Genomic DNA, 54402 nt, shown 5'->3' on the forward strand with positions numbered 1-54402 from the left:
TCCGCGATGTCGCCCACCGCCACCAGCGCCGAGATCGCCATGCACCGCTCACCCGCCGAACCGAACCCCGCGTTGATCGCCTGGTCCGCGGCCAGGTCCAGGTCGGCGTCGGGCAGGACGACCATGTGGTTCTTCGCCCCACCCAGCGCCTGCACCCGCTTGCCGTGCGCCGTGCCCGTCTCGTAGACGTACCGGGCGATCGGGGTCGACCCCACGAAGCTGATGCTCTTCACATCGGGCGAGGTCAGCAACGCGTCGACAGCGACCTTGTCCCCGTTGAGCACGTTGAACACACCGTCGGGCAAACCCGCCTCGCGCCACAGCTCCGCGATCCACAACGCCGCCGTCGGGACCTTCTCCGACGGCTTGAGCACCACCGTGTTGCCCGCCGCGATCGCGACAGGGAAGAACCACATCGGCACCATCGCCGGGAAGTTGAACGGCGAGATGATCCCCACGACCCCCAGCGGCTGCCGGATCGACGCCACGTCCACGCCCGTCGAGGCGTTCTCCGTGGCCGAGCCCTTCAGCAGATGCGGTGCGCCACAGGCGAACTCCACCACCTCCTGACCGCGCGCCACCTCACCCGCGGCGTCCGAGAGGACCTTGCCGTGCTCGGCGGTGATGATCGCCGCCAGCTCCGACGCGCGCTCGTCGAGCAGCTGGCGGAAGGTGAACAGGATCCGGGTCCGCTTGGCCAGCGAGGTGTCCCGCCACCCCGGGAACGCCGCCTTCGCCGCCGCGATCACGTCCGCGGCCTCCTCCGCCGACGCCAGCGGCAGCGACGCCGTGACCTCACCCGTCGCCGGGTTGGTCACGTCGGAGAACCGGCCCGACTTCCCGTCGACCTTCTGCCCGTTCGCCCAGTGGTACAGCGTGTTCGTCATTGCATCTCCTCAGGAACCGGGCCGCAGGAACGACTTCTGGGTCGCCTTGTGCTCGTCGTAGGTCTTGCGCGCGCGCTGGGTCGACTCGAGCTCCGAGACCGCGCTGACCGGGACGTCCCACCAGGACGCCGAGTCCGGAGCGCCGATCAGGGGATCGGTCTCCACGTAGATCACCGTGCTGTCCGGGGCGGCCTTGGCCTCGGCGATCGCCGCCGCGAAGTCCGACGGCGTCGTGGTCCGGATCACCCGCAGGCCGAAGCTCTCCGCGTTGGCGGCCAGGTCCAGCGGCAGCACGTCGCCGTCGAGCCGTCCGGAGTCGGTGCGGTAGCGGTACCTCGTGCCGAACCGCTGGGAACCGAGCGACTCCGACAGCGACCCGATGGACGCGAAGCCGTGGTTCTGCACCAGCACCGTGATGACCTTGATGCCCTCCTGCACCGCCGTGGCGAGCTCGGTGGCCATCATCAGGTACGAGCCGTCGCCGACCATGACGAACACGTCCCGGTCGGGGCAGGCCAGCCGGACGCCGAGGCCGCCCGCGACCTCGTAGCCCATGCAGGAGTAGCCGTACTCCACGTGGTAGCCCTTGGCGTCCCGTGTCTGCCAGAGTTTGTGCAGGTCACCGGGCATGGAGCCGGCGGCGCACACGACGACGTCGCGCGGGTCGCTCAGCTCGTTGACCATCCCGATGACCGCGTTCTGGGTGAGCTCCCTGGGCTCGTAGGCGGCCCGGACGGTGGCCGCCCAGATCCGGTCGAGCTCGGTGTACTCCGCCACGTACTCGGGGGCGACCGACCACCCGTCGAGCAGCGGCAGGAGGGCCTCCAGGGTCTCCCGCGCGTCGGCCAGGACCGAGGCGCCGGAGTGCTTGACGACATCGATCGGCGCCACGTTGACGTTGACGAACCGCACGTCCGGGTTCTGGAACGCGGTGCGGCTGGCCGTGGTGAAGTCCGAGTAGCGCGTGCCGATGCCGATGACGACGTCCGCGTCCCGCGCGATCGCGTTGGCGGCGGTGCTGCCGGTGGACCCGATGGCGCCCAGGCACTGCGGGTGGTCGAACACGAGCGTGCCCTTGCCCGCCTGGCTCTGGCCCACGGGGATGCCGGTGGCCTCGCACAGCGCCGCGAGGGCATCGGTCGCGCCGGAGTAGTGGACGCCGCCGCCTGCGACGATGACCGGGCGTCGGGCACCCTTGATCAGCTCCGCCGCGCGGGCCAGGGCCGCCTTCTCCGGCAGCGGCCGGGCGACGTGCCAGACCCGCTTCGCGAAGAGCTCCACCGGCCAGTCGTGCGCCTCGGCCTGCACGTCCTGCGGGAAGCAGACGGTCACGGCCCCGGTCTCGGCCGGGTCGGTGAGCACCCGCATCGCGGACAGCAGCGCGGCGGGCAGCTGCTCGGGCCGCCACACGCGGTCGAAGTACTTCGACACCGGACGGAAGCAGTCGTTGACCGTGAGGTCGCCGGCGAAGGGCTGCTCCAGCTCCTGCAGCAGCGGGGACGCCGAGCGGTCGGCGAAGGTGTCCGCCGGGAGCAACAACACCGGGATGCGGTTGATCGTGGCGAGCGCCGCGCCGGTGACCATGTTCGTCGCGCCGGGACCCACGGACGTCGAGATCGCCCAGGTCTGCAGGCGGTCCCTCATCCGGGCGTACGCGACGGCGGTGTGCACCATGGCCTGCTCGTTGCGGCCGAGGACGTACGGCAGCGCGCCGGGTTCATTCAGCTCGGCCTGCAACAGCGCCTGACCCAGGCCGGCCACGTTGCCGTGGCCGAAGATGCCGAAGCACCCCTGGAACAGCTTCTGCTCGACACCGTCCCGCTCGCTGTACTGCGCGGCGAGGAACCTCACCGTGGCCTGCGCGACGGTGAGCCGCACGGTGTCCATCACTGGCCTCCTTCGAGGGTCGTTCCGCGGTCGCTGCTCTCCGCCAGCCGGGGGTCGACGGCCTGCGAGGCCCACGTGTCGCGGATCCAGGCCTGGTCGGGGTGGTCGCTGATCAGCCAGGCGCGCTCCTCGCCGGGGCCTGCCATGACGTTCAGGTAGTACATGTCGTGTCCCGGTGCCGCGGCGCACGGGCCGTGCCAGCCCCACGGGATCAGCACGGTGTCGCGGTCGTGGACCTCGACCATGATGTCGATCTCGTGGCCCGGGGAGCTCGACGTCCGGTGGAAGCCCAGGCCGGGCTGCCCGGCCGGGCCCGGGGCGATCTCGAAGTAGTAGATCTCCTCGAGCTCGGACTCGTGCGGGCCCGCCTCGTCGTGTTTGTGGGCGGGATAGCTCGACCAGTTGCCACCCGGGGTGATCACCTCGCAGGCGATGATCGAGCCCGCCTCGAAGGAGCCGACGGTGCCGAAGTTGCGCACCTCGCGGCTCGCCTGGCCCGCTCCGCGCAGCTCGACGGGCACCTCGTGGCGGGGCCCGTAGCGGAAGGGCAGCTCCACGGTGGTCTGCGCGCCGCACAGGGCGAAGCGGCCACCCGCCTGCGAGTACACCGTGACGGTGGAGCCGATGGGCAGGTAGGAGATGTCCGTGGGGCCCTCGAACACCGAGCCGCGCCCGAGCAGGACGTGGGTCTCGGTGCCCAGGCTGACGTGCGCGGAGCCGTTCAGCGGCACCACGAACATCTCCTCGGTGCCGGTCTCGACCACGCGGGAGGCGCCCGGGGCCAGGTTCAGGATCCGCAGGCTCGAGTGGGTCCACCCGGCGGACTTCGGGGTCACCTCGAGCTCGTACCCGTCCGCGCCGCCGGTGCCCGCGGGGATGTGGAGGTCGTCGCTCCGTGCCGATGATTCGCGCGCGAGCGTGCTCATGCCGCCGCCGCCTTCTCCGGCCGCACGAGCGAGACGGCGGTGTCGACGGCCGCGGCGACGTCGCCGTCCTCGGGGTAGAGCAGCGCCCGCCCGACGATCAGGCCGCGCACCGACGGCAGCTCCAGCGCCGCCTTCCACGAGGCGTAGGTCTCCTCGGGCGCACCCGTCGGGTCGCCGCCGAGCAGCAGCGTGGGCAGGGTCGTGGCCTCCATGACCCGCTCCATGCCGTCCACCACGGGCAGCTTCATCCAGGTGTAGGCGCTGGAGGCACCCAGGCCCTGGGCGATGTGCACGGACTTGATCACGGCCTCGGTGGAGAGGTCGTTGACGATCCGCCCGTCCACCCGTCGGGACATGAAGGGCTCGACCATGGCGACGATCCCGGCCCGGTTGGCCTCGGTGACCACCTGCGCGCAGGTCTCCAGGGTGGAGACGGTCGCGTGGTCGTCGAGGTCGATGCGGGTGAGCATCTTGATCGCCTCGAAGCCCGCCTCGGCGGTACCCGCGACGTCGTAGCCGGTGAGCCGGTCGTCCATCTCGAAGACCGAGCCCTGCAGGCCGCCGCGGTTCATCGAGGAGACGACGACCTTGTCCTCCAGCGCGCCGAGCAGCAGCAGGTCCTCGAGGATGTCCGAGGTGCCCAGCACGCCATCGACCCCGGGCCTGGCCAGCGCGGCGACCAGCCGGTCCAGCAGCTCGGGGCGGCTGGCCATCGCGTCGGCGCGGCCGCGGGCCGACAGCGCGCCGCGGGCCGGGTGGTCGGCGGCGACGATCATCAGCCTGCCGTCGGACGGGACGAACGGGCGACGCCTGCGCGTGGCCAGGAGCTCGACGATCCGTTGCGGCTCGTGGAAGCGGATGTCCCGGAGCTCGTCGTAGTCCTTCGCGAAACTCACGCGGTCACCTTCTCGTCGGGGTCCCCGCCCGCCAGCAGGATGTCGATCTCGTCGGCGGTGGGCATCGCGGTGGAGCACTCCAGGCGGGAGGCGACGATCGCGCCTGCGGCGTTCGCCCTGGCCAGCACCTTCTCCAGGGGCCAGCCCCGGAGCAGGCCATGGGCGAGCGAGCCGCCGAAGCTGTCCCCGGCACCGAGGCCGTTGTACGGGGTGATCGGGATCGGTGGGGACACCAGGCGCTCGGTGCGGCTCTTGGCCAGCACGCCCTCGGGGCCCTGCTTGACGATCGCGAGCTCCACCCCGGCGGCGAGCAGCGCATCGGCCGCCCGCTCCGGGTCGGTCTCGCCGACGGCGACCTCGCACTCCTCGCGGTTGCCCACCGCGACCGTGACCTGCCCGAGGATCTTCTGGACCTGCTCGGTCGCGGCGGCCGGGGTCTCCCAGAACATCGGGCGGTAGTCGAGGTCCAGCACGGTCGGGCGGCCGTCGCGGGCGGCGAGCACGTCGTGGTGGGTGGTGCGGCTCGGCTCCTCCGACAGGCCGGTGACCGAGAGCCACAGGAGCCTGGTCTCCCGGACCACGTCGAGGTCGACGTCCGCCGTCCTGACCTGCAGGTCGGGGGCGGTGGGCTTGCGGTAGAAGTACAGCGGGAAGTCGTCCGGGGGGAAGATCTCGCAGAACGTGACCGGGGTGGCGTACTCGTGGTTCGTGACCACGAGCGCGTCGCTCACGCCCAGCCGGACCAGCTCCCGACGGACGTACCGGCCGAAGGGGTCGTCGCCCACGCCGGTGATGATCGCCGCCCGGCTGCCCAGGCGCGCGGCCGCCACGGCGACGTTGGCGGTGGTGCCACCGAGGAACTTGCCGAACGTCTCGACGTCCTCGAGCCCCACCCCGACCTGCAGTGGGTAGATGTCCACCCCCGCGCGACCGAAGGTCACCACGTCCACTGCAGCGCTCATGCCGGTCCTCTCGACTCCCTCGTCCGTTCCCGGGCTCGAAGGTACGAGCGGACACAGTCGCCGTCAATACTTTGTCCTCACATACTTACCTGAACCCTTCGGGCGGTCGGTACCCGAGGAGTGGTTCAGTGACGGCGTGGAGTCCCTGATCGCCGCACTGCCCAAGGCCGAGCTGCACGTCCACCTGGAGGGCTCGCTGTCGCCGGCACTGCTGTTCGCGTTGGCGCGCAAACACGGGCACACGGGGGTGCCGGACTCCGTCGAGGCGGTGGAGCGCTGGTACGAGTTCCGGGACTTCCCGCACTTCATCGAGATCTACCGGACCGCGGGCGAGGTGCTCGTCGACGAGGAGGACTTCGCGGCGCTCGCCGAGGACGTCGTCCGGACGCTGGCGGCACAGAACGTCCGCTACGCCGAGCTGTCACTGAGCCTGTCCGACCACCTGGTGCGCGGGATCGCGCCGGAGGTGGTGTTCGCGGGCGTCGAGGCCGGGCGGGCGCGGGTGCCGGGGATCGAGGTCCGCTGGATCCCGGACTTCGCCGGCGACCGGGGCGCCGACCTGGGGGAACGCACGCTGGACGCGGTGCTGGAGCACGGGCCGTCGAGCGTGGTGGGCTTCGGGGTGGGCGGGATCGAGGTCGACCGCGAACCGTTCGCCGCGGTGTTCGGGCGAGCGCGGGCGGCGGGGCTGCACAGCGTCCCGCACGCCGGGGAGAACCAGGGGCCGGGGCGGGTGTGGTCGGCGCTGCGCGCGCTGGGGGCGGAACGGATCGGCCACGGCATCGACTCCCTGCAGGATCCCGCCCTGATGGCGGAGCTGCGGGACCGTCGGATCCCGGTGGACGTCTCGCCGACGTCCAACGTCCGCACCCGCGCGGTCGCCGCGATCGGCGAGCACCCACTCCCCGTCATGCTCGACGCGGGGCTGCTCGTGACGCTCAACAGCGACGACCCGACGATGTTCGGCACCACCCTGACCGACGAGTACCGCGCCGCGGCGGGCCTGGGGGTCGACGTGGTGACGCTGGCGCGCCACGGCTTCGAGGCGAGCTTCGCCTCCCCGGAGCTGAAGGCCGAGGCACTCGCGGAGATCGACGAGCTGACCTGAACGCACGTTTCGTGCTCTCGAGGCGCGTCCCGCCGCACTGAGCGCACGGAGACGGCGATACGGCCGCGACGAGAGCACGAAACGTGCAGCAGCTCAGTCCTTCGCGGCCGCGACCGCGCCCGCGAGCTGCGGGACGAGGTGCTCGATCGCGTAGGGGACGGAGAGGACGGAGTTGTAGGTCATGGCGCCCCGGGTGTCGAGGTCCGGGACCACCATGCGGCCCTGCGCGACCACGGGGACCTGGCGGAGGACCGGGTCGGCGTCGACGGCCGCCCGGGCGGCGGGCTGGTCGGCGAGCATCACGAGGACGTCGCCGTCGAGGATGCCGACCTGCTCGGGCGAGACGTCGATGAAGAAGCTCGTCCCCGTGTCCAGCGCCGTGACCGCCGCCGGCAGCTCGAAGCCGAGGTCCGCCATGACCTGGCCGCGGCCGTCGCCGGGGGTGAAGGCGCCGTACTTGCCGTCGTACGGCAGGACGACCGTGCCGGTGCGGCCCTCGAACGCGGGGTTCGCCGCCTTCGCGTCGGCGTACGCGGTGTTCGCCGTCGCGATCAGCGCCTCGCCCTCGGCACCCTTGCCCAGGACCTGGGCGATCGTGCGGGTCTGGACGTCTCGCGGCACGGCGTAGGCCACGGTGCCCGCGGGCCGCGCGACGGTCGGGGCGATCGCGGCCAGCTTGTCGTAGACGGTCTGGTCGAAGCCCGCGCTGATGCCGAGGATGAGGTCGGGGCGCAGACTCGCGATCTGCTCGAGGTCCGGCTGCGCGGACGTCAGCACGACCGGCGGCGTGCCCTGCACCAGCGGCCGCGCCCACGGCCCCAGGCCACCGGTCGAGGCGTAGAAGGCGAAACCGGTCAGGGCGACCGGGGTGCTCCCGAGCGCCAGCACGGCGTCGGCGTCGGTCACCCCGAGGGTGACGATCCGGGTCGGGGCGGCGGACACCGTCGTGGAACCGAAGGCGTGCGTGACCGTGACCGGGTACGCACCCCCGGCGGCCGGCGTGGGCGTCCCACCGGACGAGCACGCGGTCAACAGGGCGGCGAGGGCCACCAACGGGGCCAGGAGTCGACGCGACACCGCCGAAGGTTAGGCGAGGCTGACCTCACTACGGAAGAGTGGATCGGTCACGATCCGGCGGCACACTCCGCGCAGGTGCCCCACCACACGACCTCCGCCTCGTCCGGCACGAAACCGGCCGGGCTCGGCATGTCCAGACAGGGGGCCGAGCCGACGGAGCACGGGACGTCCAGCACCGCGCCGCAGGAGCGGCAGATGGCGTGGTGGTGGTTGTCCCCGAGCTGGAGCTCGAACAGCGTGGCCGAGCCCGCGGGCTCGATGCTCCGGACCAGGCCGACGCGGCCCAGGTCCTCCAGCACGTTGTAGAGGCCCTGGCGGGAGAGCTCCGAGACCGCACCCGGGCCGGACGCGAGTCTGCCGACCTCCGCGGCCACCTCGGCCGCGGTGACGTGCGGGTGCTCGGCCAACGCGTGAAGCACCGCGCGGCGGTGCGGGGTGCTGCGCAGGCCCTTCTCGCGGAGGAGGGCGGTCAGGTCGCTCATGGAGGTGAGGCTACCCCTACAGATTGGATACCGTCACTAAGTTGACCGAGATCATAGTTTGACTGTGTCAAATCTAAGGGTATAACTGACTCATGACCACGACGGAGAACCACACCGCCACCAGCGCCCCGACCACCTTCCGGGGCACCGTCGCCACCCCCGAGCTCGAGAAGAACCTCCAGAAGGTGCTCGTCGACCTCGTCGCCCTGCACATCGAGGGCAAGCAGTTCCACTGGAACGTCCTCGGTGCGAACTTCCGCGACCTGCACCTGCAGCTGGACGAGATCGTCCACGCCGCGCGGGAGCACAGCGACACCATCGCCGAGCGCATGCGCGCGCTGTACGCCGTGCCGGACGGCAGCGTCCGCACCGTCGCCGCCACCACGACGCTGCCGCAGCAGCCGACCGGTGAGCTGTCGACCACCGAGGCCGTCAACGCGATGACCGACCTGCTCCACCGCGCCGCGGGCACCGCGCGCGCCGTGCACGACGCCGTGGACGCCGAGGACCCGAGCACCGCGGACCTGCTGCACGCGGTGATCGTCGACCTGGAGAAGCAGGCCTGGATGCTCTCGGCCGAGAACCGCCGCGCCTGAGCGCACTCCCCACCGACGCGCCTCGACGGCCCCCGCTCCGGCGGGGGCCGTCGGCGCGTCCCGGACTCTTCTCCTCGCCGCGGCTGTCGATTCCGGGTAGAGCTCCTCGTGTAGTCGGTGTCCGAACACCAGTCCACGGAGGTCGTCATGGCGAAGTACCTGCTCAGCGTCTACCAGCCCGAGGGCACGCCGCCCGCGCCCGAGGAGCTGGACGCGATCATGAAGAACGTCGCCGCGTTCGAGGAGGACGCGAAGGCCGCCGGGGTGTGGGTGTTCTCCGGCGGGTTGGACGCGCAGAGCACCGCGACCGTCGTCCGCAGGTCCGGGGACGAGGTGCTGCTGACCGACGGGCCGTTCGCCGAGGCCAAGGAGTACCTCGGCGGCCTGACGATCATCGACGCCGCCGACCTCGACGAGGCCCTGCACTGGGGTCGTCGGGCAGCCGAGGCGACCACGCTGCCCATCGAGGTCCGGCCCTTCCACTGGGCATGACCGAGGTCGACCGGGTCTTCCGCGAGGAGTACGGCCGGGCCGTGTCCGTGCTCGTCCGTCTCCTCGGCGACATCGACCTCGCCGAGGAGATGGTCGCGGAGGCGTTCGTCGAGGCCGTGCGGCGCTGGCCGCCGGTGCCGCCGAGCCCCGCGGGCTGGATCATCACGACCGCCCGCCACAAGGCGGTCGACCGGCACCGCCGGGAGTCCACCCGAGACGCCCGCCAGGCCGAGGCCGCCCTCCTCGCCGAGCCCTCCGTCACCGAGGAGGTGGGCCCGGTGCGCGACGACCGGCTCCGACTGATCTTCACCTGCTGCCACCCGGCGCTGAACCGGGCCGCACAGGTCGCGCTGACCCTGCGGCTGCTCGGTGGGCTGACCACGCCCGAGATCGCCCGCGCCTTCCTCGTGCCGGAGGCCACGATGGCGCAGCGGATCGTGCGGGCGAAGGGCAAGATCCGCGCCGCGCGCATCCCCTACCGCGTCCCGCACGAGGCCGACCTCCCGGAGCGTCTGCGCTCGGTGCTCGCGGTCGTCTACCTGGTCTTCAACCAGGGGCAGGAGCGACCGGACCTGGCCGCCGAGGCCATCCGGCTGGGCCGCCAGCTGCTCGAGCTGATGCCCGACGAGCCCGAGGCACGGGGGCTGCTCGCACTCATGCTGCTCACCGAGGCCCGCCGTGCGGCGCGCACGGACGGCGGGCTGGTCCCGTTGGACCGGCAGGACCGCTCGCGCTGGGACGCCGAGCTGATCACCGAGGGGCACGACCTCGTGCGGCAGTGCCTGCGGCGCGCGCAGCCCGGGCCGTACCAGGTCCAGGCCGCGATCCAGGCGGTCCACACCGACGGGGCCGCCACGGACTGGGTGCAGGTCCTCGCCCTCTACGACCAGCTCCTCGTCCTGAACCCCACGCCGGTGGTCGCGCTCAACCGGGCGGTCGCGCTGGCGGAGGTGGAGGGGCCAGCGGTCGCGCTCACCGTCGTCGAGGGGCTGGAGCTGCCGGACTACGCGCCACTGCACGCCGTCCGGGCGGACCTGCTGCGCCGGCTCGGGCGTTCCGCCGAGGCGGCCGACGCCTACGGCCGGGCCGCGGCGCTGACGGTGAACGCGGACGAGCGGGGGTTCCTGGAGGCACGACGGGCGTCGGTAACGTCCGGTTCGGGCGGTCCGTGACCCCTCCATGATCTTCGGGAGACGCGGGCCGACGCTCGCGGTGGACATCCGCACCGACCGGGACGCGTACCGGCCCGGCGAGATCGTGCGGGCCACGGTCCGCCTCACCCCGAGCGCCGACCTGGAGTCGCCCGAGGTGTCCGTCGCGCTGCTGCACGCCGACACCGCGGAGGGCTGGTCGGACTCGTGGGCGGTCGACGGGCGGTTCGTCGTCGAGGAGGAGTCGATGCGCGGCGGCGTGACCGTCGAGCACGTGGTCGAGCTGCGGGTGCCGGAGCGGGCGACGCCGGGGCTGGAGGAGACCGGCGAGCCGCTCGTGGACGATCCCGAGGACTTCCGCCACGACCTGGACGCCGCCGACCTCTGGGGCGCGCCGAGCAGCACGGGCAGGCGGGTGCGGTCGACCTGGGCCGTGCAGGTCGTCGGGCGCGGGACCGGGAAGCCGGTGGACGAGCGACGCCCGGTCACCGTGCTCGCCCTGCCCGCCCGCGGCCGTCCCGGGACCCGGTCGCGCGGGCCCGCGGACGTCGCGGTCACGATCCCGGACGGCTCCGTCGCGCCGGGCGCCACCGTCTCCGGCCGCCTGCGGGTCACCCCGGAGCGCGAGCTGGCCGTCCGTAGCCTGCGGGTCGACCTGCTGCTCGTCGAGCGCCTCGACGATCGCGTGCTGACCGCGGACCGTGTGGTGTCCGTGCCCCTCGCCGCCGCGGAGACCCTGCCCGCGCGCGTGCCCCGGGACCTGCCGTTCGCCCTCACCGTGCCGCCGGACGCCGCCCCCACCGCCCTGGCCGACGGCGCGAGCATCCGCTGGGAGCTGCACGGCGTGGTCGACCTGGCCCGTCGCGAGGACGCCGTCGGGGTGCACGAGCTCGTCGTCCACTCCGCGGGGCTGTGAACGACCTTAAGGTTGCCTCCGTGACCGGATCGTGTCCGACCCGTCCTCCGCGAGCGCCTGACCAGGGCTGATCGGAGCAAGGCGGACAAACCTGACGACTAACGCGTTCGGCCGAACGGGGGTGTGAGGTGCGGATCATTCGGCCGTGACCGGAAACGGAGCGTGCCTGTTCCGCGATCACACGACGACCCGGCGAACACCGGTGTCGATCGACTGTGAGGGAATCCATGTCAGACCGTGCCACGCCCGCGGGCGGCGGCCGGGGCGCGGCGGTGGCGCCCCGATCGCACGTCCCGCTCCCCCGGGCCTGCGCCGATCCGCTGCCCGACGTCCGCACCGGCCCCCTCAGGGCCGTCGCACCGGAACCACCGACCCGGCCCGTCCGGCGCGTCGTCGCCGTGCTGGAGCGGCCCGCCGAGACCCCCTCGCGCAGCGAGACGACCGGGAGGCACCGGCGCCGCGCCCCCCGCACGGGTCGCTGGGAGCTCGTCGTGGCCGGTGTGGTGCTGGCCGGTCTCAGCTGGATGGTGATGACCTGGCCGTTCCGCGGCGACCAGGCGATCTTCTCGCTGATCGGGCGGCAGGTCGTCGGCGGCCAGACGCTCTACGTCGACCTCTGGGACGTCAAACAGCCGGGGATCTTCCTCTGGTACGGCCTGTTCGGGTTCGACGAGCTCGGGATGCGCGCGCTGGACGTCGCGATGGCGTTCGCGTTCGGCGCGGTGGTCTGGGGGCTGCTGCGCAGGCGGACCGGGTCGGCGCGGCTGCGCAGGCTGCTGCCGTTCCTGGCCACCGGTGTCCTGCTGCTCGCGGCGGGTCCCGGGGACTTCGGTCAGCTGGAGATGCTCTGCCTGGTGCCCGCGGTGGGCGCGTTCGCGCTGGTCGCCGCCGATCCCGACCGGGTCCCCGGACTCCGCCGGATCGCGCTGGCGGGGCTGTGCGTGGGCGTCGTCGGGGTGTTCAAGCTGCTGCTCGCCGGCGTCGTCGGCGTCGCGCTGCTCGTCCACCTCGGGTTCACGCTGCGCAGGCACCGGATCGCCGCCGGCGTGGTCCTCACGGCCGCGTCGTTCGTGCCCGTGCTCGCGGTGCTGGGCTGGCTGGCCACCCAGGGCGCGCTGCGCGAGACGCTGCACGTCTGGATCGTCGAGGCGGCCCGGATGGGCGCCGCACCCGGATCCCGCTCGGTCTCGCGGATCGCGGAGGGCCTCGGCCGGTACGTCGCCTGGATGTTCCCGGTGGTCGCGCTCGCCGGGTGGCGGGCCGCGGGCGCATGGCGCCGCCGAGACGCCCTCGACCTGGCGATGATCGCGTTCGTGGTGGCGGACGTCGTCGCCATCGCCACCCAGTTCGCCTGGTGGTACCAGTGGTACTTCGCCTCGGCGCCGCTGGTCGTGCTGGCCCTGCGCGCGCTCGGGTCGGTGCGGTGGCGGCCGCGGACGGCCGCCGTCGTGGGGGTCCTGTGCCTGCCGATGCTCGCCCACGCGGGCAGCTGGGTCCTGCCCACCCTGCTCGACGGCGGCGGGCTCACCGCCGCGAGCCGCGAGCGGATCGACGAGCGCGTGGCGGACTACGACACCCTCCGCACCGAGATCGCCGCCGCGGGCCTCCGCCCCGGTGACAGCCTCTACGTCCTCGGCGACCCGCTCTACAACCGGCTCTCCGGCACCCCGCTGACCGTGCGTTTCGACGGCTGGACCTACGACCTCATGTCGGACGACCAGTGGTCCGAGGTGGCCGCCGAGGTCGCCACCACCCGGCCGTCGGTCGTCCTGGTCGACGCCGGCGCCGCGGAGTGGGTGGCGGACCGCGGCCGGGCCGTGGGCGCGGAGCTCAGCCGGGACTACCTGCCGTACCGGACGAGCGAGCAGGGGACCTGGTACCGACTGCGCTGAGCTGGTCGACGACCGGCGCCGCCCCGCGCCGGTTGTCGATCTCCAGGTGCGGGACGGGCGGCGGCTCGTCGGGGCGCATCCGCGCGGTGAACGGCCCGGAGAGCGGCACCGGAGAGCCGTGCCCGCTGATCTCCCGGGCCGGCGCGGTCAGGCCCGCGTACTCGTGGGCCTTGACGTGCGCGTCGTACCAGGGTCCCTCGCGCTGCCCCGGCGCCCCCGCCACGACCCACACCACCGCGCCCGTGCCGCCATTCTCGGGCATGATCGCGCCGGTGAGCCGCATCGAGCCGGTCGGGGTCCCGCGGGCCTTCGACGACCACGCCCCCAGCTACGACAGCCTCGTCGGTCGCAACCCCGGCTACCACGAGCACCTGCGGCTCTCGGCGGAACGGCTCCGGCTCCGTCCGTCCACGCCGTCGGCTTCGCCGACCGCCGCCCCCCGGCGGTTGCTGGACCTGGGCTGCGGGACCGGGGCCTCCACCGCCGCGCTGCTCGCCGCGCACCCGGACGCCGAGATCACCGCCGTCGACGGGTCGGCGGAGATGCTGGCGGTCGCGCGGAGCAAGGAGTGGCCGCCGTCGGTGCGGTTCGTGCACTCCCGGCTCGAGGAGCTGGCGGAGCAGGGCCCGTTCGACGGGATCCTGGCCGCGTACCTCGTCCGGAACCTGGCCGACCGGGACGCCGGGCTGAAGGTGATGCACGACCTGCTCGCGCCGGGGGCCCCGCTGGCCGTGCACGAGTACTCGGTGGCGGACAGCGCCCGCGCCAGGGCGACCTGGACCGCGGTGAGCTGGGCGATCATCATCCCGATGGGCAAGCGCGCCACCGGCAGCGCGGATCTCTACCGCTACCTCTGGCGCAGCGTCCTGTCCTTCGACGGCGCCACGGCCCTGGCGGACCGGATGCGCGCCGCCGGGTTCGCCGACGTCTCGGTCGAGCCGATGACCGGCTGGCAGCGCGGGATCGTCCACACCTTCCTCGGCAGGCGTGTCGATCCGGGGTGAGCCGACCGTCCGGGGCTCCAGCGGCGGCGCTGAAGCCCTACCTGTGAGCAGCGCAGAATACGATTCGTGAGCGACGAGATCTTCTGGCAGGCCCATTCCGGGCTCCCCCGCGAGGCGCCCGGGTCCGAGGAGACGACCGCCCTGCTCCTGCGGTTGGCCGGGGGTAGCCCGCGCCGGATCCTCGACCTGGGTTGTGGGACCGGGGCGTCGGCGCTCCCGCTGGCCCGGCTCACCGGCGCCGAGGTCACCGGCGTCGACCTGCACCAGCCCTTCCTCGACGAGCTGGCGGGCACCGGGATCCGCACCCTGCGCGCCTCGATGGAGGAACTCCCGCTGCCCGACGCCGCGTTCGACCTGGTCTGGGCCGAGGGCTCGGCCTACCTCATCGGGTTCGACCGGGCGCTGCGGCTCTGGCGGCGGTTGCTCGCCCCCGGCGGGACGCTGGTGCTCACCGAGGCGGAGTGGCTCACCGACTCCCCGGCCGCGGAGGCGACGGAGTTCTGGGCCGCGTACCCCGGCATGCGGACGACGGCGGCGCACGTCGCCGCGGCCGTCGCCGCCGGGTGGACCGTCGCGGCCACCTACCTCCTGCCCGACTCCGACTGGGCGGCCTACTACGGGCCGTTGAGCGCCCGGCTGGCCGCCCTCCGCGCGCAGGGCCACGACACCACCGACGTCGGGTACGAGATCGAGGTCCGCCAGCGGTTCGGCGCGGACTACGGCTACACCGGCTACGTCCTGCGGCCCCGCGCATGATCCGGCCCGCCACCCCCGCGGACGCCGCGGCCGTCGCGGCGATCTACGCCCCGTTCGTCCGGGACACGACGGTCTCCTTCGAGACCGAGCCGCCGGACACCGCGGAGACGGCGCGCCGCATCGAGCACGCCCTCTCGTGGCTGGTCGCCGAGGTCGACGGCGTGGTCCGCGGCTACGCCTACGCGGGCCCGCACCGCAGCCGGGCGGCGTACCGGTGGAGCGTCGACGTGAGCGTCTACGTCGACCTGCCTCGGAGCGGGCTCGGCCGGGCCCTCTACGAGCGACTGTTCGCCGAGCTGACCGAGCGCGGGTACGCCCAGGCGTTCGCCGGGATCACCCTGCCGAACGAGCCGTCGATCGGCCTGCACCGCGCACTCGGGTTCGAGCCCGTCGGGGTCTACCGGAACGTCGGGTACAAGCTCGGGGCCTGGCGGGACGTGAGCTGGTGGCAGCGGGAACTGCGTGGCGCCACGCCCGATCCCGGCGAGGCCGGCTAGCCTGACCGGTGTGCCCACGCTGATCGACCTCTTCGCCGGATGCGGCGGGATGACCAGCGGGTTCGTCCGGCACGGGTTCACGCCGGTGCTCGCCGTCGAGCACGACCTGCACGCCGCGGCGACGTATGCGGCGAACTTCGGCGAGTCCCACATGCACTGGGGCGACGTCGCCGAGGTCACCGACATCCCGCAGGCGGACGTGATCATCGGCGGGCCGCCCTGCCAGGGCTTCTCGAACCTCGGCAGCAAGTCGGTCGACGATCCCCGCAACCAGCTGTGGAAGCAGTACCTGCGGTTCGTGCAGGAGGCTCGGCCGCAGGTGTTCGTGATCGAGAACGTGGACCGCTTCCGCAGCAGCCCCGAGTTCGCGCTGCTGCTGGACGAGGCGGACGGCGGCATGATCGCCGACTACACCCTCACCCACGCCCACCTGCTCGCCGCGGACTACGGCGTGCCCCAGCGGCGCACCCGCACGATCGTCATCGGATCCCGGGTCGGCGCCGTCGAGCATCCGGCGCCCACGCACGACCGGACGACGTGGCGCACCGTCCGCGACACCATCGCCGCGCTCCCCGACCGGCCCTCCACCACCGAGCTCCCCGCCGCGCGGACGCGGTTCCTCGGACAGGAGATCCCCGGCGTCTTCAAGTGGCTGGACCTCCACTTCGGACGCAACCCCACGCCGTTGTCGCTGCGCCGCTACGCGAGCATCCCGCCCGGCGGCGGCCGCTTCGACCTGCCGGACGAGCTGCTCCCCCGGTGCTGGCGGGAGAAGCCGACCGGCACCACGGACGTCATGGGCAGGCTGTGGTGGGACCGGCCCTCGCTGACCGTCCGCACCGAGTTCTTCAAGCCGGAGAAGGGCCGCTACCTGCACCCGGAGCACGACCGCGTGATCACCCACCTCGAGGCGGCGCTGCTGCAGGAGTTCCCGGAGACCTTCGCGTGGTGCGGCTCGAAGACGAACATCGCCAAGCAGATCGGCAACGCCGTGCCCGTCGGGCTGGCGTCAGCGATCGCCGGACAGGTCCTGGATCGCCTCCGCTAACGTCCGCATCGCCGCGGCGGCGCTGTCGCTGACCGTGGGGCCGAGCGTGGCGAGGCTGGCCAGCAGGGCCGCGACCTCGGGGAAGTCCAGCGTCACCGTGACCGAGCCCGCCGCGCGGAGCGACACCCCGCCGTGCCTGCCCTGCCGCGTCTCGATCGGCACCCCGGAGAGCCGCAGCCGCTCGACGTCCCGCGCCGCCGTCCTCGTCGACACCCCGAGCTCGCGGGCCAGCTCGGCGATCTCCACCCGACGGCCCCTGGCCGCGTGCAGCCGCTCGACGAGACGCTGGTGGCGTTCCACCCGCCGCAGCGCGAGATGACCCGGGTCCATCGGATCAGTGAACACGACACGGGCGTGTCCTGTTCAGCTCCTAGCGTCGCCGTCATGACCGTTTCCGAGTTCTTCGCCGACTACGCCGAGGCCCTCCTCGCCCGCGACGCCGCGGCGATCGCCCGCATGTACGCCGTGCCCGCGCTGATCGTGTTCCCGGGGCGGTCGATCCCGGTCACCGACGAGGCCGAGACCGAAGCCTTCTTCGCCTCGAACTGGGACCAGTACGAGGGGGTCGACGAGGCGTCGCCGCAGGTCGATGTGCTCGCCGAGTCGGCGGCGAGCGTGTGGGCGGACGTCACCTGGTCCTACGGCGGCAGCCCGCGCGAGCGGTTCTGCTACCAGCTCGTGCCCGCGGCGGACGGGTACCGGATCGCCGTCCTCACGCCGCTCTAGAGAGGTCGGCCAGGGCGTAGTCCAGCAGCTCGCGGCCGTGGTCGGAGGCGACCACCACGTCGTCGGCGGTGATCCGGATCCCGTGCAGGGACTTCGTGCGGAGAACGTCGCCGTCGGCGCGGTGGTGGGGGAAGATGCCGGAGTAGGACACCCCGAGCGCCTCCAGGTGGTCGGCCAGGAGCGCGGTGCCCGGCGAGACCAGCGGTCGTGGAGTACATCCCGGCGAGGCCCTGTCCCAGGAAACCGTGCCCAGCATCCTGTTCTCCGGCGCGAGCAAGCCTCGCGCTGACCGGCGCGTACGTCCTCGCCTGCGAGCTGGCGACGCGCGACCGCCGCACCGCGTTCGCGCGCTACGAGCGGATCATGCGGCCCTACGTCGACAAGGCCCGGAAGCTGCCGCCGGGCGCCCCGCGCATCGCCAACCCGCGCAGCCGTGCCGGGGCGGCCGTCAGGACGCGGTGCTGCGGATCGCCGCGGCGGCCGCGGCGCGGACGGGCGGGCTGGTGGGAAGGCTGTTCTCCCCGCCCGCCGAGGCGATCGACCTGCCGACCTACCCCGTCGGGTCCGCAGCCCCGCGGTGACCTCCGACGGCACCCGGGTCGGCGCCGCCGGGGCGGGGCCGGAGTCCCGCACCGTCCAGCAGCTCGGCGGTCGCCTCCCACAGGCGGCGCTCGCGGGCGCGGTCGTGCGCGATCGGCTGGACCTCGGTCATCGTGGACTTCACCACGAACGCCCCGTCGCGCAGGTGCGCCCACTCGTCGTCGAGGGCCACCGCCGCCAGCAGCGGCCCCGACCGGCGCGGGGTCGAGACGCCCGGCACGCGGTCGAGGGCGCGGCTGATCGCCTGGACCGCCGCGGGGGCTCCGCGGCCCAGCGCGGTGCCGGGCATCCACCCCGGTTCGAAGACCGACACCGCGATCCCGTCGCCGACGCGGCGCTGCAGCTCGTGGGCGTAGTACAGGATCGCCAGCTTGGCGTTCGAGTAGGCGATGCCGGAGGCGGTCATGCCCCCGTCGACGGCCGCCGGGCGGGCGAGCTCGACGGGATCGGCCCACTCGGCCGCGGGCACGTGCAGCAGCCGCCGCCAGACGTTGGCGTGGTAGGTGTTCGAGCCGAGCAGCACGACCCGGGCGGGATGGGTGAGGGAACCGCGCAGGTCCCCGATGAGCTGGGCGTGGGCGAGGAAGTTCACGGCGAACGTCGTCTCGTAGCCGTCGGCCGAGGCCCGTCGCGTGTCCGAGGACATCACGCCGGCATTGGCGACGAGCGCGCGGAGCGGCCGCACGGTCCCGGCGGCGAGCAGGTCCCGCGCGGTGGTCGCGGCGGCCCGGACGTCGGCCAGGCGCGACAGGTCGCAGCCGATCTCGTGGACGCGGGCACCGCGCGCCCGGGCCTCGTCCGCGACCGCGGTCAGGTCCGCGCCGGCGCGCCCGACGAGGAGGAGATCGGGGCGCCGCGCGGCGGGGCGGTCGGCCATCGCCAGCACGGTGTGTCGGCCCAGGTTGCGGGTCGGGCCGGTGAGGAGAACGGTTCCGGGATCGGTCATGGCCCCAGGCTGCGGGACCGGCCGTGCCGGAGGCAGTCGTCCCGTTGTCGTAGGACCACCGGGGCCAGGACAACGGGTGCGGGCCCGCGCAGACTCGTGGGCGTGGAGACGTGGGAGTTCGGCCGGACGGTGCGCCGGTGGCGGGACCGGGTGGCGCCCGAGGCCGTCGGTGTGCCGGTGGGCCGCCGACGACGGGCCGCCGGGCTCCGCCGCGAGGAGCTCGCCGGGCTCGCCGGGATCTCGGCCGACTACCTGACCCGCTTGGAGCAGGGGCGTGCGACGACGCCGTCGGCGCAGGTGGTGGAGTCGCTGGCCCGGGCTCTGCGGCTGTCCGACCCCGATCGCGACCTGCTCTTCCGGCTGGCCGGGCACGCGGCGCCCGGACCGGACGTCGTGCCGTCGCGGATCCCTCCGAGCGTGCAGCGGCTGCTCGACCGGCTCTCGCACACACCGGTCGTCGTGTACGACGCGAGCTGGACCCTCGTACTGGCCAACGCCCCCTACGACGCGCTGATGGGCGAGACCACGAGCCTGCGCGGCCTGGACCGCAACGCCGTCTGGCGCAACGTCACCCGGATGCCGTCGCGGGTCGTCCACACCGAGCGCGAGCAGGCCGAGCACGAGGCCCGGCTCGTCGCCGACCTGCGCACGACGGCGTCGCGCTACCCCGCGGACCGTGCGCTCCGACGCCTGATCTCCGCGCTGGCCGCGGGCAGCCCGCGGTTCACCGAGCTGTGGGACGCCGACGCCCCGCCCGCGGCCGACGCCTCCCGACGCAAGACCGTCGACCACCCCGCGGTCGGCCCCATCACCCTCGACTGCGACACGCTGTTCGTCGTCCTGGACGACCTGCGCGTCACCGTCTACACGGCCGAGCCCGGCACCGAGGACGCGGACCGGCTGGCCCTCGCCGTCGTCCTGGGCACCCAGACGGTCCCGTCCTGACCACGTTCACCGGCGACGGGCGCGCCGGGCGGTGCCCACCCCGGCCAGGTGCAACGCGGCGAGCAACAGCCCGGCCAGCATGAACGCGGTGGTGTCGAGCGGGCCGAGGGACAGCTGCGCCAGGTGCAGGATCAGCGCGACGGCGAACAGGACGGCGGCGGCGATGGCGGTGATGACGACCTCCGAAGGGGGAACGGGAGGCGCAGTCTGACCACTTGGGGGCACACACCGGACACGACTGAGCACGCGTCGGGGAACCGCGGCGCAACCGTGACCTGATCACCCCGCGGCGACGCTCCCGCCCGCCCCCTCGGCCGTCGCCGCCGACGATCGGGCCGCCCGTCAGCCCACGGCGGCGAGCGCGGTGCGGATCAGGTCCGCGACCTCCTTCGGGTGCGACAGCATGACCAGGTGGGAGGAGTCGATCTCGGTCACCGTGGCGCCTGCCCGCTCGTAGCCGAACCGCTCGACGTCCGGGTTGATCGTCGTGTCCGACGACGCGACCACACCCCAGCTGGGCTTCGACTTCCACGCCGCGACCGGCGCGGCCTCACCGAAAGCGGCGTAGGCGAGGGGCCGCTGCCCCACGGCGAGGACCGCGGCCAGCGCGGGGTCGACGTCCGCGGCGAAGATCGACGGGAACTTCTCGATGTCCACAGTGATGTCGACGCCGCCCGGGTACGGGGTCTGCACCAGGGCGGTCGCGAGCGGCGAGTCGGGGAAGCGGCCCTGCAGCTCGGCGAGGCTCTCCCCCTCCTCGAGGACGTACCCGGCCAGGTAGACCAGCCCGACCACGTTGTCCTCGGCGCCCGCGAGGGTGATCACCGCGCCGCCGTACGAGTGCCCGACCAGCAGGACGGGCCCGTCGATCGCCCGGACGACCGAGGCGATGTACTCCGCGTCCCCCAGCAGGCTGCGGTTGGGCACCGCGGGCACCCGCACCGTCACCCCCGACGACAACAGCTCGGTGACGACGGGGGCGAAGCTCGCGGCGTCGGCGAACGCGCCGTGGACGAGGACGACGGTGGGCTGGGGCATGACTGCTCCTTCTGCTGGTGTCCCGGATGACTCGCCCGCCGCACCCGTGGCGATTCGGTCCGATGAGTCGGCGGCGTCACGGCGGTCTCCAGAACATGACCACCGACGACCGCAGCCCCGCCCTCGCCGCCCTCGACGTCCTGGTGGGCGAGTGGACGGTACGACCGACGGCGCCGCCCGCGTGGGGCGTCGGCGACCCGGACTCCCTGCAGGGCACCGTCACGTTCGAGTGGGCACTCGGCGGCGCGTACCTGCTGGCCCGCTCGAACGCGCCCGACCCGATCCCCGACAGCATCGCCGTCATCGCACCGGACGGCGACGGCTACCTCCAGCACTACTTCGACTCCCGCGGCGTCACCCGACTCCTCCGGATGACCCTCGCCGACGGCAGGTGGACCCTGCTGCGCACCGAGCCCGACTTCAGCCCCCTCGACTTCGCCCAGCGCTTCCTCGGCGAGATCGCTTCCGACGCCTCGACCATCGACGGCCGCTGGGAGCAGTCCCACGACGGTGGACGGACGTGGGAGCTCGACTTCGCGATCACCTACCGCCGCTGACCCGATGGTGGGCCCCAGGACGGTTCATCCCAGCGGGCCCGGAAGAGGGAGTGGGCCCGCGTCGCACGCCGGATGGGGACCGGCCGGACGCCGCAGCCCCGGCCGGGGCGGCGCAGTGGTGCTGCGGACCACGAGGTGGGGCGCGATGACCTGTTCGCGTTCGTCGGGTGCGGGGTGGCCGTCGAGCCGAGCGATGACGCGGGAGACTGCGAGGGCCGTGATCCGCTCGGCGTCCTGGGCGACGGTCGTGAGGGCGACGTGGGAGAGGCGCGCGAGGCTGCTGTCGTCGAAGCCGACCACGGACATCTCACCAGGCACCGACACACCTTCGCGACGCAGGACGTCGAGGACCCCGGTCGCGCACCGGTCGTTGAACACCGTGACGGCTGTGGGCCGTGGTGATGCCGCGAGGAGTCGGCGGGCGGCTGCGGCTCCGTCGTCCTCGGTGAGGCCTCCGGGCAGGATCAGCGCGTCGTCGAGGCCGTGGCGGTCGAGCGCCTCCCGATAGCCGCGTCGGCGCTCGGCGGCGCCGGGAGCGCGTCCGCCGTCGATGTGCGCGATCCGGGAGTGGCCGAGTTCGGCGAGGTGGTCGACGGCGAGCTGGATGCCCGCGGCGTCGTCGGTACGCACGACGTCCACAACGCGGCTGCGCACGGGGCGGGCCACGACGAGGACGGGCATCCGGTCGGCGAGATTCGCCAGCTCGGTAGTCGGCAGGGTAGGGCCGAGGAGGATGAGCGCCTCGCATCGGTCCTGCAGCAGGCTCGCCACAGCGCGCTCCTCGTTGCGGCCGGGAGTGACCGCGCTGAGCGCGAGCTCGTAGCCTGCTGCGTCGGCGGCGGAGTAGAGGCCGCTGACGAGATCGCCGTGAAAGGGGTGCTGCACCCCGAACACGACCCCGATGAGCTGCGTCCGGCTGCTGCGCAGCATCCGTGCGCGGCTGTCCGGGCGGTAGCCCAGCTCGTCCGCGGCCTTCTTGACCCGTTCCCGGGTCGCATCGCTCGCGCCGGGCACGTCCCGCATGACGATCGACACCAGCGGCACGGACACTCCCGCCCGGGCCGCCACATCGGCGAGCGTCGCGCGCCGGGGACGGGTCGGGGGCTCCTGCGTCATGCGGCGAGTCTAGCCAAGAACGCCTAGAACGTTATAGGTCGAAGCCGTTGACGCGCTGCGGCCGCCTGCCACATACTCCCCGCTATAACGTTCTAGCTCGTACTCGTGGGCATGCAACTCGAGGAAGGTCTGAGATGAGCCGGGTCAACAGTGGTTCGCCGGTCGGTGTCGCCCTGATCGGATCGGGCCGCATGGGCGCCTATCACGGCGAAACGCTTGCTCGGCGACTCCCAGGTGCCCGTCTGGTCGCCGTGGTCGATCCCGCTCCCGGCACCGCCGACACGCTCGCCACCGAGTGGGACGCGCCCGCCGCCTACACCGATGCGGCCCGGGCGTTCGCCGACCCGGCCGTCGACGCCGTCGTCATCGCCGCGCCGGCCCGCTTCCACGCCGAGCTGATCGTCGGTGCCGCGCGGAGCGGGAAGGCCGTGTTCTGCGAGAAGCCTGCCGGGCTGGAGCCGGCTGACCTGGATCGGGCCATCGACGCGGTGCGCGCAGCCGACGTCGTCCTCCAGGTCGGGTTCAACCGGCGCTTCGTCCCGGACTGGGCCGCCGCCCGCGGGCTGCTGGATCAGGGCGTCGTCGGCACGCCGCGACTGCTGCGTTCGGTCACCCGCGACCCGGGCGGTTTCGATCCCGCCCGCGTGCCCGCGGACACGATCTTCAACGAGACGCTGATCCACGACTTCGACACCCTGCGGTTCCTCAACCCCGGCGCCGAGGCGGTGGAGGTCCACGCCACCGCGGACGCACTCGTCGAACCCGCGTGGAAGGATCGCGGCCTGCTCGACACCGCCGTGGTGACCGTGAAGTTCGATAACGGGGCCATCGGGGTCGCCGAGGCCTGCTTCCAGGCCGCCTACGGCTACGACGTCCGCGGCGAGGTCTTCGGCTCCGCCGGTATGGCCACGATGGGCGACGGCCGGGCCACCGGCATGGTCTTCTCCGGCGCCACCGGCCGCGCGATCGACACCGCCCGCAGCGACCAGCAACTCCTCGCCGGCGCCTACATCGCCGAGCTGGCGGCGTTCATCGACGCGGTGCGCACCGGCGCTCCGGCTCCAGTCGGTGGCGAGGACGCCCGGGCCGCGCTCGCGATCGCGAAGGCCGCGGCCCGCTCGGTCCGGGAGAACCGCCCGATCACCATTGCCGAGGTCGCAAAGTGAGCACGATCGACACCGGCAGCACCTATCGGCTCGCCGTCTCCGCGGAGATGGTGTTCGTCGACCTGCCCTTCCTCGACCGCGTCCGGCGGATCTCCGAGCTGGGCTACGAGGTCGAGATCTGGGACTGGACACGGAAGGACGTCGCCGCGCTCAGCGCCGCCGGAGCGACGTACTCCTCCATGACCGGCTACGTCTCCGGCACCCTGGCCGACCCCGACGGAGCCGAGGAGCTGCTGCGCACCGCCGAGGAGTCCCTCGAGATCGCCGAGCAGCTCGACTGCCCGCGGCTGAACCTGCACGGCACCGGGCTCGACGGCAGGGGCCTGCCCGTCGCCCCCTCGCAGTTCGTCACTCCGACGATGTGGCTCACCGCCGCCAAGACACTCACCAGGCTGGCCGAGCTGGGCGAGCGTGCCGGCCGAGTGTTCACCCTCGAGAACCTCAACACCGCGGTCGATCACCCCGGCACGCCGTTCGCTACCGCGGCGGACACGATCGCCCTGGTCGACGCCGTCGACAACCCGCACATGCGCCTCAACCTCGACCTCTACCACGCCCAGATCGGCGAGGGGAACCTCGTGCAGCTCGTCGAACGCGCGCTGCCCCTGATCGGCGAGATCCAGGTCGCCGACGTCCCCGGGCGCTGCGAGCCCGGTACGGGCGAGATCCATTACCCCGCTGTCGCCGCCGCGCTCGATCGGCTCGGCTACGACGGCGTCGTCGGCCTCGAAGGCTGGGCCTCCGCCGAGCCCGGGCAGGCCCTCGACCGCTTCCGCTCCGCGTTCACCATCGACCGCTGAGGACCCCAGGGATGCACGTGAGCACCAACCCGCCACTGCTGAATCTCCACCTCGGCACGGCACCCGACTCCTGGGGCGTCTGGTTCCCGGACGACCCCGCGCAGATCCCGTGGCACCGGTTCCTCGACGAGGCCGCCGCAGCCGGCTACAGCGCCGTGGAACTCGGCCCCTGGGGCTACCTGCCGACCCACGCGGAGCGCCTGCGCGACGAACTCGGCAGCCGCGGCCTCACCCTCACCGGCGCCACCGCCGGGACGGCGCTCCACCGCGGAGCAGACGCGCTCGGCGACGCGCTGGACGAATGCCGCCGCATCGCGGCGCTCCTCGTCGAGATGGACGCCCCCTACCTGGTCACCCTTCCCGCCATGTACTCCGACCTCTACACCGGCGAGCTGCTCGAACCCGCTGAGCTCACCGCCGAGCAGTGGACGCTGCTCGGGCAGGGACACTCCGAACTCGGCCGCGTCCTGCTCGACGAGTCCGGGGTCAAGCAGATGTTCCACCCGCACGCGGACACCCACGTCGACACCGAGGATCGAGTCGACCGCTTCATCGAGGTGACCGACCCCACCACCGTGTGGCTCTGCCTCGACACCGGCCACATCGCCTACGCAGGCGGCGACAACCGCGCCATCGTCGCCAAGCACTCCGCGCGGATCGGCTACGTCCACCTCAAGTCGATCGACCCCGTCGTCCTCAAGCGGGTGCGGGAGGAGAACCTGCCCTTCGCCCAAGCCGTCCAGGCCGGAGCGATGGTCGAACCCGACCTCGGCGAGCCCAGCATGCCCGAGCTGCTCCGAGACCTCGACGCGCTCAGCGTTCCCCTCACCGCGATCGTCGAGCACGACCTCTACCCGGTGGCCGTCGACGTCCCGCTCCCGATCGCGACTCGAACGTGCGCGTACTACGCGGCTCAAGGCCTCCACCCCGGACGCTGATCGCTACGCGCCGTCATCCGCGCAATCCGCACAACTCACGCGGCGACGTAGGGCGCGAGCCGCGGTGCCGAGAGGTGTCGCTGTAGCGCTGCCGGGGGCAGTCTCGGACTCGAGACTGTGCGTTGTCCTCCGTACGACGGTGGACGAAGACCCCGGAGCGATCCCTGGCCGCCTCCACGGCGAGCTACATCACCGGGGTTATTGCTTTGTCCGGGCGAGTACTCGGACACCTCTGCCCGGCAGGACCGACACCCGCCCCACTCGGCCAGGAGTGTGATGGCGCGTTGGGCCGTCCCGACCGAGACGTCGTGCGCCCGAGCCAGCTCCTTGTCCGACGACAGCCACTCCGTCCAGGTTCCGGTCTCGACCTGCCTTCGAAGCTCGACGGCGAGTACCTCGTAAGGGTGGCAGGCCACGACGCACGAGCAGGTTCGTCGCCGCGCGTTGGTCCGATTCCGCGACCCGGGCGGTGCAGACCCGGCGCGTCGTCGTGCCGCCTCCACCATGGCCCAAGCGCCCCGCCACGGCATCAGGTGCGACGAGACGTCCGGCGCAAGCGAGAACACGAACGCGTCGGTGCCCAGAACGACCTGGGGCACCTCCGCCCGCCCGGCACACGTCTCGTGGTGCGCGCGAAGGAGCTGCACGGTCTCGTCGTCCAACGCCAGCCGTCGCTGCTGATGCGTCGTGGTCGTCATCCCCCAGGCCCGGCCGTCTCACTGAGCGATGCTGCGAGCGACCGTGATCGTCCCTCGGTCCAGGTCGAGATCTCGCCGGCGCAGCCCGCAGCTGGTTCACCGTCGCCCCAGTCCGTGGGCGCCGACGCTCGTCGACCTGGTTGAGCAGCCGGGTCCACGCTGCCTCAGCGGCCTGTCGTGGCACCGGCAGGGACGATCTCGACGAGCGCGTGCCGCCTACCGGTCACGGGGTCGGCGCCGGCGTGCACGCGCACCCGGAGCGCGCCACTGGGCAGCGGGTCGATGCTCCCCCGCGTACGTCTGCACGCCCCGGCACGTGGCATGACCAGCGGCGTAGCGCCCTGTGGTGTCACAACTCGTGTCACGACCAAGGCAATCGGGTGCCGAGCGGCCAGACAATCGCTGCTCGGAAGTGGTGGGCCCCCAGGGGATCGAACCCTGAACCCGCGGATTAAAAGTCCGCTGCTCTGCCGATTGAGCTAGAGGCCCGGACCTCTGAGCCTACTGGACCCGGCAGGTCCGGCCGTTGCGGTGCGGGAGCCGCGCGGGAGCGGCTCGGGTACCGCGATCGGGGTCGCACCACCCGAGGTGTCGCGGAGGTGGACAATGGGGCACCGTGACCCTGCTCGACACCGCCCCCGCCACCCGACCGGTGCTGCCGCCCCTGCGCATCGGGCGGCACGAGGTGAGCACGCCGGTCGTGCTCGCGCCGATGGCCGGGATCACCAACCCGGGGTTCCGGCGGCTGTGCCGGGAGCAGGGGGCGGGGTTCTACGTCTGCGAGATGATCACCAGCCGCGGGCTGGTGGAGAAGAACCCGCTGACCTTCCGGATGATCGCCTTCGACCCGGACGAGCAGCCGCGGTCGATGCAGCTCTACGGGGTGGACCCGGCGGCGATGGGGCAGGCCGTGCGGATGATCCGCGAGCGGGACCTGGCCGACCACGTCGACATGAACTTCGGCTGCCCGGTGCCCAAGGTGACCCGGCGGGGCGGGGGTGCGGCGCTGCCGTTCAAGCGGCGGCTGTTCGAGCGACTGGTGACGGCCGCCGTCGACAATGCCGGTGACCTGCCCGTCACGGTCAAGATGCGGATCGGCATCGACGACGAGCACCACACCTTCCTCGAGGCCGGCCGGATCGCCGTCGACGCGGGGGTGGCCGCCGTCGCGCTGCACGCCCGCACCGCCGCCCAGCGCTACTCCGGGCAGGCGGACTGGACCGCGATCACCCGGCTGCGGGACCACCTGCCGTCCACCACGCCCGTGCTCGGCAACGGCGACATCTTCTCCGCCGCGGACGCGCTGCGGATGGTGCGGGAGACCGCGTGCGACGGCGTCGTCGTCGGGCGGGGGTGTCTGGGTCGGCCGTGGCTGTTCGGGGACCTGGAGGCCGCGTTCGCCGGTCGCCCGCTGCCCGCGCCCCCGAACCTCGGGCAGGTCGCGACCACGCTGCGCAGGCACGCGGTCCTGCTGTGCGAGCACATGGGTGACCACAAGGGCATCCGCGACATGCGCAAGCACGTCGCCTGGTACCTGAAGGGCTTCGCGGTCGGCGGGGACCTGCGCCGGGCGCTCGGCATGGTCGAGAGCATCGACCAGCTGGACGAGCTGCTGGCCCAGCTGGACCTGGACCAGGAGTTCCCGGCGGACGCCGAGGGGCCCCGCGGGCGGCAGGGCTCGCCGGGCAAGGTGGTCCTACCGGAGCACTGGCTCGACGACGCGGACGACCCCTCGGTCCCCTTCGGTGCCGAGCTGGAGCACTCCGGCGGGTGACCGGTGCCCCTCGCCCGGTCGGGTGGGACCGTACGCGAACGGGTAACAACGTCTCATCAGCCTCAAGAACCCCAGACGTCACGACGAGAATAGGGACGTCGGGGGAGGTGATCGGATGGAGACCGGCACGGTCCGGGCGTTGGTGCAGGGGGCACCGGTCGCCGAGGACACCCCGCCCTTGTCGCCGCGCAACCGCGCCGCGCTGCACACCGCCGCCGCCGAACGGCTCGCGGCGGAGGGATCCTGGGAGCAGGCCTACACCCACCTCTGCTCCGCCGTCCGGCTGCTGCAGGGCGAGCCGCCGCAGGACGAGCTGGACCGCCTGCGCCGCGAGCACGCCGAGGCCCGCGAGCAGAGCCGCCGGGACAGCCTGACGGCGAGCTACAACCGTCGCTACCTCGACGAGCGTCTCGCGGCGCTCCTGTCCGAGGTGGACCTGCGGATCGGGCTGTGCCTGGCGTTGGTGGACATCGACCACTTCAAGCTGGTCAACGACACTCACGGGCACCTGTTCGGCGACCGCGTCCTGCAGCGCATGGTCACCGAGCTCGACGCGGCCTTGCCCGAGACCGCCTTCTGCGCCCGCTACGGCGGCGAGGAGTTCGCCCTGGTCCTGCCGGGGCGCGACCTCGCCCAGGCCGTCGAGATCAGCGAGCAGGCGCGCGAGCGGATCGCGCGGTTCGACTGGTCGGAGCTGCACGACGAGCTGCGGGTCACCGTCAGCATCGGGGTGGCGCACGCCGAGGGCCGGATCGCGGACGTCGACCGGCTGATCGGCGAGGCGGACCAGCTGCTGTACACGGCGAAGGCCGCGGGTCGCAACGCCGTCGCGTACCGTGCCGCCCGCGGCGGGCACGTGCGGCTGGCGGGTGCGGCGGGGGCCCGACGGTCGATCCCGCAGCCCGTCCGCACGACGGGCTAGGAACCGACCCTCCGCCGACCGGAGTATTGCGCGCCCGTAAACTCCGCGTCCGGAGGCGGATACCGCTGGTGACGGCCGGTACCGCCTTTCCCGCTGTCGGTGGGGTTCGGAGGTGGCGTGCAGGACGAGGCGGACCGGACTCCGGGACGGCGTTCCCGCGCGGCCCGGCGTGCCCGGCAGGGCGACGCCCCCGCGGCGGACGACGTCCTCGCCCGGCTCGGCATCCGCGCCCCGGCCGAGGGGTCCTCGGCCCCCTGGTTGGAGGAGGTCCCCGTCGAGGACCCCGCCACGACGGAGCTCCCGCGGGTCGAGGGCCCGCGGGGAGAGCGCGAGGTCCGCCCACCCGACCCGCGCGTCGCGCGTCCCGCCGTCCCGCCGGTCGCACGCCCGGCGACACCACCCCCCACTGCCGCCCGTCCCTCGGCCCCCGCCGCCCCGGGTTCCCGACCGGCGACCGGCATCCCCACGCCCCCGACCAGGGAGAGGCCTCCGCGCGGGTCGCGTCCTGCTGCGGGGGACCCCGGCCCACGGGGCACTTCGGCGCCCCCCGAGCGAGACCGGCGGGACGCTCGCCGCAGCGAGGCGGGGCCCGGGACGGCGGAGGACGCCGGGCAGGAGCGGGCCGAGAGCCTGGCCGAACGGACCCGGCGGATCGACGCGAGCCTGACCAGGTTGACCGCCGCCCACACCGAACCCGACGAGGTACCCGACACCCAGGACGACCTCGACGACCCGGCCGACGAGCCCCGCCGGAGGGCGGACCGCCGGGTCACCGACAGCCGTCCGTCCCGGCTGTCCACCGCGGGTCGGATCGGGGCGGCGGTGCTCGCCGCGCTCGTCTTCCTCGGGATCGCCGGGAGCTGGAGCGCCACCCGCTGGATGGACTCGACCATCCGGACCGTGTCCGCGCTCGATCCCACGACCGGCGTCGTGGGCGCCGAGACGCAGACCGGGGACGAGAACCTGCTGCTCCTGGGCACGGCGTCGGGGACCTCGGGGGCACAGGCGAGCAGGGCGGGCCGGGCCGACACCCTGATGCTCACCCACGTCCCCGCGGACGGCGGCCGGGCCGTCGCGGTGTCGCTGCCGCTCGGCCTGGAGATCAACCGCCCGCCCTGCGAGCGCTGGGACCCCGCGGCCGCCGCCTACCTCGACGAGACCGTCTCCGCCGAGACGCGGACGCCGCTCGCGACCGCCTACCGGGTCGGCGGACCGCGCTGTCTGGTGCGCACGGTGCAGCAGCTGTCCGGGATCGCGGTGACCCGGTTCGTGGCGCTGGACCTGCCCGGCGTCGGCGGGATGGTCGACGCGCTCGGTGGCGTGGACACGTGCCTGGAGCGGCCGGTGCGCGCGGGCGAGGATCTGGTACCCGCCGGAACCGCGCGGTTGGACGGTGCTCGGGCCGCACTCGTCGCTCAGACGGCGGGCCCGGACCAGGTGGCTCGCCAGCAGCGGCTGCTCGCCGCCACCTTCCGGGGGGCGCTGTCCACCTCCACCCTGCTGTCGCCGACCGCGACCCGGGACTTCGCCGCCGCCCTGGGCCGCAGCATGCTCGCCGACGACGCGAGCGTCGAAGACCTCCTGCGCCTCACCTCCGCGCTCGGCACCGAGACCGCGAGCCTGGTCCCCCTGCCCGTGGGGTCTGTCCCGAACACCCGCGGCAACCTCGACCTGCGCGGCACCGAGGCGAGCGCGCTGTTCGCGGCGATCCGCGAGCACGAGCCGCTGCCCGAGCTCAGCACGCCGGTGGCGACGGAGTCCGGACCCGAACCCGGGGACGTCACCGTCAACGTCCTCAACGCGGCCGACCGCACCGGGCTGGCGGGCGAGGTCGGCGGCAGCCTGCGCACCCTCGGCTTCGGGGTCGGCGAGGTGGGCAACGCCGCGGAGCCGACCGCCGACACCGTCCTGCGCTTCTCGCCCGACCGGGCCGACGCGGCGGCGCTGCTGGGGCGCGTCGTCCCGGCCGCGCGGCTGGTGCAGGATCCCGCGGGCCAGGCGACCCTGCAGCTGGTCCTCGGCACCTCGTTCGACGGCGTCGTGCGGGCCCCCGTGGCCACCGCGCCGGACGACGCGGACGGTGGCGGGTCCGTCGTCCACTGCGGATGAGACCCGGCCCACCCCGAGCGTTCACCCGTGGTTCATGTCCTGCTGCAGTGCGAACCCGCGCCTGCCTCTACCCTCGACTCCATGCGTGATGCCTACACCGAGCAACTCGACGAGCTGGCCGGGTTCCTGGCAGGCATGTGCAACGACGTCGCGACCGCGATGGAGAAGGCGACCCGGGCCCTGCTCGAGGCGGACCTGCAGCTGGCCGAAGAGGTCATCGCCGAGGACATCCACATCGACCAGATCCGGTACGCGGCCGAGGAGAAGGCGTTCGCGCTGCTCGTGCTCCAGGCTCCCGTCGCGACGGACCTGCGCAACGTCGTGTCCGCGATCCACGGTGCGGGCGACATCGAGCGGATGGGCGATCTCGCGTTGCACGTCGCGCAGGCCGCGCGGCGCAGGCACCCGCAGCCGGTGCTCCCCGCGGAGATCGCGCCGTACTTCGCCGAGATGGGCCGGATCGGCGTCGCGCTGGCCCGCAAGGCCGTCGAGGTGATCAACACCCGCGACCTGGCCGCCGCCGCGGAGCTCGAGGCGGACGACGACGCGATGGACGACCTGCATAAGCACATGTTCACGGTGCTGATGGACCGCAACTGGAGCCACGGGGTCGAGGCCGCCGTGGACGTCACGCTGCTCGCCCGGTTCTACGAGCGCTACGCCGACCATGCCGTCGCCGTCGCGCGCCGGATCGTCTACGTGATCACCGGACAGATGCCGGGACCACTCAGCGTCTAGGTCGATGTTTCCGGGATGTCACGCGAGGGCATTCCATGGTCATGTCGAGCCACGTGTACCGAGTGACCGAGATCGTCGGCACCTCCCCCGACAGCGTCGACGCCGCGATCCGGAACGGGGTGCAGCGTGCCTCGCAGACGCTCCGTGAGATGGACTGGTTCGAGGTGACCGAGATCCGCGGCCACCTCCAGGAAGGCGCCGTCGAGTACTTCCAGGTCGGCCTCAAGGTCGGTTTCCGACTGGACGACTGACACGCGTTCACCGACCGTTCATCCGCCCGTGCCCGACGTCCGACCGCGGCCTTTCGTAGGCTGACCCGGTGCGCCGGGAGACGTTGGACCAGAACATCGCCGGCTTGCAGGCGATGCTCGGCGAGCTGGCGGACGGCGTGGCCGCCGCCTTCCGCGGCGCCACGGCGGCGCTGCTCGACCACCGCCTGCGCATGGCGGAGCGGGTGATCGAGGGCGATCCCGCCCTCGACGAGCTCTGCCTGCGCATCGAGGCCCTGGCCACCGAGACCATCACCATCTTCGCCCCCGTGGGCGCGGACATGCGCACGCTGGTCTCGGCGATCCAGTCCGCCCACGAGCTGGAGCGGATGGGCGATCTGGCCAAGCACGTCGCCGAGGCCATGCAGCGGCGCGACCCCGCGCCCGTCGTCCCGGTCCTGGCGAAACCGCTGCTCACGGAGTTCAGCGGTGCGGCGATCGCGATGGTCGCCAAGGCCGCCACGGTGCTGCGCACACGCAACGTGCTGCTGGCGATGGAGCTGGACGCGGACGACGACCGCGTCGACGACCTCCACAGGCAGCTGTTCGCGCTCATGTTCGGTGACGAGTGGACCGCGGGCATCCCCGCGGCCGTCGACCTGACGTTGCTGGCCCGCTTCTACGAGCGCATCGCCGACCACGCCGTGGCCCTGGCCGAGCGCACCGTCTACGAGGTCACGGGCCGCCACCCCGAGGCGCTGCAGCTCTAGACACGACGAGAGCCTGCGGTGTCGCGCACCGCAGGCTCTCGTCCGTCCCGCCGGGACTCAGCCGAAGCGGCCGGACACGTAGTCCTCGGTCGCCTTCTGGGTGGGCTGGCTGAAGATGGTCTTGGTCTCGTCCATCTCGACGAGGTGCCCGGGCTTGCCGGTGCCCTCGATGTTGAAGAAGCCGGTGAAGTCGCTGACCCGCGCCGCCTGCTGCATGTTGTGGGTCACGATCACGATGGTGTAGTCCATCTTGAGCTCGTTGATCAGGTCCTCGATCGCGAGCGTGGAGATGGGGTCCAGCGCCGAGCACGGCTCGTCCATGAGCAGCACGTCCGGCTGCACCGCGATCGCGCGGGCGATGCAGAGCCGCTGCTGCTGGCCACCGGAGAGCCCCGAGCCCGGCTTGTCCAGCCGGTCCTTGACCTCGTTCCACAGGTTGGCGCCCCGCAGCGAACGCTCGACGAGCTCGTCGGTGGCCTTCTTGCCCGCCCGCTTGTTGTTGAGCTTCTGCCCGGCGATGACGTTCTCGTAGATCGACATCGTGGGGAACGGGTTTGGCCGCTGGAAGACCATCCCGATCTGCCGCCGGACGCCGACCGGGTCGACGCCGGGCCCGTAGAGCTCCTTGCCGTCCAGGGTCAGGCTGCCCTCGACGTGCGCCCCCGGGATGACCTCGTGCATGCGGTTGATCGACCGCAGGAAGGTCGACTTGCCGCAGCCGGACGGCCCGATCAGGGCGGTCACGGTCTTCGGCTTGATCTCGATGTTCACGCCCTCGACGGCGAGGAACGAGCCGTAGTAGATGTTGAGGTCCTTGGCGTGGACGGCCTTGCTCACGACGGTCTCCCTCAGCGGGTCTTGGGGGCGAAGAGCTTGGCGACGAGCCGCGCCAGCAGGTTCAGGACGAGCACGATGATGATCAGCACCAACGCCGAGGTCCACGCACGGTCGATGAAGGGCTCGCGCGGGACGCCGGGGGCCGCGTAGGAGTTGTACGCGAACACCGGCAGGGTGGTCATGCGGCCTGAGAACGGGTTGAGGTTCACGCCCGTGGTGAGGCCTGCGATGATCAGCAGCGGGGCCGTCTCGCCGATGACGCGGGCGATGGCCAGCGTGACGCCGGACGCGATGCCCGCGATCGACGTCGGGATGACGACCTTGAGGATCGTCCGCCACTTCGGCGTGCCGAGGGCGAAGGCCGCCTCGCGCAGCTCGTTCGGGACGATCTTGAGCATCTCCTCGGTGGAGCGCACGACCACCGGGATCATCAGGATCGACAGCGCGACCGCGCCGCCGAAGCCGAAGCGGATGCCGGGCCCCGCGAACAGCGCGAAGAAGGCGAAGGCGAACAGGCCGGCGACGATGGACGGGATGCCCGTCATGACGTCGACGAAGAACGTGATCGACCGCGCCAGCCTGCCCTTGCCGTACTCGACGAGGTAGACGGCGGTGAGGATGCCGACGGGGATGGAGATGACCGCCGCGACCGCCGTGATGATCAGCGTGCCCATGATGGCGTGGTAGCCACCGCCGCCCTCGCCGACGACGCCGCGCATGGAGTTGCTGAAGAAGGCGGGATCGAAGCGGGCGACGCCGTTCTGGATCACCGTGACCAGCACGGAGACCAGCGGCACCAGCGCGATCAGGAAGGCGACCGTGACGACGATGGTGACGACCCGGTCGGTGGCCTTGCGCCCGCCCTCGACGGCGCGCGAGATGCCGTACGTCGCGAGCGCGTAGAGGATCGCGCCGAGCACCAGCGTGAGCGCGATGCCGAAGTTCCCGGTCAGCCCGAGGACCGCGCCGACGACGACCAGCGAGCCCGCCAGGATGCCCCAGGGTGCCCACCGCGGCAGCTCACCGTGCACGAGCGGCATCGGCACGAGGGCCTCCTCGGCCAGCTGCTCGTCCGTCTTGGCCGTCTCGGTGTCCGTGGTGTTGGTACTCATCAGTTCGCCCCCGAGAACTCGCTGCGCCGGTTGATGATCCAGCGGGCGAGGGAGTTGACCAGCAGGGTGATCACGAACAGCACCAGGCCCGAGGCGATCAGCACGTTCACCGCGACCCCGGTGGAGTCCGGGAACTGCAGCGCGATGTTGGCCGCGATGGACGACGGGTTGGCGGAGCTGATCAGGTTGAAGGTGATGATCCCGGAGCCCGACAGGATGATCGCGACGGCCATCGTCTCGCCGAGCGCGCGGCCCAGGCCGAGCATGGCGCCCGAGATGATGCCGGAGCGGCCGAAGGGCAGCACCGCCATCCGGATCATCTCCCAGCGGGTGGCGCCCAGGGCGAGTGCGGCTTCCTCGTGCAGCTTCGGGGTCTGCAGGAAGACCTCACGGGAGACCGCCGTGATGATCGGCAGGATCATCACCGCGAGCGTGACGCCGACGACGAACATCGTGCGGCCGGTCGCCGAGACCGGGCCCGCGAAGAACGGCAGCCAGCCGAGGTAGGTGTTCAGCCAGGTCATGAAGCCCAGCGACGCGGGCGCCAGTACCGCCACGCCCCAGAGGCCGTAGACGATCGAGGGCACCGCGGCGAGCAGGTCGATCACGTACCCGAGCCCCTGGGCGAGCCGCCGCGGGGCGTAGTGGGTGATGAAGAGCGCGACGCTCACGCCCAGCGGCGTGGCGATCACCAGCGCGATCACGGCGGAGAGCAGCGTGCCGAAGATCAGCGGGCCGATGTAGAGGAAGATGTTCCGCCCGCCGGGCAGGTCGGCGGACGGGGCGATGAAGGCCGGGATCGCCTGGACGATCAGGAAGGCGGCGACACCCGCCAGCACGACCAGGATGAGGACGCCCGCCGCGGTGGCGGACCCGGCGAAGATCCGGTCGCCGAGCTGGCGGACCGGCTTGGCGGGCGCCGCGGTCTCCGGCGGCGAGGTCGTGGTTGGGGCGCTCACGGCGTCCTCTCTGCGAACGGGGGCGGATGCGACACCGTCGAGGGTCGGCGGGCCCGGTGCGAAGGCCCGCCGACCCTCGACGGTCAAGTCATGCTCAGGCGACCGAGCCGATGGCCTCGATGGCCGGGGTGATCTGCTGCCGCAGGGCGTCGGACAGCGGGGCGGACCCGGCCGCCTTCTGGGCGGCCTGCTGGCCCTCCGCGCTGACCACGTATCCGAGGTACGACTTGACCAGCGCGGCCTTGGCCGGGTCCTGGTACTTCGTGCACGCGATCGCGTAGGAGGCCAGCGTGATCGGGTAGGCGGTCGAGTCCGTGGTGTTGCGGGCGAGCTTGAAGGCGAAGGCGTTCGTGCCGCCGTCCGACACCCGCTGCGAGGCCTCGAGGATCTTGGCCGCACCCTCGGCGGTCGGGGCGACGTAGGCGTCGCCGACCTTGATCTTGACCTGGCCCAGGCCCTGGGCCTGCGACTCGTCCGCGTAGCCGATGGTCCCCTGGCCCGCCTTGACCGCACCGACCAGGCCCGAGGTGCCCTGGGCGGCCTCGCCACCCTGGACCGGCCAGGTGTCGCTGACCTCGTAGGACCAGTCCGCCGCCGCGGCGCCCTTGAGGTAGTCGGCGAAGTTCTGCGTGGTGCCGGACTTGTCCGAGCGGTTGACCGTGGTGATGGGCGTGGCCGGGAGCGCGACGCCGGGGTTGTCGGCGGCGATGGCCGGGTCGTTCCAGGTCGTGATCTTCTTGTCGAAGATCTTCGCCAGGGTCGACGGCGAGAGCTGCAGGTTGTCGACGCCCTGCAGGTTGTAGACGACCGCGATCGGCGAGACGTAGACCGGCACCTCGACGATGCTCCCGCCGCAGCGCTCGTTGGCCTTGGTGAGCTCGTCGCCCTTGATGTAGGCGTCCGAGCCCGCCCAGTCGACGCCACCGGCGATGAACTGGGTGCGGCCCGCGCCGGAACCGCTCGGGTCGTAGTTGATCGTCGCGTCCGGGTTCGCGCCGTTGAAGCCCGCCACCCAGGCCTGGGTGGCGGCCTGCTGGGTGCTCGCGCCCGCGCCGGAGATGGTGCCGGAGACGGCGGCGGTGGCGGAGCCGCTGGACCCGGTGGAGCCCGATCCGCTCTCGTTCGCCGCGCCGCAGCCGGCGAGGAAGAGGGCCCCGGTGGCGGCGACGCCGACGGCGGCGACGCGGGCGCGGCTCGGGCGAATGGTCTTCACTGCAGCTTCCTCCGTGGTTCGGGTGCGGCCCTCGGTCGCCCTGCGACCGGTCAGGCCGTTCGGCGAGGACGCTAAGCGGGCGTGGTGGACGCCCGACCCACGGAAGATGAACGCGAAATGAACTAGTCCCCCGGTCGTGGTACTGCCACCCCCCGGACGCCGGAGCGTGATGACACCGTGACCGGGGCGGCACGCCCCGTGTCGGGACGGTCGCGCTCAGGCGCGGCGGTACATCACGTCCGCGGTGTGGACGGCGAAGCCGAGCTTCTCGTAGACCCGCACCGCGGGAGCGTTGTCCGACTCGACGTAGAGCAGCACGGTGTCCAGCCCGCGGTCAGCGAGATGGTGCAGCCCGGCGAGGGTGAGCACCCGACCGAGGCCCTTGCCGTGCGCGGCCGGGTCCACGCCGAGGACGTAGACCTCGCCCAGGGACGGCTCGGTGGGCGTGGCGGGGTGCACCTTGGTCCAGTGGTAGCCCAGCAGGGAGCCCGCGGGATCGACGGCGAGCAGGAACCCGGCCGCGTCGAACCAGTCCTCGCCCTCACGCTCGGTCACCTCGGCCGGTCCCCACCCACCCTGCTCGGGGTGCCAGGCGAAGGCGGCGTTGTTCACCCGCAGGAACTCCGCCTCGTCCTCGCCCACGACGAACGGCCGGAGCGTGACGCCCTCGGGAATGCTCAGCGAGGGCAGCTCGCCCGCCTCGGCGGTGCGCCGCATCTGCCACAGCGTGCGCACCCGGGCGAGGTCCTGGGTCGCGGCCAGGGCCGCGGCGGCGGGCAGGTCCCCGTGGGCCCAGACGGCGACCTCGGGGCTCAGCTCGAGCAGTGCCGCGAGCAGCGCGGACCCGATGCCCTGACCGCGGTGCTCGGGATGGACGACGAGCTCGGCGGAGGTGTCGTCCAGCTGCGCGTACCCGACGGGGGCGCCCTCGTCCCCGGCCAGGAGGTGGCGCACGCGGGGCCGCGCGCGACCGTTGAGATTGATCAGGAACTGCTCCGAGAGCGGCTCCCGGCCGTCCGCGGCGGTGGCGCCCTCGGCGAGCGCCCGGACGACGCCGGCGCTGGTGGGATCGACCTCGGCCACGGCACGGACGGCGCTCACGTCCGCGACCCTACCCGCGACACGCACGAAGGGCGCCGCCGCGGCGACGCCCTTCGCGGTGTTCTAGTTGATCTCGGCGTGGAGACCGCGGAGACCGGCTCGGTCCCCGTCGTCCCCGTCGTCGTCCGTCTCCTCGGGCAGGCCGCCCGCGGGGACGCCCAGCCCGGCGCGACCCGGACGGACGAACTTGTAGCCGACGTTCCGCACGGTGCCGATCATCTGCTCGTGCTCGGGGCCGAGCTTGGCGCGCAGCCGCCGGACGTGCACGTCCACGGTGCGGGTGCCACCGAAGAAGTCGTAGCCCCAGACCTCCTGCAGCAGCTGGGCGCGGGTGAACACCCGGCCCGCGTGCTGCGCGAGGTACTTGAGCAGCTCGAACTCCTTGTAGGTGAGCTCGAGGAGCCGGCCCTTGAGCCGGGCCGCGTAGGTGGCCTCGTCGATCACCAGCTCGCCGAGCACGAGCGCACCGCCCGCGCTGGCCGCGTCCGCCCCGGGGCGGGACTTGAGCAGCCGCAGCCGCGCGTCCACCTCCGCGGGCCCCGCGGACGGGAGCAGGATCTCGTCCACCACCCACTCACCGGAGACGGCCACCAGGCCACCCTCGTTGAGCACCGCGATGACGGGGACATCCGTGCCCGTGCTGCCCAGCAGGCGACACAGGCTGCGCGCGGCCACCAGGTCGGTGCGCGCGTCGACCAGGACCGCGTCGTGCGGCCCCGCGTCGAGCAGGGCGGCCACCTCGGGTGCGGCCGTGCGGACGCCGTGCGGGAGCAGGGTCAGCGCGGGGAGCACGGACCCGGGGTCCGTGTCCGCTGTCAGCAGTAGCAGTTCCACCGCTGCCTCCTCTCCACCGAAGGTTGCCGCGGACGCCACGCCCGGCGTCCGTCGACATTCGCGGTGGGCGACGCCGACCGACCGCTCGCACCACGTGACCCGGCGGGTCCGTCACGCGGATCGGTCAAGAATAAGCGACACACACCCCGAAGCACGAGACAAGCGAGCCGGCTCACGCCGAACGGCGAGCCCATGCGCTGCGACGACGCCGCAGCGTGACGGCGATCGTCACCCGTTCGCGCCTCCGTCGACACGGCTCTCACCTGGGAGTGACCGGCTGTGCCCGGTCCCGGTGCGGAGCGGCTCGGCGCCGGTCTCTAGGTTGGCGGGCGCTGGAAGGTTCCCGGAGGTCCCTGTGCTGAAACGCCTGATCGTCGCGGTCCTGGTGCTCGCCGGGGTCCTCGTCGTCGCCGACTACGCGGCCGCGGCGGCCGCCGAGTCCGTCGTGTCCCGCCAGCTGCGGGAGCGCCTCGGGCTGGCGGACGACCCGAACGTCCGGATCAACGGCTTCCCGTTCCTCACCCAGGCCGTGGCGGGCGAGTACGGCTCCATCGAGCTGACCGCCGACCGGCTGCAGGTCGGCGACCTGCGCAACGTGCAGCTCCGGGCCCGCCTGCAGGACGTCGCGGCACCGCTGTCCGGCCTGCTCGGTTCGGGCACCCCCGGCCTGCGGGTCGGCACCGCCGAGGGCTCCGCCCGGGTGGGGGACGACGACCTCGGCCGGATGCTGCCGGGTGTCGAGCGGCTCTCGCTCGGCAACATCGACGCCAACGGGATCGCGGACGTCATCTCCGACGGTGGCGACCCGTCGCTGCGCACGCTGGACCCCGAGTCCGTCGCCCGGATCGCCGGGGACGTGCCGGTCGGGTCGGAGCGGGAGTCGGTGGTCGTCTTGGCCGAGCTGCAGGTCGCGGACGGGACCATGCGCATCGTCCCGCGAGACGTGCGCGACTCCACAGGGGACGCGCTGCCGGAGCCGGTCGCCGAGCTCGTCCGGCAGACGTTCTCCCTGCGTGTGGACCCGGGCGGGCTGCCGTTCGGGGTCGTGCCCACGACGCTGCAGGTGCGCGACGGGTACCTGGAGATCGGCGGCGAGGCCGCGGACGTCGTCATCGGCTCCGCGCCTGCGGGCGCCGCCGCCACCGGCAGGCCGGAGTAATCCCGGCACCCGGCGCGTTGCCGGAGAGGTGAGTGTGACCGGACTGATCGTGGTGGTGGCCGTGCTCGTCGCGGCGACGGTGTTCGGGCTCGTGCAGCGCGCCCGCTCGGGCCGGGTGCGCACGAGCGGAGGATCGTCCTCACCCAACGGATGGGTTCTGACCGGTTCGGACCCCGGGCCCGCCGACCGGGTGCTGCTGCTGCAGCTCTCCTCGCCCATCTGCGCCCCGTGCCGCCAGACGGCCGCGCTGCTCGACGAGGTGGCGGCGGACGCCCCCGGGGTGCGGCACGTCGAGATCGACGTGGCCGACCGGCCGGACGTCGCCCGGGAGCTGTCGGTCATGCGGACCCCGACGACGGTCGGCTTCGACCGGACGGGCCGCGAGCTGCTCCGGATCTCCGGTGTTCCGCGCCGGGCCCAGCTGCTGGCCGCCCTCGAGACGTGATCTTCCGTCCAATCACTGGGATGGGGTGCGTGTGACGTGCGTGTTTCGGTTACCCTCTCGCCCATGGCCTGGCCGCTTACCCGACGACGCGCAGTCGACCTGTGCCGTCTCGCAGGCGGCCTGTGTCCGTTCTCCTGACCATCGAATCCCACGATCCGAGAAGTTCTCAGGAGAATCCATGTCCGTATCGGACGGTCCGACTGCGCCCGCGCGTCCGGACGTCGATCCGCCGCTGGACCCGCGCGGCGTCCGCTTCGCGGCCGTCGTCACCACGGTCGTCCTGACCCTGGTCCTGATCAGCGGCAGCGGCTGGCTCGCGGCCGCCCAGGCCCTGGTGTTCGCCCTCGCGGCGTTCGCCGGGATGCGTTTCGCGCCGTACGGCGTGCTGTTCCGCAGGCTGGTCGCACCCCGGCTGGACCCGCCCGCCGAGCGTGAGCCCGCCGCCCCCGTCCGCTTCAGCCAGACCGTCGGGTTCGTGTTCGCCGCCGCCGGTGCGGTCGGGTACCTCTCGGGCCTGACCGTGCTCGGCATCGTCGCCACCGCCTTCGCGCTGGTGGCGGCCTTCCTCAACGCGGCCTTCGGCTTCTGCCTGGGCTGCGAGATGTACGGGCTCATCGCCCGCGCGCGCACCGCTCGCGCCTGACCTCTTCCTCACCACGACACACACAGGAGTGACTGCAATGAGCCGCGAGGACGTCCTCGTCACCGCCGATTGGGCGGAGAAGAACCTGGGCACCGAAGGCGTCGTGTTCCTCGAGGTCGATGAGGACACCACCGCCTACGACGGCGGCCACCTGCCCGGTGCCGTCAAGATCAACTGGACCACCGAGCTGCAGGACGCGGTCCGCCGCGACATCCCGACGCAGGAGCAGTTCGGCGCCCTGCTGTCGGCCAAGGGCGTGAAGAACGACGACCTGGTGATCCTGTACGGCGGCAACAACAACTGGTTCGCCGCCTACGCGTACTGGGAGTTCAAGCTCTACGGCCACGACAACGTCAAGCTGCTCGACGGCGGGCGCAAGAAGTGGGAGCTCGACGGTCGCACGCTGACCACCGAGGTCGCCGACCGCCCGGCCACTACCTACACGGCGAAGCCCGCCGACAACTCGATCCGCGCCCTGCGGGACGAGGTCGTCGCGGCGATCGACACCAAGAACCTGGTCGACGTCCGCTCGCCCGACGAGTTCTCCGGCAAGATCCTGGCGCCCGCGCACCTGCCGCAGGAGCAGTCGCAGCGGCCGGGGCACATCCCGTCGGCGATCAACATCCCGTGGTCCAAGGCGGCCAACGAGGACGGCACCTTCAAGTCGGACGAGGACCTGACCGCGCTCTACGGCGAGGCGGGCTTCGACGCGGGCAAGTCGACCATCGCGTACTGCCGCATCGGGGAGCGCTCCTCGCACACCTGGTTCGTGCTGCGGGAGCTGCTCGGCCACAGCGACGTCAAGAACTACGACGGCAGCTGGACCGAGTACGGCTCGCTCATCGGCGTCCCGATCGAGCTGGGGGCCCGCTGATGTGCGGCGCGCCGGACCAGGCCGTCGAGCTTCCCGCGGGGACGGACCTGACCAAGGAGACCGTCCTGGCCGGGCGGGTCGTGGCGGACGGACAGCCCGTCGGCGGCGCCTTCGTGCGCCTGCTGGACGGCACCGGCGAGTTCACCGCGGAGGTCGTGTCCTCGGCCTCCGGTGACTTCCGGTTCTTCGCCGCGCCCGGCAGCTGGACCGTGCGGGCGCTGTCGCGCAGCGGCAACGGCGAGTCGGTGCTGGAGCCCGCGGGCCCCGGCCTGCACCGCACGGAGATCTCGGTCGCCTGATTCGTCCCGCACCCGCCCCGGTCGCCCTCGGGTGACCGGGGCGGTGTGCTGTGCGCGGGACTATGCTCGCGCGCCGTGCACTGGTTCTTCACCGTGCTGCTGATCGCGGCGACCGGCGGCATCGTCGCCTTCACCGGCGCGCTGCTGCGCAGGCTCTTCACGACCGCACCCGACGCGGCCGCGGCACTCGCGGCCCGCCCGACCGAGGATCCCCCGGAGGAGCCCTCCGCATGACCGAGCCCGACGTGCCCACCACGATCACCGGCCCCGCCAACGCGGCGGCCGACTCCCCGCAGCGCAACCGTCCACAGTGGGACGACCTGCCCGTCCCGGACGACACGGCCAACCTCCGACAGGGCCCCGACCTGCACGAGCAGTGCCTCGGCCTGCTGCCGCTGATCGGCGTGTGGCGGGGCACCGGCGAGGTCGTCTACCCGACGATCGAGGGACCGTTCCACTTCGGACAGCAGCTGGTGTTCGCCCACGACGGGCGGCCGTTCGTGTCCTACGAGGCGCGGGCCTGGCTGCTCGACGAGGACGGCGGCGTGATCCGCCAGGCCGCGCGCGAGACCGGCTTCTGGCGCCCGCAGCCGGACGGGTCGCTGGAGGTCCTGATCGCCCACGCGACCGGGATCATCGAGGCCTGGTTCGGCGAGAAGGGCGACCTGCGGTCCTGGCAGATCGAGACCGACGCGGTGGTCCGCACCCCGTCCGCGAAGGACGTCGTCGCGGCCAAGCGGCTGTACGGCCTGGTCAACCAGGGCGACCTGGCGTACGTGGACGAACGCGCCATGGAGGGCCAGGAGATGCAGCCGCACATGTCCGCGCTCCTGCACCGCATCGCGGGCTGACCTGCTCTCCGCGCAGCAGCCGGGCCCGGGTGGTGCGCGGGCTCAGGGTGGCGCGCCGGGGCCCGGGTGGTGCGCTGACCCAGGGTGGCGCGCTGGCCCCGGGTCTTGCACGTTTCGTGCTCTCAGCGCTGCTTGATCGCTGTTTCCGTGCTCTGGGCGCTGTTCGAAGCACGCTGACCGCACGCAAACGGCGATCTTGGTCGACGGCGTGCACGCAACTCGTGATCAAACAGCGCTGAGAACACGAAACGTGCGGTCGTGTGACGTTCTCTCGGCGCGCAGCCGCATCAGCCGGGCTGCGACTGGCCCAGCAGGTCGGTGACCTCGTCCGGGCCCAGCCCCGCGAGCTTCGCGACCTGGTCGGCGGACAGGCCCGCAGCGGTCAGCCTGCGGACCACGCCGCCCAGCTCCTCGCGCTGGGCCCGCATCGCCTCGGCGAGCTTCGCCAGCTCCTCCTGCTGGGTCTGCAGGTCGAGCGTCGCGCCCACCGCCCGCACGGGATCGGCCAGCAGCACGGCGAGGAGCCGGTCGCGGGCGTCACCGCGGCGGGGGTCCACGACCTGGCCCGCCTGCCGGGCGCGGGCGGCGAGCGCCTGCTGCACGGCGCCCGAGATGGCCTGGCTGGACCCGGTCTGGTCCTCACCCGACTGCTCGGGGGTGCGCCGGACGACGGGCCAGGCCTGCGCCGGGGTGGCGACGCCCTGCTCCGCGGTGGACCCCGCGGGATCGACGGCGGACTCCGGAGCCGTCGGTTCGGTCGACTGCTCGATGGTGGGCTCGGTCGACTGCTCGACGGTGGGTTCGGTCGACTGCTCGACGGTGGGCTCGGTCGGCCGCTCGACGGTGGCCTCGGTCGGCCGCTCGACGGTCGGGTCGGTGGGCGTGGGCTCGGTCGGCCGCGCAGCAGTCGGGTCGGCGGGTGCGCGCTCGGTCGGCCGCTCGGCGGCTTGCTCGGCAAGTGCCGTCGCCGCGGGCTCGGCGCTCGGGCTCGCCGCAGTCGGCTGCCGGCCGGCGTCCAGCTCGGCCGAGGACTGCTCGGCCGACGACTGCCCGGCGGCCCGTCGATCGACGGGCTCGTCGACGGACTCGGCTTCGGCGATCGTCGCGGGGTCCCCGCCGCCCGTCCCGGTCGCCGCCATGGCGGTCGAGGGCGCGTCCGTCGCCGCACGGTCCTGGTCGGACGACACCGCGTTCCGGTGCGCCGTCGCGGCGGCGAGCGGAACGCCGAGGGCGGCGAGCTGGGCGACCGAGGGCAGCTCGTCGGCCGGGGCGGAGGCGTCCTCCGCCGGAGTCGCGTCGGCAGCTGCCGACGCGGTCGCCGGGGCCGTCACCGGGGCCGCGTCCGACTCGGAACCCGACCGCGGTCGGGTGTCACCCACAGGCGCCTCGGAAGCCTCCACGAGGCCCACCTGCGGACGAACGGTCGGGGTCGGGCGCGGAGCACGAGCCTCGACGGGCGAGGCCTCCACGGCCACCTCAGCGGCGTTCTCGGTCGCAGCCGTCGCGGGGTCGGGCGTGGCGTCGGCGGGATCGGCGGGATCCGCCGTCGCGTGCTCCGAGCCGCCCTGGTCGGCCGCGCGGGCGGCCTTCCGGGCCTCCTCCTCCGCGGCGGCGCGGTGGGCGCGGGCCCGGGCGAGCAGGACATCCGACTGCACGGGCAGGGGCGCGGTGTCCGCCTCGCGGACGGCGACCATGTCCGCCACCGTGATCGGCTGCGGCGCGCCACCACCGGCCATCGCCGGTTCCCGCGCGGGAACCTCTGGCGCACGCGGCGCCGGGAACGCGCCGACGGACTCGCCGGTCCAGTCTTCGGCGGTGGGCTCGACGGGAGCCACCCCACGTCCGCGCGCCCGCGCCGCCCGTACGACGACGATCACGATCGCGACGACGAGCGCCGCGGCCCCCACGCCCAGGGGCACGAGGACGTCGGCCGAGAACGCCTGTTCCATGGCCGGGCACGCTACGCCGATCTACGTCACCGTGCGCAACCGCCTTATCCGGAGCGTGACCCCGAGGACGACCGGTCGGCGTGCCCGTCCGCCTCGGCGGTACCGGAGCTCCCCCGCTCACCCGAGCCCGATCCGCCGCGCCCCTCGTCCGAGCGGTTTGACCTGCCGTTACGTCCCTTCGGGCCGGACTCGGCGGGAGGGGACGAGGGCCGGACCACGTTGACCTTGACGGTCTCCGAGACCTCGTCGTGGGGTCGCGCCGCAGGCCTGTCACTCTTCGTGTCCGGCGTGTCGCGCGGCGTTTTCGCCTTCGCGGGCGGAGACTTTTCATCCGATCCGGTGTCCCCGGATCGCTGCACGGACGACACCGCGACGGTGCGGTCCGGCTCCACCGCGCGCGCGGCCTCGCGGCTGCGCGGCTCCGAACCGTCCGACGCAGGCCGGAACAGGTCGCCCGCCTCCGGGCGCGGCAGAGCGGTCGTCTCCTCGTTCGTGGCTCGCTCCTCGCGCGCGGGCTTGGGCCGCGGGCTCGGGCGCGGGGCCCCCTCGGGCTTGTCCGCCGGACGCGGACCGTCCGCAGACGACGGCGCAGAGGGCGAGGTCACGGCGAACCGGGCGGTGGGCGCGGCGAGCATCCCCTCGAGCTGCCCGCGGAGCCGGGTCAGCTCGGCCACGACGGCGTCCCGCTGGCGGTGCAGCTCGGACAGCTCGGAGCGCAGCCCCTCACTCTCGCGGCGCGCGGCCTCCTTCTCGGCGCCCGCATCCCGCTTGGCGGCGTTGCGGATCTCCGCGGCCTCCTCCTCGGCGGCCTGCAGGATGCTCTGCATGCGGTCGGTGAACGAGCCGATCATGTCCGGCGAGTCCGGCTGCGCACCCGGACGCGGGCGCGGCGTGGGCCGCGGGCGCGCCCCGGGAGGGCCGACGGGCGGACCGGACTGCGGCGGCAGCGGACCGGGACCGACGCCCGGCCGCGGGCCGACCGCCGGGAACGGCTGGCTGCGGGCGGCATCGAGGTCGGCGCGCATCCGGGCGAGCACGCGCTGCAGACGCGCCACGTGCTCGTCCACCTGCCTGCGGTCGTAACCGCGGAGCACGACGTCGAACCGCGGGGCGCCGAGCGACCGCTCTCCCCCGTCAGCCGTCATGACCTGCACCTTCCGTCGCCGCCCCACCGTTCATCTCGCCGAGGGTAGGGAGATCCGCACTCTCCATGAGGAGCGTTCACCCTAACGGAGCACGGAGCGACCCGGCCAGTCCGCCCATGACCGCGGTCTGTGGACAACTCCCCCGACGAGGTCACGGCGCCGCCCCGCGGCCCCCACCGGGCCTACCATCGGCCTCGTGGACTCCTCGCTCAAGTCGACCCTGCACCGGCGTGGCCTGCGGATGACGCCTCAACGCCAGCTGGTGCTCGAGGCCGTCCGCGAGCTGGGCCACGCCACTCCGGAGCAGATCTGCGCCCGGGTGCAGGCCGCGGCGCCCGCGGTGAACATCACCACCGTGTACCGCACGCTGGACCTGCTGGAAGAGCTGCGGCTGGTCCGGCACACCCACCTCGGGCACGGCGCGCCGAAGTACTCGGAGCGCGAGCACGAGCACGTGCACCTGGTGTGTCACTCGTGCGGGGCGGTCGGCGAGGCGCCCACCGGGGTCATGGAGGAGTTGGCGGGAGTGCTGCGGGAGCGGCAGGGGTTCGTCCTGGACGTCACGCACGTGGCGCTGTCGGGGTTGTGCGCCGAGTGCGCGGAGGAGAGCGAATGAGCGAGCGGACGAGCGAATCATCGGCGGGGTCCGAGCCGGAGTTCCTGGTCGTCCCCGATCCGGACGAGGCGGTCCCCGCACACCGCGGGGACCCGCCCGCCGAGCAGCGCGCGATGGTGCGCTCCGCGGCGGTGGTGGACCGTTCGCACCGGGGCGTGGTCGCCGTGCCCGGCGCGGAACGGCTGAGCTGGCTGCACCTGCTGCTCAGCCAGCACGTCAGCGAGCTGCCCGAAGGCACCGGCACCGAGGCACTGATCCTGGACGGGCAGGGCCGGGTGCTGCACCACATGCTCGTCAGCCACGTCGGGGACACGGTGTGGCTGGACACCGAGCAGGCCGATCTCGCCGACCTGCTCGGTTACCTGCAGAAGATGGTGTTCTGGTCGAAGGTCGATCCGCGGGACGCCACGGCGGAGCTGGCCGTGCTGTCCCTGGTCGGCCCGGACACCGCCCGGGTGCTGGCCGCGGTGGGGGCCCCGGTGCCGGAGGGCCCCTACGCCAGCGCGGAGCTCCCGGGAGGCGGGCTCGTGCGGCGGATGCCGTGGCCGGGCCCGGATGCCGCGGACCTGCTCGTCCCGCGTGCCGAGCTGACCTCCTGGTGGGAGCGGCTGACCGCGGCCGGGGCCCGGGCCGCGGGCGCCATGGCGTTCGAGGCCCTGCGGATCGAGGCCCGGCAGCCCCGCGTCCACGTGGACACCGACGAGCGCACCATCCCCCACGAGGTGGAGTGGATCCCGAGCGCGGTCCACCTCGCGAAGGGGTGCTACCGCGGCCAGGAGACGGTCGCCCGGGTGGCCAACCTCGGCCGCCCGCCGCGGCGGCTCGTGCTCCTGCACCTGGACGCCGGGGACGAGGAGCTCCCCATCACCGGCGATCCGGTGTCCCGGGACGGCCGCGTGGTCGGCCGTGTGGGGAGTGTCACACAGCACCACGAACTGGGTCCCGTCGCGCTCGCCCTGCTCAAGCGATCCGTGCCGGTGGAGGCCGAGCTCGTGGCGGGCACAGACGAGCGGGCCTCGCCCGCGAGCATCGACCCGGACTCCTACCGGGCGGACGAGGGGGCCCCGCCACCCGGGCGCGCCGCCCAGCTGCGGGTCCGCTGAGCGGGTCTCAGCCCTCCTGGCGGCGCCCGGCGACCGAGCCCCAGATCTCCCGGAGCGAGGCGTAGCACTCGGCGGCGCCGTCGGCGTCCCCCGCGCGAAGCAGGCGCAGCGCACGCTGCACCTGGGCCGCGGAGTCGTCCGCCTGCAGGGTGGCGTCGTCCAGCAGGTCGACCAGACCCCCGTAGTCGAGCTCGACGAGGGAGGTCCGGTCGAAGTTCTCCAGCCAGCCACGGGTCTCCCGGAGCACCTCGGCGGGCCCGCCCTCGCCGAAGGCACCGCGCACCACCCGCTCGGCGTGGGCGGCCCGACCGAGCGCCTTGGCGATCGGCACCCGCCACCACACGCGGCGCTGCGCATCCAGTCTGACCTGCCGTTCCTCCGGATCGACGAGGGCGAACCAGGGCAGCGGGACCGTCCATCCCGCGGTCACCACGTGCGCGGCACCCTCCCCCAGCTCGGCCACCGCGCGCTCGGCCCGACGCCGCGCGGCGGTCTCGGGGATCACGAGCGCGGAGGAGCGCAGCAGCGGCTCCTCCTCACCGAGGAAGCTGAGCACCGCCGCGGCCGCGCGGGGGCGGGTGTCCAACGGGCAGACGAACGGCTCGCCACCCTCCCCACCGAGGACCATCACGTCGACGGGGGTGTCCGCCCCGCCGAGGTCACCCGGCAGGAGCCTGCCGCGCACCGTCGCCCGGAGGCAGAGCTCGCGTTCGCGGCGGCCCACCCGGTCCGGGCGCACGGCCCCCCGGGCCAGCCCCGCGCGCACCGCGACACCCGCCGGACCGGTGAAGGCCCGGAGGGGTTCGTAGACCCGCAGGTAGGACAGGAACGGCGACGGCATCATCGGTGATCCTCCCGCACGGACGCCTCCGCCCGACCGTGACGTCGCCCCTCTCGGTGGGTCGCCGGGGGCGGGGGTACGTCACACCATCGATGCCACGTCGCACGCCCCGGCGATCGCACGGTATTGTGGTGGGCAGGACAGTGATGACGTTGAAAGGGGCCGCCGTGACTATCGGCCGCCCCTTCCCTTGTGTAAGGGGGACCAGCCATGGGGCGCGGACGAGCCAAGGCCAAGCAGACGAAGGTGGCCCGAGAGCTCAAGTACAGCTCCCCCACGATGGATCTCGATGCTTTGCAGAAAGAGATCGGTAGTGGGACGGCGGTAGCCGACACGGACGAGGAGTACGACGAGTACGCGGAGCGTTACTCGAAGTACGCCCCGGACGAGGACGACGACCGCCGGTAGGCCTCACCCTTCCGCCCGGCACGGTCCGGGCATCTTCTCGGCGACCTCGCAGCTCGACGGACATCCTCCCGCTTGTTATGGTTCTTCTATAACAAGCGAGAGGATGCCTCGATGAGCGCTCGGGTGCGCCGGATCCTGCGGGCCGCGGTGCCACCGGTGGTGGCGGCGGTGCCCGCGGTGGTCGTTCTGGTGCGCGGATGGTCCCGGCTGCCCGAGACCGTCGCGTCCCACTTCACCCTCGACGGTGCTGTGGACGGCACGAGCGGTCGCGTCGTGCTGGTGGTGCTCGCCGTCGGCGCCCCCCTGCTTCTCGCGCTCGTCTTCGGCGGGATCGCGAGCGCCCCCGCCGCGCGCCGCGGTCGATTCGACTCGACACGTGCGATGACGTCCACGTCGTGGGCCACTGGCACGCTGGTGGGCGGGCTGGCCCTGCTCGTGGTCCTGGCGAACCTCGACGCGGTCGATCCGCGCGCCGTCGTGCTCTCCGGCCCCGGCGTGCTCGGGGTCCTCGCGGCGACCCTCGGTGCGGGTCTGCTCGGCTGGTGGCTCACACCGGCGAGCCCCCTGCTCCCGGTCGATGCCGGGTCGGCCCCCGTCCTGCACCTCGGCGAGACCGAACGCGCGAGCTGGACGGGCCGCAGCCACTCGCGGATGCTCGCCGCGATGGGCGCGCTGATGGTCCCGGTGGGGCTCGTGATCGGCCTGCTGCTCACCTGGGTCGCCGGCGCCACGCTCCTGGCGGCCGGGCTACTGCTCGTGTGGAGCTGTGTGGTCACCGTGACCGTCGACCGGGCCGGCCTGACGGTGGGCTGGGGACCGTTCGGGCTCCCGCTCGTGCGGGTGCCGCTCGCCGACGTCGCCGAGGCCCACGTGGAGGACGTCGTGCCGCTCGGCTACGGCGGATGGGGGCTGCGGCTGCAGCCCGGCACCGTCGCCGTCGTGCTGCGGGCGGGGCCCGGACTGGTCGTGACGCGCCGGTCGGGCCGCACGCTCGTCGTGACCGTCGACGGCGCCGAGACCGGCGCCGGGCTGCTCAACGGGCTGCGGGACCGCGCGTGCTGATCAGGGTGGACCCGGCTCGCCCGGACTCGCTGCAGGACCAGGTCGCGGCCGCGGTCCGGCGCGGGATCGCCGAGGGACAGGTCACCGCCGGTGACCGGCTACCGCCCGCTCGGGAGCTCGCGCAGTCCCTCGACGTGAGCATCCACACGGTCCTGGCCGGTTACCAGAAACTGCGGGACGAGGGGCTGATCGAGCTGCGCCGGGGCCGCGGCGCCGTCGTCCGGGCCGGGGCGCACGCGGGCCGGACGGGGGTCGCGGAGCTGGTCAGGGGCCTGGTCGTCGAGGCGCGCAGGCACGGCATCGGGGACGACGAGCTGGTCGAGCTGGTGCGGACGGCCCTGTAGTGCGGCTGGAGATCTTCACCCGATAGCCTCACTCCGACGAGAAGCGGGGTGAGGCATGCGCGGGAACCTGTTCGCGGTCGCGGTGGACCTGGTGGTCCTGACCGTGCGTCGTGATCAGCTCTGCGTGCTCCTGGTCCGTCGGGGCGAGCGGCCCTACGAGAGCCACTGGTCGCTGCCGGGCGGGTTCGTCCAGGCGGACGAGGACCTCGGCGACACCGCCGCCCGCGAGCTCGCGACACAGACCGGGGCGGCCACGCAGGACGCGGTGCAGGGACACCTGGAGCAGCTGGCCGGGTACGCGGCGCCGGACCGGGACCCGCGCGGGCGGGTGCTCAGCATGGGCTACCTGGCCCTGCTGCCGGACCTGCCCGACCCGCAGGGCGCAGCGGCCTTCCTCCCGGTCGAGGACGTCTACGGGCTGGCCTTCGACCACGACCGGATCCTCGCGGACGGCGTGGAGCGGGCCCGGGCGAAGCTGGAGTACACGACCCTCGCGGCGGCGTTCTGTCCCGCCGAGTTCACCGTGAGCGACCTCCGCCGCGTCTACGAGGCGGTGTGGCGCACCGAGATCGACCCGCGCAACTTCCAGCGCAAGGTCACCTCGACCCCGGGCTTCCTGATCCCGACCGCCACCCGGGTCACGGGCGGCCGGGGCCGTCCGCCGCAGCTGTTCCGCCGCGGCCCGGCCACCGCCCTGCACCCGCCGATGCTCCGGGAACCACTCCCCGTCCCCGTCTAGAAGCGGGGGTGGACGCCCACCATCTGCACCCGCGAGCCGAGCTCGCCGGACTCCTCGCCGGTGGACCGCTTGACCTCGCCCAGCACCCAGGCCGGGACGTGGCGGGCGGTGAGGACCGCGAGGGCGCGGTCGACGTCGTCCGGCGGGAGGACCGCCACCATGCCGACGCCCATGTTGAAGGTCTTCTCCATCTCCGCGCGCTCCACCCGGCCGCGGCCTGCGATCAGCGCGAAGACCTGGTCCGGGGTCCACGAGCCGCGGTCCGCCGTGGCGACCAGGCCCTGCGGCAGCACCCGCTCGAGGTTGCGGGCCAGCCCGCCGCCGGTGATGTGCGAGAACGTGCGCACACCCGTCTCCGCGGCGAGCGCGAGGCAGTCCCGCGCGTAGATCCGGGTGGGGACGAGCAGCTCCTCGCCGAGGGTGTGTCCGAACTCCTCGACGTGCCCGTCCAGGGGCATGCGGGCGATGTCCAGCAGCACGTGCCGGGCCAGCGAGTAGCCGTTGGAGTGCAGACCGGACGAGCCCATCGCGACCAGCACGTCCCCCGGCCGGACCCGCTCGGGCCGCAGCATGCTCTCGGCCTCGACGATCCCGACGCCGGTGGCGGACAGGTCGTACCCGCCCGCCTCCATCAGCCCCGGGTGCTCGGCCGTCTCCCCGCCCAGCAGGGCGCAGCCCGCCTGCTGGCAGCCCTCGGCGATGCCCTTGACGATCGTGGCGATCTGCGCGGGCACCAGCTTGCCGACGGCGATGTAGTCCTGCAGGAACAGCGGCTCGGCCCCGCAGACGACGAGGTCGTCCACGACCATGGCGACCAGGTCGAGGCCGATGGTGTCGTGCTTGTCCATCGCCTGCGCGATGGCCACCTTGGTGCCCACCCCGTCCGTCGACGCGGCCAGCACCGGCTCGGTGAACTTGCCCAGCTTCGGGGCGAACAGCCCGGCGAACCCGCCGATGCCGCCCAGTACCTCGGGCCGGGTCGCCTTCTCCGCGTACGGGCGGAGCTGCTCGACGGCGGCCTCACCCGCCTCGATGTCCACTCCTGCGGCGGCGTAGCTGGCGCGCGGGTCCTGGTCGCTGGGGCTCGACATGGGTCGTTGCTCTCGTTCCTGCTGGTCTACTTCGGACTGCGGTGCGCCCGGGCGCACAGGGACCCCGAGCGGCCTACGGCCTGCTCAGGGCGTCCGACGCACCGTAGCCGACCGACAGCGTCGGCGTCGCCTCGCGCAGCGGACCGGGGTCCCCGGAGGCCGCTCCGGCGGCGTCCAGCGCGGGCGACTCGAGCAGGTGCTTGCCGAGCCGGGCCTCCTCGGGCAGCGGGATCGGGTACTCGCCGTCGAAACAGGCGCAGCACAGCCTGCTGCGCGGCTGCTCGGTGGCCGCGACCATGTTGTCCACCGAGACGTAGGCCAGGGTGTCCGACCCGATCGAGCGCCGGACGCCCTCGGTGTCCAGCCCGGACGCGACGAGCTCGGCCCGCGAGGCGAAGTCGATGCCGTAGAAGCAGGGCCAGCGCACGGGCGGCGACGCGATCCGGACGTGCACCTCCAGCGCCCCGGCCTCGCGCAGCATCCGGACGAGGGCGCGCTGGGTGTTGCCCCGGACGATCGAGTCGTCCACGACCACCAGGCGCTTGCCGCGGATGACGTCTCGCAGGGGGTTGAGCTTGAGCCGGATGCCGAGCTGGCGGATGGTCTGCGAGGGCTGGATGAAGGTCCGGCCGACGTAGGCGTTCTTGACCAGGCCCTGGCCGTAGGGGATGCCGGAGCCCTGCGCGTAGCCGATCGCGGCGGGCGTGCCGGACTCCGGGACCGGGATGACCAGGTCGGCCTCGACCGGGGCCTCCTGGGCGAGCCTGCGCCCGATCTCGACACGCGCGGCGTGCACCGAGCGCCCGGAGATCGTGGTGTCCGGGCGGGCCAGGTAGACGTACTCGAAGACGCAGCCCTTGGGCTCCGGCGCGGCGAAGCGGGAGCTGCGGATGCCGTCCGCGTCGATCGCCAGCAGCTCGCCGGGCTCGACCTCGCGCACCATCGAGGCGCCGACGATGTCCAGCGCCGCCGTCTCGCTGGCGACGACCCAGCCGCGTTCGAGCCTGCCCAGCACCAGCGGCCGCACGCCGTGGGCGTCCCGCGCGGCGTAGAGCGTGGTCTCGTCCGCGAAGACCAGCGAGAAGGCGCCCCGCACGCGCGGCAGCAGCCGCAGCGAGGCCTCCTCGAGCCCGGTGTCCGCGGAGGTGGCCGCCAGAAGCTCGCAGATCAGGTCCGAGTCGGTGGTGGCCTGCACCCGCGACCCGTGGCCCTGCTTCGCCAGCGCGGTCACCTCATCCCGCAGCTCGGCGGTGTTGACCAGGTTGCCGTTGTGGCCGAGCGCGATCCCGCTGCCCGCCGCCGTGGTGCGGAACACCGGCTGGGCGTTCTCCCAGGTCGTGGACCCGGTGGTGGAGTAGCGGCAGTGCCCGACCGCGAGGTGGCCCTTGAGCGAGGACAGGGTCTGCTCGTCGAAGACGTGGCTGACCAGGCCGAGATCTTTGAACACGACCATCCGGCGACCGTCGGACACCGCGATCCCCGCCGCCTCCTGCCCGCGGTGCTGGAGCGCGTAGAGGCCGTAGTAGGTCATCTTCGAGACGTCTTCACCGGGAGCCCAGACGCCGAAGACGCCGCACTCCTCCTTGGGCGAGTCGTCGACGTCGGTACGGGGAGGGTTCCGATCGGAACTCAACACTCGCTCCAGAGGTGTCGGCAGCGCGGGGCTTACCCGATGGTACGCCGCCGCGGACCCGGAACCCATCCCGCGGGACGGGCGTCACCGAACCACCGGCCCTGCCCCAGGTCGCAGCCGAGCCGCTCGAGGCGGTCCGCCTGGCGGCCGGTCTCCACCCATTCGGCCGTCACCTCGAGGCCCAGGGCGTGGGCCATCGCGACCAGCGACCCGACGATGCTCTCGTCGACCGGGTCCGGCCGGTCGTGTCGCAGCCCGTCGATGAACGATCCGTCGATCTTCAACGCGTGCACCGGCAGCCTGCGCAGCCAGGCCAGGCTGGAGTAGCCGGTGCCGAAGTCGTCCAGGGCCAGCCGGACGCCCGCGGCCCGCAGCGCGGACAGCGCGTCCATCGAGGCGGCCTCGTCGGAGAGGACGGCCTGCTCGGTGATCTCCAGCTGCAGCCGGTCCGGCGCGAGGCCGGTCTCGGCGAGCACGGCCACGACCTCCTCGACGAACCCCTGCTCGGGCAGCTG

The 54402-nt window shown here is 73.0% G+C and carries 63 protein-coding genes and 1 tRNA gene (1 of these 64 only partly in view); 37 read left to right on the forward strand and 27 right to left on the reverse strand.

Translation table 11 applies throughout. The features are described from left to right. From ABD993_RS09570 to iolC, 5 genes are all read right to left on the reverse strand, one after another. Nucleotides 1-887: aldehyde dehydrogenase family protein (locus tag ABD993_RS09570; RefSeq protein WP_345414834.1), on the reverse strand; the 887-nt coding region annotated here is incomplete at its 3' end. 9 nt (nt 888-896) lie between these two features. Next, entirely contained in the window at nt 897-2774 is a 1878-nt protein-coding gene (iolD, locus tag ABD993_RS09575) for a 3D-(3,5/4)-trihydroxycyclohexane-1,2-dione acylhydrolase (decyclizing) (RefSeq protein WP_345414837.1), read from the reverse strand. Further along, entirely contained in the window at nt 2774-3700 is a 927-nt protein-coding gene (gene iolB, locus ABD993_RS09580) for a 5-deoxy-glucuronate isomerase (protein WP_345414839.1), read from the reverse strand. Before iolB ends, iolD begins: the two co-directional genes overlap by 1 nt. Then, nucleotides 3697-4596, reverse strand: coding sequence for a class I fructose-bisphosphate aldolase (locus tag ABD993_RS09585; protein WP_345414841.1), 900 nt, complete (start codon nt 4594-4596; stop codon nt 3697-3699). The genes iolB and ABD993_RS09585 overlap by 4 nt, the downstream gene beginning before the upstream one ends. Next, nucleotides 4593-5558 (reverse strand): 5-dehydro-2-deoxygluconokinase, encoded by a 966-nt coding sequence (gene iolC / locus ABD993_RS09590; RefSeq protein ID WP_345414843.1) that lies wholly within the window; start codon nt 5556-5558, stop codon nt 4593-4595. Before iolC ends, ABD993_RS09585 begins: the two co-directional genes overlap by 4 nt. Before the next feature lie 136 nt (nt 5559-5694). On the opposite strand from iolC, the gene add reads away from it, so the two are divergent. After that, complete coding sequence (add, locus tag ABD993_RS09595) at nt 5695-6666, forward strand: adenosine deaminase (RefSeq protein WP_345414845.1); 972 nt, start codon at nt 5695-5697, stop codon at nt 6664-6666. Nucleotides 6667-6759: 93 nt separating this feature from the next. Here add and ABD993_RS09600 read toward each other — a convergent pair whose 3' ends face one another. After that, the gene (locus ABD993_RS09600; RefSeq protein ID WP_345414847.1) at nt 6760-7743 is read right to left on the reverse strand and encodes an ABC transporter substrate-binding protein; all 984 of its coding nucleotides are present in this window, start codon (nt 7741-7743) and stop codon (nt 6760-6762) included. Between the two features lie 47 nt (nt 7744-7790). Continuing rightward, a complete protein-coding gene (locus ABD993_RS09605) occupies nt 7791-8225 on the reverse strand; it encodes a Fur family transcriptional regulator (protein WP_345414849.1) in 435 nt (144 codons plus the stop codon). A gap of 92 nt (nt 8226-8317) precedes the next feature. Here ABD993_RS09605 and ABD993_RS09610 point away from each other — a divergent pair, with 92 nt between their 5' ends. The 5 genes from ABD993_RS09610 to ABD993_RS09630 all read left to right on the forward strand — a co-directional run bounded on the left by ABD993_RS09610 (nt 8318) and on the right by ABD993_RS09630 (nt 13272). After that, on the forward strand, nt 8318-8821 hold the full coding sequence (locus ABD993_RS09610) for a Dps family protein (RefSeq protein ID WP_345414851.1): 504 nt from the start codon (nt 8318-8320) through the stop codon (nt 8819-8821). Nucleotides 8822-8938: 117 nt separating this feature from the next. Then, nucleotides 8939-9313 (forward strand): YciI family protein, encoded by a 375-nt coding sequence (locus ABD993_RS09615; RefSeq protein ID WP_425568932.1) that lies wholly within the window; start codon nt 8939-8941, stop codon nt 9311-9313. Then, a complete protein-coding gene (locus ABD993_RS09620) occupies nt 9310-10485 on the forward strand; it encodes an RNA polymerase sigma factor (protein WP_345414853.1) in 1176 nt (391 codons plus the stop codon). Before ABD993_RS09615 ends, ABD993_RS09620 begins: the two co-directional genes overlap by 4 nt. A 7-nt stretch (nt 10486-10492) precedes the next feature. Then, entirely contained in the window at nt 10493-11380 is an 888-nt protein-coding gene (locus tag ABD993_RS09625) for a COG1361 family protein (RefSeq protein WP_345414855.1), read from the forward strand. Nucleotides 11381-11607: 227 nt separating this feature from the next. Beyond that, nucleotides 11608-13272 (forward strand): hypothetical protein, encoded by a 1665-nt coding sequence (locus ABD993_RS09630; RefSeq protein ID WP_345414857.1) that lies wholly within the window; start codon nt 11608-11610, stop codon nt 13270-13272. On the opposite strand, the gene ABD993_RS09635 is transcribed toward ABD993_RS09630, so the two are convergent. Beyond that, nucleotides 13211-13534: a hypothetical protein gene (locus tag ABD993_RS09635; protein ID WP_345414859.1), complete on the reverse strand. Its 324-nt coding sequence runs from the start codon at nt 13532-13534 to the stop codon at nt 13211-13213. The two genes, ABD993_RS09630 and ABD993_RS09635, sit on opposite strands and share 62 nt — an antisense overlap. On the opposite strand from ABD993_RS09635, the gene ABD993_RS09640 reads away from it, so the two are divergent. The 4 genes from ABD993_RS09640 (at nt 13533) to ABD993_RS09655 (ending at nt 16577) form a co-directional block, all read left to right on the forward strand. After that, nucleotides 13533-14276, forward strand: coding sequence for a class I SAM-dependent methyltransferase (locus ABD993_RS09640; RefSeq protein ID WP_425568933.1), 744 nt, complete (start codon nt 13533-13535; stop codon nt 14274-14276). The genes ABD993_RS09635 and ABD993_RS09640 overlap by 2 nt on opposite strands. A 66-nt stretch (nt 14277-14342) precedes the next feature. Continuing rightward, a complete protein-coding gene (locus ABD993_RS09645; RefSeq protein WP_345414863.1) occupies nt 14343-15032 on the forward strand; it encodes a class I SAM-dependent methyltransferase in 690 nt (229 codons plus the stop codon). Continuing rightward, a complete protein-coding gene (locus tag ABD993_RS09650; protein WP_345414865.1) occupies nt 15029-15529 on the forward strand; it encodes an arsinothricin resistance N-acetyltransferase ArsN1 family B in 501 nt (166 codons plus the stop codon). Before ABD993_RS09645 ends, ABD993_RS09650 begins: the two co-directional genes overlap by 4 nt. Nucleotides 15530-15539: 10 nt before the next feature. Next, nucleotides 15540-16577 (forward strand): DNA cytosine methyltransferase, encoded by a 1038-nt coding sequence (locus ABD993_RS09655; RefSeq protein ID WP_345414867.1) that lies wholly within the window; start codon nt 15540-15542, stop codon nt 16575-16577. Here ABD993_RS09655 and ABD993_RS09660 read toward each other — a convergent pair. Next, nucleotides 16539-16907 carry an HTH domain-containing protein gene (locus ABD993_RS09660; RefSeq protein WP_345414869.1) on the reverse strand — a complete coding sequence of 123 codons (369 nt, stop codon included), beginning with the start codon at nt 16905-16907 and terminating at the stop codon, nt 16539-16541. The two genes, ABD993_RS09655 and ABD993_RS09660, sit on opposite strands and share 39 nt — an antisense overlap. Before the next feature lie 54 nt (nt 16908-16961). Here ABD993_RS09660 and ABD993_RS09665 point away from each other — a divergent pair, with 54 nt between their 5' ends. After that, entirely contained in the window at nt 16962-17303 is a 342-nt protein-coding gene (locus tag ABD993_RS09665; protein WP_345414871.1) for a DUF4440 domain-containing protein, read from the forward strand. On the opposite strand, the gene ABD993_RS09670 is transcribed toward ABD993_RS09665, so the two are convergent. Continuing rightward, nucleotides 17290-17454: a hypothetical protein gene (locus ABD993_RS09670; protein WP_345414873.1), complete on the reverse strand. Its 165-nt coding sequence runs from the start codon at nt 17452-17454 to the stop codon at nt 17290-17292. The two genes, ABD993_RS09665 and ABD993_RS09670, sit on opposite strands and share 14 nt — an antisense overlap. Before the next feature lie 307 nt (nt 17455-17761). Between ABD993_RS09670 and ABD993_RS09675 the strand changes: the two genes are divergently transcribed. After that, a complete protein-coding gene (locus tag ABD993_RS09675) occupies nt 17762-17884 on the forward strand; it encodes a hypothetical protein (RefSeq protein WP_345414875.1) in 123 nt (40 codons plus the stop codon). Here ABD993_RS09675 and ABD993_RS09680 read toward each other — a convergent pair. Continuing rightward, nucleotides 17854-18849 (reverse strand): SDR family NAD(P)-dependent oxidoreductase, encoded by a 996-nt coding sequence (locus ABD993_RS09680; protein WP_345414877.1) that lies wholly within the window; start codon nt 18847-18849, stop codon nt 17854-17856. The genes ABD993_RS09675 and ABD993_RS09680 overlap by 31 nt on opposite strands. Before the next feature lie 102 nt (nt 18850-18951). Between ABD993_RS09680 and ABD993_RS09685 the strand changes: the two genes are divergently transcribed. Beyond that, nucleotides 18952-19794 (forward strand): helix-turn-helix transcriptional regulator, encoded by an 843-nt coding sequence (locus ABD993_RS09685; protein ID WP_345414879.1) that lies wholly within the window; start codon nt 18952-18954, stop codon nt 19792-19794. Between the two features lie 6 nt (nt 19795-19800). Here ABD993_RS09685 and ABD993_RS09690 read toward each other — a convergent pair whose 3' ends face one another. Next, a complete protein-coding gene (locus ABD993_RS09690) occupies nt 19801-20019 on the reverse strand; it encodes a hypothetical protein (protein WP_345414881.1) in 219 nt (72 codons plus the stop codon). A 117-nt stretch (nt 20020-20136) separates the two neighbouring features. Then, nucleotides 20137-20832: an alpha/beta fold hydrolase gene (locus tag ABD993_RS09695; RefSeq protein ID WP_345414883.1), complete on the reverse strand. Its 696-nt coding sequence runs from the start codon at nt 20830-20832 to the stop codon at nt 20137-20139. A 95-nt stretch (nt 20833-20927) separates the two neighbouring features. On the opposite strand from ABD993_RS09695, the gene ABD993_RS09700 reads away from it, so the two are divergent. Then, nucleotides 20928-21389 (forward strand): hypothetical protein, encoded by a 462-nt coding sequence (locus ABD993_RS09700; protein ID WP_345414885.1) that lies wholly within the window; start codon nt 20928-20930, stop codon nt 21387-21389. Between the two features lie 24 nt (nt 21390-21413). Here ABD993_RS09700 and ABD993_RS09705 read toward each other — a convergent pair whose 3' ends face one another. Further along, the gene (locus ABD993_RS09705; RefSeq protein ID WP_345414887.1) at nt 21414-22505 is read right to left on the reverse strand and encodes a LacI family DNA-binding transcriptional regulator; all 1092 of its coding nucleotides are present in this window, start codon (nt 22503-22505) and stop codon (nt 21414-21416) included. Nucleotides 22506-22639: 134 nt separating this feature from the next. Here ABD993_RS09705 and ABD993_RS09710 point away from each other — a divergent pair, with 134 nt between their 5' ends. From ABD993_RS09710 to ABD993_RS09720, 3 genes are read left to right on the forward strand one after another with little or no spacing between them, the layout of a single operon-like run. Beyond that, nucleotides 22640-23671, forward strand: a complete 1032-nt coding sequence (locus ABD993_RS09710) for a Gfo/Idh/MocA family oxidoreductase (protein ID WP_345414889.1) — start codon at nt 22640-22642, stop codon at nt 23669-23671. Next, nucleotides 23668-24471 carry a TIM barrel protein gene (locus ABD993_RS09715; protein ID WP_345414891.1) on the forward strand — a complete coding sequence of 268 codons (804 nt, stop codon included), beginning with the start codon at nt 23668-23670 and terminating at the stop codon, nt 24469-24471. The genes ABD993_RS09710 and ABD993_RS09715 overlap by 4 nt, the downstream gene beginning before the upstream one ends. A gap of 17 nt (nt 24472-24488) precedes the next feature. Next, nucleotides 24489-25409 (forward strand): TIM barrel protein, encoded by a 921-nt coding sequence (locus ABD993_RS09720; RefSeq protein WP_345414893.1) that lies wholly within the window; start codon nt 24489-24491, stop codon nt 25407-25409. 1111 nt (nt 25410-26520) lie between these two features. Here ABD993_RS09720 and ABD993_RS09725 read toward each other — a convergent pair. Continuing rightward, nucleotides 26521-26596, reverse strand: a tRNA-Lys gene (locus ABD993_RS09725). A 127-nt stretch (nt 26597-26723) separates the two neighbouring features. On the opposite strand from ABD993_RS09725, the gene dusB reads away from it, so the two are divergent. The 6 genes from dusB to phoU (ABD993_RS09755) all read left to right on the forward strand — a co-directional run bounded on the left by dusB (nt 26724) and on the right by phoU (ABD993_RS09755) (nt 32629). Next, nucleotides 26724-27881 (forward strand): tRNA dihydrouridine synthase DusB, encoded by a 1158-nt coding sequence (gene dusB / locus ABD993_RS09730; protein ID WP_345414894.1) that lies wholly within the window; start codon nt 26724-26726, stop codon nt 27879-27881. A 115-nt stretch (nt 27882-27996) separates the two neighbouring features. Next, nucleotides 27997-28803, forward strand: coding sequence for a GGDEF domain-containing protein (locus ABD993_RS09735; protein WP_345414895.1), 807 nt, complete (start codon nt 27997-27999; stop codon nt 28801-28803). A 117-nt stretch (nt 28804-28920) separates the two neighbouring features. Next, nucleotides 28921-30912, forward strand: coding sequence for an LCP family protein (locus tag ABD993_RS09740; protein ID WP_345414897.1), 1992 nt, complete (start codon nt 28921-28923; stop codon nt 30910-30912). An 81-nt stretch (nt 30913-30993) separates the two neighbouring features. Next, nucleotides 30994-31650: a phosphate signaling complex protein PhoU gene (phoU, locus tag ABD993_RS09745; protein ID WP_345414899.1), complete on the forward strand. Its 657-nt coding sequence runs from the start codon at nt 30994-30996 to the stop codon at nt 31648-31650. 41 nt (nt 31651-31691) lie between these two features. After that, nucleotides 31692-31901: a dodecin gene (locus ABD993_RS09750; RefSeq protein ID WP_345414901.1), complete on the forward strand. Its 210-nt coding sequence runs from the start codon at nt 31692-31694 to the stop codon at nt 31899-31901. Between the two features lie 68 nt (nt 31902-31969). Continuing rightward, nucleotides 31970-32629 (forward strand): phosphate signaling complex protein PhoU, encoded by a 660-nt coding sequence (phoU, locus tag ABD993_RS09755; RefSeq protein ID WP_345414903.1) that lies wholly within the window; start codon nt 31970-31972, stop codon nt 32627-32629. Nucleotides 32630-32686: 57 nt separating this feature from the next. Here the strand turns inward: phoU (ABD993_RS09755) and pstB are convergent, their stop codons facing one another. The 6 genes from pstB to ABD993_RS09785 all read right to left on the reverse strand — a co-directional run bounded on the left by pstB (nt 32687) and on the right by ABD993_RS09785 (nt 38685). Continuing rightward, on the reverse strand, nt 32687-33466 hold the full coding sequence (gene pstB / locus ABD993_RS09760; RefSeq protein WP_345414905.1) for a phosphate ABC transporter ATP-binding protein PstB: 780 nt from the start codon (nt 33464-33466) through the stop codon (nt 32687-32689). An 11-nt stretch (nt 33467-33477) separates the two neighbouring features. Then, nucleotides 33478-34578, reverse strand: coding sequence for a phosphate ABC transporter permease PstA (gene pstA, locus ABD993_RS09765; RefSeq protein ID WP_425568934.1), 1101 nt, complete (start codon nt 34576-34578; stop codon nt 33478-33480). After that, nucleotides 34578-35537 (reverse strand): phosphate ABC transporter permease subunit PstC, encoded by a 960-nt coding sequence (gene pstC / locus ABD993_RS09770; RefSeq protein ID WP_425568935.1) that lies wholly within the window; start codon nt 35535-35537, stop codon nt 34578-34580. The genes pstA and pstC overlap by 1 nt, the downstream gene beginning before the upstream one ends. 94 nt (nt 35538-35631) lie before the next feature. Beyond that, nucleotides 35632-36750: a phosphate ABC transporter substrate-binding protein PstS gene (pstS, locus tag ABD993_RS09775; protein ID WP_345414907.1), complete on the reverse strand. Its 1119-nt coding sequence runs from the start codon at nt 36748-36750 to the stop codon at nt 35632-35634. Nucleotides 36751-36966: 216 nt separating this feature from the next. Next, entirely contained in the window at nt 36967-37851 is an 885-nt protein-coding gene (mshD, locus tag ABD993_RS09780; protein ID WP_345414909.1) for a mycothiol synthase, read from the reverse strand. A 63-nt stretch (nt 37852-37914) separates the two neighbouring features. After that, the gene (locus ABD993_RS09785; RefSeq protein ID WP_345414911.1) at nt 37915-38685 is read right to left on the reverse strand and encodes a winged helix-turn-helix transcriptional regulator; all 771 of its coding nucleotides are present in this window, start codon (nt 38683-38685) and stop codon (nt 37915-37917) included. Between the two features lie 355 nt (nt 38686-39040). Here ABD993_RS09785 and ABD993_RS09790 point away from each other — a divergent pair, with 355 nt between their 5' ends. The 8 genes from ABD993_RS09790 (at nt 39041) to ABD993_RS09820 (ending at nt 42956) form a co-directional block, all read left to right on the forward strand. Next, the gene (locus tag ABD993_RS09790; RefSeq protein WP_345414913.1) at nt 39041-39844 is read left to right on the forward strand and encodes an LmeA family phospholipid-binding protein; all 804 of its coding nucleotides are present in this window, start codon (nt 39041-39043) and stop codon (nt 39842-39844) included. Nucleotides 39845-39878: 34 nt separating this feature from the next. Further along, nucleotides 39879-40289 (forward strand): thioredoxin family protein, encoded by a 411-nt coding sequence (locus ABD993_RS09795; protein ID WP_345414915.1) that lies wholly within the window; start codon nt 39879-39881, stop codon nt 40287-40289. A gap of 63 nt (nt 40290-40352) precedes the next feature. Continuing rightward, nucleotides 40353-40427, forward strand: coding sequence for a putative leader peptide (locus tag ABD993_RS36665; protein WP_425568943.1), 75 nt, complete (start codon nt 40353-40355; stop codon nt 40425-40427). 40 nt (nt 40428-40467) lie between these two features. After that, nucleotides 40468-40932, forward strand: coding sequence for a DUF4395 domain-containing protein (locus tag ABD993_RS09800; RefSeq protein ID WP_345414917.1), 465 nt, complete (start codon nt 40468-40470; stop codon nt 40930-40932). A gap of 37 nt (nt 40933-40969) precedes the next feature. Then, nucleotides 40970-41806, forward strand: coding sequence for a sulfurtransferase (locus ABD993_RS09805; protein WP_345414919.1), 837 nt, complete (start codon nt 40970-40972; stop codon nt 41804-41806). Next, nucleotides 41806-42105, forward strand: a complete 300-nt coding sequence (locus tag ABD993_RS09810; RefSeq protein WP_345414921.1) for a DUF1416 domain-containing protein — start codon at nt 41806-41808, stop codon at nt 42103-42105. The genes ABD993_RS09805 and ABD993_RS09810 overlap by 1 nt, the downstream gene beginning before the upstream one ends. 75 nt (nt 42106-42180) lie before the next feature. Continuing rightward, nucleotides 42181-42339 (forward strand): hypothetical protein, encoded by a 159-nt coding sequence (locus ABD993_RS09815; protein WP_345414923.1) that lies wholly within the window; start codon nt 42181-42183, stop codon nt 42337-42339. Then, on the forward strand, nt 42336-42956 hold the full coding sequence (locus ABD993_RS09820; protein ID WP_345414925.1) for a heme-binding beta-barrel domain-containing protein: 621 nt from the start codon (nt 42336-42338) through the stop codon (nt 42954-42956). The genes ABD993_RS09815 and ABD993_RS09820 overlap by 4 nt, the downstream gene beginning before the upstream one ends. Before the next feature lie 287 nt (nt 42957-43243). Here ABD993_RS09820 and ABD993_RS09825 read toward each other — a convergent pair whose 3' ends face one another. Beyond that, nucleotides 43244-44905, reverse strand: a complete 1662-nt coding sequence (locus ABD993_RS09825; RefSeq protein WP_345414927.1) for a hypothetical protein — start codon at nt 44903-44905, stop codon at nt 43244-43246. Between the two features lie 44 nt (nt 44906-44949). Then, complete coding sequence (locus ABD993_RS09830) at nt 44950-46050, reverse strand: hypothetical protein (protein ID WP_345414929.1); 1101 nt, start codon at nt 46048-46050, stop codon at nt 44950-44952. A 241-nt stretch (nt 46051-46291) separates the two neighbouring features. On the opposite strand from ABD993_RS09830, the gene ABD993_RS09835 reads away from it, so the two are divergent. Beyond that, nucleotides 46292-46666 carry a Fur family transcriptional regulator gene (locus tag ABD993_RS09835; protein ID WP_345415277.1) on the forward strand — a complete coding sequence of 125 codons (375 nt, stop codon included), beginning with the start codon at nt 46292-46294 and terminating at the stop codon, nt 46664-46666. Then, the gene (ygfZ, locus tag ABD993_RS09840; RefSeq protein WP_345414931.1) at nt 46663-47769 is read left to right on the forward strand and encodes a CAF17-like 4Fe-4S cluster assembly/insertion protein YgfZ; all 1107 of its coding nucleotides are present in this window, start codon (nt 46663-46665) and stop codon (nt 47767-47769) included. The genes ABD993_RS09835 and ygfZ overlap by 4 nt, the downstream gene beginning before the upstream one ends. A gap of 7 nt (nt 47770-47776) precedes the next feature. Here ygfZ and ABD993_RS09845 read toward each other — a convergent pair whose 3' ends face one another. Further along, on the reverse strand, nt 47777-48613 hold the full coding sequence (locus tag ABD993_RS09845; protein WP_345414933.1) for a DUF8083 family protein: 837 nt from the start codon (nt 48611-48613) through the stop codon (nt 47777-47779). A 207-nt stretch (nt 48614-48820) separates the two neighbouring features. Here ABD993_RS09845 and ABD993_RS09850 point away from each other — a divergent pair, with 207 nt between their 5' ends. The 4 genes from ABD993_RS09850 to ABD993_RS09865 all read left to right on the forward strand — a co-directional run bounded on the left by ABD993_RS09850 (nt 48821) and on the right by ABD993_RS09865 (nt 51163). Continuing rightward, the gene (locus ABD993_RS09850) at nt 48821-49018 is read left to right on the forward strand and encodes a DUF3073 domain-containing protein (protein WP_345414935.1); all 198 of its coding nucleotides are present in this window, start codon (nt 48821-48823) and stop codon (nt 49016-49018) included. 111 nt (nt 49019-49129) lie between these two features. After that, nucleotides 49130-50080 carry a DUF1648 domain-containing protein gene (locus ABD993_RS09855; protein ID WP_345414937.1) on the forward strand — a complete coding sequence of 317 codons (951 nt, stop codon included), beginning with the start codon at nt 49130-49132 and terminating at the stop codon, nt 50078-50080. Continuing rightward, a complete protein-coding gene (locus tag ABD993_RS09860) occupies nt 50074-50424 on the forward strand; it encodes a GntR family transcriptional regulator (protein ID WP_345414939.1) in 351 nt (116 codons plus the stop codon). The genes ABD993_RS09855 and ABD993_RS09860 overlap by 7 nt, the downstream gene beginning before the upstream one ends. 55 nt (nt 50425-50479) lie before the next feature. Next, nucleotides 50480-51163: an NUDIX hydrolase gene (locus ABD993_RS09865; RefSeq protein ID WP_345414941.1), complete on the forward strand. Its 684-nt coding sequence runs from the start codon at nt 50480-50482 to the stop codon at nt 51161-51163. Here the strand turns inward: ABD993_RS09865 and purM are convergent. From purM to ABD993_RS09880, 3 genes are all read right to left on the reverse strand, one after another. Continuing rightward, nucleotides 51160-52254 (reverse strand): phosphoribosylformylglycinamidine cyclo-ligase, encoded by a 1095-nt coding sequence (purM, locus tag ABD993_RS09870; protein ID WP_345414943.1) that lies wholly within the window; start codon nt 52252-52254, stop codon nt 51160-51162. The genes ABD993_RS09865 and purM overlap by 4 nt on opposite strands. A gap of 73 nt (nt 52255-52327) precedes the next feature. After that, the gene (gene purF / locus ABD993_RS09875; protein ID WP_425568936.1) at nt 52328-53956 is read right to left on the reverse strand and encodes an amidophosphoribosyltransferase; all 1629 of its coding nucleotides are present in this window, start codon (nt 53954-53956) and stop codon (nt 52328-52330) included. Continuing rightward, a protein-coding gene (locus tag ABD993_RS09880) for a putative bifunctional diguanylate cyclase/phosphodiesterase (RefSeq protein WP_345414946.1) crosses the window boundary here: on the reverse strand, nt 53920-54402 show its 3' end. The gene runs 1650 nt beyond the window's last position; 483 of the gene's 2133 nt are visible here — the last part of the coding sequence; its start codon lies off the right edge, out of view; the stop codon is at nt 53920-53922. Before ABD993_RS09880 ends, purF begins: the two co-directional genes overlap by 37 nt.

This window comes from Pseudonocardia xishanensis (assembly GCF_039541715.1).
GTDB classification, from domain to species: domain Bacteria; phylum Actinomycetota; class Actinomycetes; order Mycobacteriales; family Pseudonocardiaceae; genus Pseudonocardia; species Pseudonocardia xishanensis.

Excerpts from the sequence above, each read along its gene's own strand:
- iolD (WP_345414837.1), bottom strand. The coding sequence starts at position 2,774 with ATGGACACCGTGCGGCTCACCGTCGCGCAGGCCACGGTGAGGTTCCTC.
- iolB (WP_345414839.1), bottom strand. The coding sequence starts at position 3,700 with ATGAGCACGCTCGCGCGCGAATCATCGGCACGGAGCGACGACCTCCAC.
- iolC (WP_345414843.1), bottom strand. The coding sequence starts at position 5,558 with ATGAGCGCTGCAGTGGACGTGGTGACCTTCGGTCGCGCGGGGGTGGAC.
- ABD993_RS09605 (WP_345414849.1), bottom strand. The coding sequence starts at position 8,225 with ATGAGCGACCTGACCGCCCTCCTCCGCGAGAAGGGCCTGCGCAGCACC.
- ABD993_RS09610 (WP_345414851.1), top strand. The coding sequence starts at position 8,318 with ATGACCACGACGGAGAACCACACCGCCACCAGCGCCCCGACCACCTTC.
- ABD993_RS09620 (WP_345414853.1), top strand. The coding sequence starts at position 9,310 with ATGACCGAGGTCGACCGGGTCTTCCGCGAGGAGTACGGCCGGGCCGTG.
- ABD993_RS09625 (WP_345414855.1), top strand. The coding sequence starts at position 10,493 with ATGATCTTCGGGAGACGCGGGCCGACGCTCGCGGTGGACATCCGCACC.
- ABD993_RS09630 (WP_345414857.1), top strand. The coding sequence starts at position 11,608 with ATGTCAGACCGTGCCACGCCCGCGGGCGGCGGCCGGGGCGCGGCGGTG.
- ABD993_RS09640 (WP_425568933.1), top strand. The coding sequence starts at position 13,533 with ATGATCGCGCCGGTGAGCCGCATCGAGCCGGTCGGGGTCCCGCGGGCC.
- ABD993_RS09635 (WP_345414859.1), bottom strand. The coding sequence starts at position 13,534 with ATGCCCGAGAATGGCGGCACGGGCGCGGTGGTGTGGGTCGTGGCGGGG.
- ABD993_RS09650 (WP_345414865.1), top strand. The coding sequence starts at position 15,029 with ATGATCCGGCCCGCCACCCCCGCGGACGCCGCGGCCGTCGCGGCGATC.
- ABD993_RS09660 (WP_345414869.1), bottom strand. The coding sequence starts at position 16,907 with ATGGACCCGGGTCATCTCGCGCTGCGGCGGGTGGAACGCCACCAGCGT.
- ABD993_RS09665 (WP_345414871.1), top strand. The coding sequence starts at position 16,962 with ATGACCGTTTCCGAGTTCTTCGCCGACTACGCCGAGGCCCTCCTCGCC.
- ABD993_RS09680 (WP_345414877.1), bottom strand. The coding sequence starts at position 18,849 with ATGACCGATCCCGGAACCGTTCTCCTCACCGGCCCGACCCGCAACCTG.
- ABD993_RS09695 (WP_345414883.1), bottom strand. The coding sequence starts at position 20,832 with ATGCCCCAGCCCACCGTCGTCCTCGTCCACGGCGCGTTCGCCGACGCC.
- ABD993_RS09700 (WP_345414885.1), top strand. The coding sequence starts at position 20,928 with ATGACCACCGACGACCGCAGCCCCGCCCTCGCCGCCCTCGACGTCCTG.
- ABD993_RS09705 (WP_345414887.1), bottom strand. The coding sequence starts at position 22,505 with ATGACGCAGGAGCCCCCGACCCGTCCCCGGCGCGCGACGCTCGCCGAT.
- ABD993_RS09710 (WP_345414889.1), top strand. The coding sequence starts at position 22,640 with ATGAGCCGGGTCAACAGTGGTTCGCCGGTCGGTGTCGCCCTGATCGGA.
- ABD993_RS09735 (WP_345414895.1), top strand. The coding sequence starts at position 27,997 with ATGGAGACCGGCACGGTCCGGGCGTTGGTGCAGGGGGCACCGGTCGCC.
- phoU (WP_345414899.1), top strand. The coding sequence starts at position 30,994 with ATGCGTGATGCCTACACCGAGCAACTCGACGAGCTGGCCGGGTTCCTG.
- ABD993_RS09750 (WP_345414901.1), top strand. The coding sequence starts at position 31,692 with ATGTCGAGCCACGTGTACCGAGTGACCGAGATCGTCGGCACCTCCCCC.
- pstA (WP_425568934.1), bottom strand. The coding sequence starts at position 34,578 with ATGAGTACCAACACCACGGACACCGAGACGGCCAAGACGGACGAGCAG.
- ABD993_RS09800 (WP_345414917.1), top strand. The coding sequence starts at position 40,468 with ATGTCCGTATCGGACGGTCCGACTGCGCCCGCGCGTCCGGACGTCGAT.
- ABD993_RS09805 (WP_345414919.1), top strand. The coding sequence starts at position 40,970 with ATGAGCCGCGAGGACGTCCTCGTCACCGCCGATTGGGCGGAGAAGAAC.
- ABD993_RS09810 (WP_345414921.1), top strand. The coding sequence starts at position 41,806 with ATGTGCGGCGCGCCGGACCAGGCCGTCGAGCTTCCCGCGGGGACGGAC.
- ABD993_RS09820 (WP_345414925.1), top strand. The coding sequence starts at position 42,336 with ATGACCGAGCCCGACGTGCCCACCACGATCACCGGCCCCGCCAACGCG.
- ABD993_RS09825 (WP_345414927.1), bottom strand. The coding sequence starts at position 44,905 with ATGGAACAGGCGTTCTCGGCCGACGTCCTCGTGCCCCTGGGCGTGGGG.
- ABD993_RS09830 (WP_345414929.1), bottom strand. The coding sequence starts at position 46,050 with ATGACGGCTGACGGGGGAGAGCGGTCGCTCGGCGCCCCGCGGTTCGAC.
- ABD993_RS09835 (WP_345415277.1), top strand. The coding sequence starts at position 46,292 with ATGACGCCTCAACGCCAGCTGGTGCTCGAGGCCGTCCGCGAGCTGGGC.
- ygfZ (WP_345414931.1), top strand. The coding sequence starts at position 46,663 with ATGAGCGAGCGGACGAGCGAATCATCGGCGGGGTCCGAGCCGGAGTTC.
- ABD993_RS09845 (WP_345414933.1), bottom strand. The coding sequence starts at position 48,613 with ATGATGCCGTCGCCGTTCCTGTCCTACCTGCGGGTCTACGAACCCCTC.
- ABD993_RS09850 (WP_345414935.1), top strand. The coding sequence starts at position 48,821 with ATGGGGCGCGGACGAGCCAAGGCCAAGCAGACGAAGGTGGCCCGAGAG.
- ABD993_RS09855 (WP_345414937.1), top strand. The coding sequence starts at position 49,130 with ATGAGCGCTCGGGTGCGCCGGATCCTGCGGGCCGCGGTGCCACCGGTG.
- ABD993_RS09865 (WP_345414941.1), top strand. The coding sequence starts at position 50,480 with ATGCGCGGGAACCTGTTCGCGGTCGCGGTGGACCTGGTGGTCCTGACC.
- purM (WP_345414943.1), bottom strand. The coding sequence starts at position 52,254 with ATGTCGAGCCCCAGCGACCAGGACCCGCGCGCCAGCTACGCCGCCGCA.
- purF (WP_425568936.1), bottom strand. The coding sequence starts at position 53,956 with ATGGGTTCCGGGTCCGCGGCGGCGTACCATCGGGTAAGCCCCGCGCTG.